At 37.3% G+C, this 45,927-nt stretch carries 42 protein-coding genes, 1 pseudogene and 1 riboswitch; of the genes and pseudogenes, 8 read left to right on the forward strand and 35 right to left on the reverse strand.

Features of this window, described 5'->3' with window-relative positions; all coding sequences use genetic code 11:
• Positions 1 to 182: pseudogene (locus BMW36_RS20675) on the forward strand (IS110 family RNA-guided transposase); the annotation flags it as partial.
• A 315-nt stretch (positions 183 to 497) separates the two neighbouring features.
• Entirely contained in the window at positions 498 to 1,043 is a 546-nt protein-coding gene (locus BMW36_RS18230; RefSeq protein WP_089743795.1) for a beta-class carbonic anhydrase, read from the forward strand.
• Between the two features lie 90 nt (positions 1,044 to 1,133).
• On the opposite strand, the gene BMW36_RS18235 is transcribed toward BMW36_RS18230, so the two are convergent.
• The 7 genes from BMW36_RS18235 to BMW36_RS18265 form a co-directional block, all read right to left on the reverse strand.
• Positions 1,134 to 1,391 (reverse strand): SunI/YnzG family protein, encoded by a 258-nt coding sequence (locus tag BMW36_RS18235; protein ID WP_089743797.1) that lies wholly within the window; start codon positions 1,389 to 1,391, stop codon positions 1,134 to 1,136.
• 299 nt (positions 1,392 to 1,690) lie between these two features.
• Positions 1,691 to 2,866, reverse strand: coding sequence for a vWA domain-containing protein (locus BMW36_RS18240; protein ID WP_089743799.1), 1,176 nt, complete (start codon positions 2,864 to 2,866; stop codon positions 1,691 to 1,693).
• Complete coding sequence (locus tag BMW36_RS18245) at positions 2,845 to 3,126, reverse strand: hypothetical protein (RefSeq protein ID WP_089743802.1); 282 nt, start codon at positions 3,124 to 3,126, stop codon at positions 2,845 to 2,847. Before BMW36_RS18245 ends, BMW36_RS18240 begins: the two co-directional genes overlap by 22 nt.
• Positions 3,127 to 3,199: 73 nt before the next feature.
• Complete coding sequence (locus tag BMW36_RS18250) at positions 3,200 to 4,660, reverse strand: VWA domain-containing protein (RefSeq protein WP_089743804.1); 1,461 nt, start codon at positions 4,658 to 4,660, stop codon at positions 3,200 to 3,202.
• A 402-nt stretch (positions 4,661 to 5,062) separates the two neighbouring features.
• Positions 5,063 to 6,478, reverse strand: a complete 1,416-nt coding sequence (locus BMW36_RS18255; protein WP_089743806.1) for a vWA domain-containing protein — start codon at positions 6,476 to 6,478, stop codon at positions 5,063 to 5,065.
• Between the two features lie 38 nt (positions 6,479 to 6,516).
• On the reverse strand, positions 6,517 to 6,723 hold the full coding sequence (locus BMW36_RS18260; RefSeq protein WP_089743808.1) for a hypothetical protein: 207 nt from the start codon (positions 6,721 to 6,723) through the stop codon (positions 6,517 to 6,519).
• Positions 6,724 to 6,817: 94 nt separating this feature from the next.
• On the reverse strand, positions 6,818 to 7,360 hold the full coding sequence (locus BMW36_RS18265; protein ID WP_089743810.1) for a hypothetical protein: 543 nt from the start codon (positions 7,358 to 7,360) through the stop codon (positions 6,818 to 6,820).
• Between the two features lie 95 nt (positions 7,361 to 7,455).
• Between BMW36_RS18265 and BMW36_RS18270 the strand changes: the two genes are divergently transcribed.
• The gene (locus BMW36_RS18270) at positions 7,456 to 7,893 is read left to right on the forward strand and encodes a prepilin peptidase (protein WP_175480519.1); all 438 of its coding nucleotides are present in this window, start codon (positions 7,456 to 7,458) and stop codon (positions 7,891 to 7,893) included.
• Between the two features lies 1 nt (position 7,894).
• On the opposite strand, the gene BMW36_RS18275 is transcribed toward BMW36_RS18270, so the two are convergent.
• From BMW36_RS18275 to BMW36_RS18405, 27 genes are all read right to left on the reverse strand, one after another.
• Positions 7,895 to 8,218: a hypothetical protein gene (locus BMW36_RS18275; RefSeq protein WP_089743814.1), complete on the reverse strand. Its 324-nt coding sequence runs from the start codon at positions 8,216 to 8,218 to the stop codon at positions 7,895 to 7,897.
• A gap of 21 nt (positions 8,219 to 8,239) precedes the next feature.
• Positions 8,240 to 9,553, reverse strand: a complete 1,314-nt coding sequence (locus tag BMW36_RS18280; RefSeq protein ID WP_089743816.1) for a vWA domain-containing protein — start codon at positions 9,551 to 9,553, stop codon at positions 8,240 to 8,242.
• Between the two features lie 36 nt (positions 9,554 to 9,589).
• Positions 9,590 to 10,246 (reverse strand): hypothetical protein, encoded by a 657-nt coding sequence (locus tag BMW36_RS18285; protein ID WP_089743818.1) that lies wholly within the window; start codon positions 10,244 to 10,246, stop codon positions 9,590 to 9,592.
• Complete coding sequence (locus BMW36_RS18290; protein WP_089743820.1) at positions 10,243 to 10,623, reverse strand: hypothetical protein; 381 nt, start codon at positions 10,621 to 10,623, stop codon at positions 10,243 to 10,245. Before BMW36_RS18290 ends, BMW36_RS18285 begins: the two co-directional genes overlap by 4 nt.
• An 89-nt stretch (positions 10,624 to 10,712) precedes the next feature.
• Positions 10,713 to 12,137: a vWA domain-containing protein gene (locus BMW36_RS18295; protein ID WP_089743822.1), complete on the reverse strand. Its 1,425-nt coding sequence runs from the start codon at positions 12,135 to 12,137 to the stop codon at positions 10,713 to 10,715.
• Positions 12,138 to 12,281: 144 nt separating this feature from the next.
• Positions 12,282 to 12,515 carry a Flp family type IVb pilin gene (locus BMW36_RS18300; RefSeq protein ID WP_089743824.1) on the reverse strand — a complete coding sequence of 78 codons (234 nt, stop codon included), beginning with the start codon at positions 12,513 to 12,515 and terminating at the stop codon, positions 12,282 to 12,284.
• A gap of 235 nt (positions 12,516 to 12,750) precedes the next feature.
• Positions 12,751 to 13,683 carry a type II secretion system F family protein gene (locus tag BMW36_RS18305; RefSeq protein ID WP_089743826.1) on the reverse strand — a complete coding sequence of 311 codons (933 nt, stop codon included), beginning with the start codon at positions 13,681 to 13,683 and terminating at the stop codon, positions 12,751 to 12,753.
• A 4-nt stretch (positions 13,684 to 13,687) separates the two neighbouring features.
• Positions 13,688 to 14,614 (reverse strand): type II secretion system F family protein, encoded by a 927-nt coding sequence (locus BMW36_RS18310; RefSeq protein WP_089743828.1) that lies wholly within the window; start codon positions 14,612 to 14,614, stop codon positions 13,688 to 13,690.
• Entirely contained in the window at positions 14,592 to 15,962 is a 1,371-nt protein-coding gene (locus BMW36_RS18315) for a TadA family conjugal transfer-associated ATPase (RefSeq protein WP_089743830.1), read from the reverse strand. Before BMW36_RS18315 ends, BMW36_RS18310 begins: the two co-directional genes overlap by 23 nt.
• A gap of 13 nt (positions 15,963 to 15,975) precedes the next feature.
• Positions 15,976 to 17,151 carry a CpaE/TadZ family protein gene (locus BMW36_RS18320; protein WP_175480520.1) on the reverse strand — a complete coding sequence of 392 codons (1,176 nt, stop codon included), beginning with the start codon at positions 17,149 to 17,151 and terminating at the stop codon, positions 15,976 to 15,978.
• Positions 17,152 to 17,170: 19 nt separating this feature from the next.
• Entirely contained in the window at positions 17,171 to 17,875 is a 705-nt protein-coding gene (cpaB, locus tag BMW36_RS18325) for a Flp pilus assembly protein CpaB (protein ID WP_089743834.1), read from the reverse strand.
• A gap of 578 nt (positions 17,876 to 18,453) precedes the next feature.
• Positions 18,454 to 19,527 (reverse strand): undecaprenyldiphospho-muramoylpentapeptide beta-N-acetylglucosaminyltransferase, encoded by a 1,074-nt coding sequence (locus BMW36_RS18330; protein ID WP_089743836.1) that lies wholly within the window; start codon positions 19,525 to 19,527, stop codon positions 18,454 to 18,456.
• A gap of 238 nt (positions 19,528 to 19,765) precedes the next feature.
• Complete coding sequence (locus tag BMW36_RS18335) at positions 19,766 to 21,187, reverse strand: aldehyde dehydrogenase family protein (RefSeq protein ID WP_089743838.1); 1,422 nt, start codon at positions 21,185 to 21,187, stop codon at positions 19,766 to 19,768.
• A 38-nt stretch (positions 21,188 to 21,225) separates the two neighbouring features.
• On the reverse strand, positions 21,226 to 21,783 hold the full coding sequence (locus BMW36_RS18340; RefSeq protein ID WP_089743840.1) for an LOG family protein: 558 nt from the start codon (positions 21,781 to 21,783) through the stop codon (positions 21,226 to 21,228).
• Between the two features lie 163 nt (positions 21,784 to 21,946).
• A complete protein-coding gene (locus BMW36_RS18345) occupies positions 21,947 to 23,128 on the reverse strand; it encodes a NupC/NupG family nucleoside CNT transporter (RefSeq protein ID WP_089743842.1) in 1,182 nt (393 codons plus the stop codon).
• Positions 23,129 to 23,222: 94 nt separating this feature from the next.
• Positions 23,223 to 23,702: a DUF4367 domain-containing protein gene (locus tag BMW36_RS18350; RefSeq protein ID WP_089743844.1), complete on the reverse strand. Its 480-nt coding sequence runs from the start codon at positions 23,700 to 23,702 to the stop codon at positions 23,223 to 23,225.
• Positions 23,703 to 23,818: 116 nt separating this feature from the next.
• Complete coding sequence (gene yhbH / locus BMW36_RS18355; RefSeq protein WP_089743845.1) at positions 23,819 to 24,967, reverse strand: sporulation protein YhbH; 1,149 nt, start codon at positions 24,965 to 24,967, stop codon at positions 23,819 to 23,821.
• A gap of 172 nt (positions 24,968 to 25,139) precedes the next feature.
• Complete coding sequence (gene odhB / locus BMW36_RS18360) at positions 25,140 to 26,417, reverse strand: 2-oxoglutarate dehydrogenase complex dihydrolipoyllysine-residue succinyltransferase (protein WP_089743847.1); 1,278 nt, start codon at positions 26,415 to 26,417, stop codon at positions 25,140 to 25,142.
• Positions 26,404 to 29,271 (reverse strand): 2-oxoglutarate dehydrogenase E1 component, encoded by a 2,868-nt coding sequence (locus BMW36_RS18365; protein ID WP_089743849.1) that lies wholly within the window; start codon positions 29,269 to 29,271, stop codon positions 26,404 to 26,406. Before BMW36_RS18365 ends, odhB begins: the two co-directional genes overlap by 14 nt.
• 521 nt (positions 29,272 to 29,792) lie before the next feature.
• Positions 29,793 to 31,688 (reverse strand): PrkA family serine protein kinase, encoded by a 1,896-nt coding sequence (locus BMW36_RS18370; RefSeq protein WP_089743851.1) that lies wholly within the window; start codon positions 31,686 to 31,688, stop codon positions 29,793 to 29,795.
• Between the two features lie 347 nt (positions 31,689 to 32,035).
• Positions 32,036 to 32,776 (reverse strand): MBL fold metallo-hydrolase, encoded by a 741-nt coding sequence (locus BMW36_RS18375; RefSeq protein ID WP_089743853.1) that lies wholly within the window; start codon positions 32,774 to 32,776, stop codon positions 32,036 to 32,038.
• Positions 32,777 to 32,811: 35 nt separating this feature from the next.
• A complete protein-coding gene (locus BMW36_RS18380) occupies positions 32,812 to 33,573 on the reverse strand; it encodes an urease accessory protein UreD (protein ID WP_089743855.1) in 762 nt (253 codons plus the stop codon).
• A gap of 15 nt (positions 33,574 to 33,588) precedes the next feature.
• Positions 33,589 to 34,284, reverse strand: a complete 696-nt coding sequence (locus tag BMW36_RS18385) for an urease accessory protein UreF (protein WP_089743857.1) — start codon at positions 34,282 to 34,284, stop codon at positions 33,589 to 33,591.
• A 177-nt stretch (positions 34,285 to 34,461) separates the two neighbouring features.
• Entirely contained in the window at positions 34,462 to 35,235 is a 774-nt protein-coding gene (locus tag BMW36_RS18390) for a PHP domain-containing protein (RefSeq protein WP_089743859.1), read from the reverse strand.
• A 15-nt stretch (positions 35,236 to 35,250) separates the two neighbouring features.
• The gene (locus BMW36_RS18395) at positions 35,251 to 36,060 is read right to left on the reverse strand and encodes an energy-coupling factor transporter transmembrane component T family protein (protein WP_089743861.1); all 810 of its coding nucleotides are present in this window, start codon (positions 36,058 to 36,060) and stop codon (positions 35,251 to 35,253) included.
• A complete protein-coding gene (locus BMW36_RS18400; RefSeq protein WP_089743863.1) occupies positions 36,044 to 37,741 on the reverse strand; it encodes an ABC transporter ATP-binding protein in 1,698 nt (565 codons plus the stop codon). The genes BMW36_RS18395 and BMW36_RS18400 overlap by 17 nt, the downstream gene beginning before the upstream one ends.
• Positions 37,741 to 38,634, reverse strand: coding sequence for a DUF8171 family membrane protein (locus BMW36_RS18405; RefSeq protein ID WP_089743865.1), 894 nt, complete (start codon positions 38,632 to 38,634; stop codon positions 37,741 to 37,743). The genes BMW36_RS18400 and BMW36_RS18405 overlap by 1 nt, the downstream gene beginning before the upstream one ends.
• 182 nt (positions 38,635 to 38,816) lie before the next feature.
• On the opposite strand from BMW36_RS18405, the gene BMW36_RS18410 reads away from it, so the two are divergent.
• Positions 38,817 to 39,647 carry a MurR/RpiR family transcriptional regulator gene (locus BMW36_RS18410; RefSeq protein ID WP_089743867.1) on the forward strand — a complete coding sequence of 277 codons (831 nt, stop codon included), beginning with the start codon at positions 38,817 to 38,819 and terminating at the stop codon, positions 39,645 to 39,647.
• 162 nt (positions 39,648 to 39,809) lie between these two features.
• Complete coding sequence (locus BMW36_RS18415) at positions 39,810 to 41,291, forward strand: methyl-accepting chemotaxis protein (protein ID WP_089743869.1); 1,482 nt, start codon at positions 39,810 to 39,812, stop codon at positions 41,289 to 41,291.
• Between the two features lie 85 nt (positions 41,292 to 41,376).
• On the opposite strand, the gene BMW36_RS18420 is transcribed toward BMW36_RS18415, so the two are convergent.
• Entirely contained in the window at positions 41,377 to 42,480 is a 1,104-nt protein-coding gene (locus BMW36_RS18420; protein ID WP_089743871.1) for a 5-methyltetrahydropteroyltriglutamate--homocysteine S-methyltransferase, read from the reverse strand.
• Positions 42,481 to 42,578: 98 nt separating this feature from the next.
• Positions 42,579 to 42,679: riboswitch (SAM riboswitch) on the reverse strand.
• Positions 42,680 to 42,854: 175 nt separating this feature from the next.
• On the opposite strand from BMW36_RS18420, the gene BMW36_RS18425 reads away from it, so the two are divergent.
• The 3 genes from BMW36_RS18425 to BMW36_RS18435 all read left to right on the forward strand — a co-directional run bounded on the left by BMW36_RS18425 (position 42,855) and on the right by BMW36_RS18435 (position 45,674).
• Positions 42,855 to 43,541, forward strand: a complete 687-nt coding sequence (locus tag BMW36_RS18425; protein ID WP_089743873.1) for a response regulator transcription factor — start codon at positions 42,855 to 42,857, stop codon at positions 43,539 to 43,541.
• Entirely contained in the window at positions 43,538 to 44,887 is a 1,350-nt protein-coding gene (locus BMW36_RS18430) for a sensor histidine kinase (protein ID WP_089743875.1), read from the forward strand. The genes BMW36_RS18425 and BMW36_RS18430 overlap by 4 nt, the downstream gene beginning before the upstream one ends.
• Before the next feature lie 103 nt (positions 44,888 to 44,990).
• Positions 44,991 to 45,674, forward strand: a complete 684-nt coding sequence (locus BMW36_RS18435; RefSeq protein ID WP_089743877.1) for a PepSY domain-containing protein — start codon at positions 44,991 to 44,993, stop codon at positions 45,672 to 45,674.
• The last annotated feature ends 253 nt before the right edge of the window (positions 45,675 to 45,927 follow it).

Raw genomic sequence — 45,927 nt, forward strand, 5'->3', positions numbered from 1 at the left:
CCGATTCCATTCGTAGAAGCGACAGTGACTATAAATCGTTTTACCAAAAGAAATATCAAGAAGTAACCAAGCATCAACATAAGAGAGCCCTCGTCTTAACCGCAAGAAAATTAGTACGATTGGTTTTTTCGCTACTAAAAACCAATCAATTATATATTGCACCTGAAAGGAGAGAGTTTTAAAGTAAGACTCACCTTTCATTATTGGATATTCTCACATCCATTTTTTTACAAATGTCGTGAGGTTTCTTTAGTGTATTCTTTTTTAGGGTTAAGAGGTTAAGGGGTTAGAATAATTTCCAATTCTTTATGATTTTGTTCTTGACTATTTACCACTGTGCTAATACCGTCTTTCCGTTACCTGTATTATATCATATAGTGGTATTAATTGATTGAAATGGGATCTTGTTTTATTATAATATATGGACCAGGAAATCTCTCTTAGAGAGATAACAGAGATTCATACAATGATATATGACAACAAAAGGAGCTGGAATTATGTTATTAGATGAGATACTTACATTCAATCAACAATTTGTAGAAAATAAGGAATATCAAGTATATGAAACAAGCAATCTTCCAAATAAGCGTGCTGTTATTTTCACATGTATGGATACAAGATTAGTGGAACTGTTACCGAAAGCATTAAACATAAGTAACGGTGATGTCAAAATGGTGAAAAATGCCGGTGCAATTCTTAATGATCCTTACGACAGTACAATGAAAAGTATCCTTGTTGCCATTTATGCTTTACAGGCAGATGAAGTATTTGTTATCGCTCATCATAATTGCGGTATGAAACACTTTGATACAGAAGGTTTTCTTGAAATAATGAAAGAACGAGGAATCAATCAAAAAGAAATTGACAGCCTTGATGTTGACGTAAATAAGTGGCTTACTGGATTTGAAGATCCGGCAAAATCTGTAGAGAAGTCTGTACAAGTTATCGAGAATCATCCATTATTGCCTGAAGGTGTACCAGTACATGGTCTTGTTATTGACCCTGCAACAGGTAAGTTGGATTTAGTGAAAAAAGGATATTAATTATAATAAACTCCCCAAAATGGGGAGTTTTTTTCCCAACAATACTCTTCAACCAAAGAGAAAACTATAAATTCAGATTATCCTATCATACTATTGAACATATTTTTTAAGTTTTTTTGTAATTGTGTGGGGGTTAGAAGTATATATAAGATAATTGCCCTCATTGGTTCGAAGGAGCACGCGATCAGTCGATCCGTAAGGAAAGCCGATTCTGAGGGCTTTAGGGTCATTACCGCCATAGGTATCATCAGATAATACTTCCTTAATACCTTCAGAAGGGATCACTATTTTGGAAAATTGCCATTTGATAATAATATTTTGTCCATCATCTATCACTTTCGGTTCCACCGCAACATCTCTCCTTACTTAATTTATTTGATCCAAGAATGACTGAATCACCTGTTCCTTAGCTTCTGACGATTTATATTGATTCATTTTCTCTTTGATTTCTAATTTATCTTTCTTTAATTGAACTAATGCTTGATGAAGTGACTCGTAGTTAAACTCTCCTCTTCTTAAAGCGAATGGTGTCCAGTTGGTTCAAATGGATCGATGACATTCTCTGCATTAGCAATTGCGCATGGATTTCCCATCAATTTCATTCGCCATACTTCCACTAACATCTAAAATGATGATAACATTCAATTTCAGTTTTTTTCTTCCATAATTTTTTCATATTCTTCTTCAATTTTTTCTAGCTGTGTTGTATAGTTTTTTTCTATTTCTTCCTCTAAACTTTCAAATTCATTTTCTCTAATCTCTTTATATAAATCTCTTCTTTCATAGTATCTAGACATCATATATTCATAAGCCTTCCTGTTGATATATCCTTCTGAATGTAAAGCACGAAGAATAAAGTTATGGTTATAATTTTCATCTGCCACTATGTCCAGCCATTCCCCTCTACTTCTTATGGCTTGTGACTCTTGTTCTTTTATTTGCTCAGAGATATTCCTTATTTCCCCTTCTTTCCATTCTTTCCATTGTTGAATTAATGCTTCCCCTCTGTCCAATGCTTCTCTTAATTCATCTTCATTCCCTGCATTGGTGTAAATCCCGCCTCCCGCTTCAGCAATTTCCCGCAGATGGGATTGACCTTCAATTCCGACATTGAATCCGATCACATTGACAATTGATTTGATATTCGAATCCGCTAATTCCTTAGCCGCCGTTACAGGATCCCCCTCACACGTCTCTATTCCGTCACTGACGATATAGACAAGGTTCGTGTTATTTTCTCCAGGAAATGCAGAAAAATCTTCCTTTGCCTGTTCTAAACTCCGACCAATCGGGGTCCACCCTTTTGGTTTCAATGGATCAATTACATCTTGGATATCATTTATATTGGCTTGTTGAAAGTCATAAAGTAAGTCAGTGGCTCGGCATGACTCTTCTTTTGTTTGCTCCGTACTATCTCCTTCATGGCCATATACCCGGACCCCGATATTTGCTTCATCAGGAAGATCAGAAGTGAAATTATAGATTGAATCTTTAGCCATCTGAAGCATTGACTTGCCGTCTATCTCATTCGCCATACTTCCACTAACATCAAGAACCAGTAATACATTGATCTGATCTTTAAAATGAAAGCGCTCATCTTCTAAAGCATCATTGCCAAAGTGAGTATAATTCAATTCTATTAGGATACTTCGTGGATCGGGATATTCTTCTGCAAAAAGATAATGAAAAGAACGCCACCATCGATCTAAATACGCTTCTTCTTTATCTTCTTCTATGGCAGGCAATACCTCTTTTATGTAGGCGACTTTTTCCTCCTCTTCCATAATCGGTTCCGTACCTGTTATATCTCCATTGCCAGCCAATGGCCCAACAGGATAGGCGATAATTTCCTCGATATTACTGGGAATATCTGGTGCACATCGGTTGATTCTTGTTCTGGTTTTTCTTCCTGATTACTCAATTCTGTCTTTTTTTCAGCATTTTCATTTAATGTATCTTGTGCCACAGGTTTTTCTTCCATATCTGGTTCATCCTCTGACTTTTCACTTGTACAACCCACTAATAAAACCATTATGAACAGAAAACTAAAAATTAAATAAGCCGCTGAAAATTTAGAAGTCATAGATCAAAACACCCTTTTTCATTTTAGGTATAATAGATTTCAAGTTCATATTACTTCTTTCTTAGTTATTATATTATTCTTCTACATTCTCATCATAAGCTTCTTCTATTTTCTTCATCTGTTGTTCATAATTCATTTCTATTTCTTCTATCATCGTTTCATATGTGCTATACATTTCTTCGATGTAAAGATCATAGTTCTCTTTATTTTTAGCTAAAAGGAAATCACTTGCCTCACGGGTAATATATCCTTTTTCTTTTCTTAAGGTTCTAATAACATTTGTTCTAACTGTCAATTCATCCATAGCTGGAGGTCGGAATGCTAGTAGAAATTCTCGTACCTCAGTCTTCTGTGAAAGTGTCTCGTCATGTGCATCCATGGACATACCATTTTTCCACTTTTTCCATCTTTCAATTAATTGCTCCGCCTGATCAAAAGCTTCGTTTAGTTTCTTTTCATTACCTGCATTCGTATAGATACCACCGCCAGCATCCGCAATCTCTCGCAAATGATTCTGTCCTTCAATATCTACATTAAAACCTATCACATTAATAATCGTTTGAATCTCTGATTCGGCTAATTCTTTTGCTACACTTGCAGGATCGCCATCACAAGTCTCCGCCCCATCACTGACAATATACACCAAATTATTATTCTGTTCTCCAGGAAACTTTGAAAAATCTTCTTTTACTTTTTCCAGACTTAAAGCTATTGGGGTCCATCCAGTTGGTTCAAATGGATCGATGACATTCTCTATACTATTTCCATCCGAAGATTGGAAATCATAAATTAAATCGGTTGCCTGGCATGACTGTTCTCTTGTTTTGCCTGTGCTTTTTCCTTCATGCCCATAGACCCGTAGACCAATATTCGCTTCCTCCGGTAACTCTGTTGTAAAATCAATGATCGAGTCTTTAGCAATTTCCATCATGGATTTCCCATCAATTTCATTCGCCATACTTCCACTAACATCTAAAATGATGAGAACATTTATTTGATCTTTCATGTGAAAACGCTCATCTTCTATTCCTTCATTTCCAAAGTTATCCCATTTCATTTCAGTAATAATATTTCGAGGATCTGGATAAGCTTCGGCAAATAAATAACGATAAGCTTTCCACCATTCCTCTAAATAGGCTTCATCTGCATCCTCTTCAATTGGTGGTAATACATTCATTACATATTCCGCCAGTTCATCAGTTGACATCACTGGCTCCTCACCTATAATTCTTCCATTTCCAGCTAAAGGACCAGTTGGATACAGAAGGATCTCATCCAATGTTGTCGGTTCTTCTGGTGCATCTGTTATTATATCTGTTAAACGATTAATCGGCTCTTCTTCCATTGCCTCAGCTTCTTTGACCTTGTCAGTAGTTTCCTCATTGTTATTATTAGATTTCGAAACCTCTGTATCCTCCTCACCATCTAAAGGCTTACTTTTATCACTTTCATTAGTACAAGCTGATAATAGAGTTATAATTATGATAAGGATCCCTATTAACATTAATTTACCTTTACACTGTCTAATAATCATACTCAAGCTCCTTTGATCAAAAGTGATGAAAAAAGATAATTATTCACCCCTTCTTCATCTTTCTATATACGATTTACTGCAGTTTGACCTTCACAGACAATTGTTTGCCTAATTTTGTTTCTAGCGAGAAATTCTATTTCACTATTTATATCTTATGGCTCAAACAATTTGTATTATTAGTATTATTACTAATCATCTTTAAGTCATCCTCTCCCTAAAGAGACTTGGATGCTATATGTACAGGTCTCACTAAGAACTTATTCTAATAAATTTCCCAGGTTTTCTAGTAATCTCATACTTTGATTAAAGATTACGAATGTTTGTTTGGGTCCATTCATCTAATGCAGGTCAAAGGTATTTATTCTTCCTCTTCGCATACCCCTAAAATCCCCCGATTTTTCTTTAATTTTCTACATTATCATTGTACTGATCATTAATATCATCAATTGCTTCATCATAATTATTTTCTATCTTTTCTACCAAATAACTCTCAATATCATCGCTATAATCTGTAAATTCATGCCACAAATTTCCACGCATATCTAATAAGTAGTGAAAATTTCCACCTAAATATTCTTCCGCTTGTAATTCAAATAATACATCTCTCATAACAGACGTTTCATCGTTTACATATTTTTCCCAATCCCTTTTCAGAACATTTGCAGCGGTGGTAAAGTCTCTTTTATCCCAAGTTGCCCCTATCTCTGCTGAACTTTTCCATTCTTTCCATTGAAGTAATAGTTCCTCCGCTTCTTCAAACACTCGATTGAGCTCCTCTTCATCACCAACTGCTGTGTAAACTCCTTCTCCTGCTTCTGCTAAGGCCTGTAATTCCTGTTCACCTTCTCCATCCACATTAAAACCAATAACGTTAATAATAGGTTCAATATTGGAATCTACCAGTTCTTTTGCTATTTCTACTGGATCTCCATCACACGTTTCCGCACCATCACTTACGACATATACTAAATTGTTATTCGTCTCACTTGGATAGTCTTCAAAATCTTGTTTTGCTTGTTCCAGACTTAATGCGATCGGCGTCCAGCCAGCTGGATGAAAACTGTCTAGTACATCACCAAATGCACTTTGATCCAATGGTTGAAGTGGATAAACTAGTTCAGATGCTTGGCAGGATAGTGCTCTCATTTCTGTTGTATTTTCGCCATCATGTCCATACACACGTAACCCTACATTCGCTCCTTCCGGTAATTGACCGATGAAATCCTCAATCGAGCCTTTGGCAATATCTATCATTGGTTCTCCATTGATTTCATTAACCATACTTTTACTTACATCTAATATGACCAATACATTAAAATGATCTTTGAACGATATTTGTTTATCCCCTATTTGAGGCAAATTGGATTGGTCCACTTGAATTTCAGTTATTAGTTGGTTCGGATCAGGATAGTCTTCGGCAAATAGGGATCGATAGGCCTTAAACCATTGATCCAATTCCTCTTCACTTGCTTCTTCTGATAAAGCTGGTAATTGTTCCATTACATAGTCTGCCATCTCATGAACAGGCATTAATGGAGCCTCCCCTGTAATTCTTCCATTCCCAGCTAATGGACCAACTGGGTAGTCAGCTATTTCCTGAATGTTTGTTGGTAATTCCGGGGCTGTCTCTAAAAGTGTTGGCTCAGATTGATTGGCGTTCTTATTACTTTCTTTCAGATCATTTGTTTCATCATTCTCCTCACTCATATTTTCATTCGTTGCATTATGATTACTTTCCATATTCTTATCGCCATCTTCACATGCAACTAGGACGAATATCGAAAAACTTAATAGTAAGGATAGGATGGTCAATTTCATGGTTATACCTCCAAAAGGATATTAAGCATTATTCATTTTTATACTTCTACATTCTCCTCATATTCTTCTTCAATTTTCTGAAGCTGTTCCTGATAGGTCCTCTCTATTTCTCCCCACAAATCATCATATGTGTTATTTCTGATTCCCTTAAATAATTCGCTACTTTTTTTGTTTTGTTCTAATAAGTAATCACTTGCTTCCCTTGTAATATGGCCTTTTTCTCTTCTTAAATGCTGAATAACCATTCTCCTTACAGCTGTTTCATCTGCATTTATGCTAATCGAATCTCATCTATGCCCCTCCATATAAATAACAGATCGTTCACTGGCTTTTATACTATTAAATTGAGAATTCCGATCCTAACATTTCATCTTCTAACTTTGCATTTCCAAAATGAGTGAAGTTTATTTTTTCTAATATTTGACGAGGGTCTGGGTATTCTTCTGAGAAAATATAGCGAAAAGCACGCCACCATTGGTCGATGTATTCTTCTTCTTCCTCCTCTTCAATCGGTGGTAGCACCTCTTTTACGAATGCAGCTTTTTCTTCTATTTCCAGAATGGGATCAGTACCTGTTCTCTCTCCATTCCCAGCTAATGGACCTACAGGATATGCAATGATTTCATCTAAAGTTGCAGGCTCTTCCGGTGCTCGCTCTAAAAGGTCAGCTAGCGGATCAACGTCTTCTTCTTTTAGGTCATTATCTTCTTCATCAACTAAATTAGCATTCTCTGAATCACTAATGGTACTAACCTTTTTTTCATTCACACTATTCTGGTTTGTACTTTCTCCTATTGATTCGTCGGAAGGTTCCTCTTCCTGGCATGCTGCTAAAAGGAAGAAGATTAGGAGGATATATAAGAGTTTTTTTCTATGTAACATGGATTTAACTCCTTAGTTTAAAGTTTTTATATAGGAAGTGTGTTCACAATATGATATAATTTTGGATATAATTTCATGAAATGAGAGGTATTTACATGGCTGTTGTTCTTTTTATTGTCCCAATTGCTATTATTCTAGTAATCTCTACTTTTACAGATTTGAAAAGCAGGCGAATTTACAATTGGCTGACTTTTCCTGGTATGATCTATTTTGGACTTTATCATCTTGTATTCAATCTTCAAAATATCTTTACATACATACTAGGTTTCCTGCTTGTTGGGGGTATTTGTTTCCTAATTGCTATGTTTTCCAATTCATTAGGCGGTGGGGATATTAAATTACTGGCACTACTTGGTTTAGCATTTGGTATCAATGCAGGTTTTTACATCTTATTATATAGTTATTTATTAACAGCAGTAATTGCTGTTCCTATTCTTATATTAAAGAAAATAAATCCTGATAAAATGTACATAAAAGAAATCCCTATGGCACCATTTATCGCGCTAGGGACCTTCATTGTTTATATAGCGTAAGTTAGAATTCTGTCACCACTTCTTTTTGTTCTTTCTGATCCTTGTATGCATCAATCAAAAGCACAATAGCACTAATTATATGCATAATCATCCCTAAAAAAATGATCCATCCTAAACATGAGGTAACAATTCCAACAATACTGCCATGAATGCTCTTTTTCTCTTGAATACAAAAAACTAATGTAACGATATGCAGAACTAGCATCACGAATAAAGGGGTCCATGCCATTCCTAAAATAATCGTCCCGCCGACGAATGGTATTCCCCAGAACGCTTCTAAACCGCCAGTAATCCACTTAAAAAGTGTAGAAACTTTTGATTTCAATGAAAATCCCTCCAGTATTGGTTAATTTTCCTCAATATCTTTATTTATTAAGTACATTTGGCTCTTATAATTCGCATCAACAGCTTCCACGATGTCTTTATAAGCATTCTCACCAATTTCGTTATAAGATAATTCCCTATCTGTACGCTTAATGGCAAAATACCGCTGCGCAGCATCTGTTATATAACCTGAACTCCGTAAATCATTTATGATCGAAAAGACGCTACTCCCTTCACGTTGGTTCACTTCCAGCCAACTTTCTAAAAAAGCATCTGCCTCTTCAATTTGCTCATTTTTATGTTCCTCTGCTCTATCACTCGCAATTTTCTGCCAAGCCTTCCATTCATTAATCATTTGTTCAGCGCGTTCAAATGCTTCTTGTAACTCTTCTTCATTTCCCGCTGGTGTATATTCTCCCCGTCCTGCTTCTGCAATTTTTTGCAGTTCCGTTTGACCAGCTTCATCAACATTTAGACCTATTACATTAATAATTGGTTTAATATTTGAGTTAGTAAGTGACTTTGCAACAGTTACAGGATCTCCTCCACATGTCTCCAATCCATCACTTACTACATAAATGATATTAGAATTTTGCTCAGAAGGGAACTGTGCCAAATCTTCTTTAGCTTGTTCAATACTTAAGGCTAATGGGGTCCATCCCGCAGGCTCATATCGTTCGATCTCATCATAAAAATCGTCTTCATCTAGTGACTGCATTTCGTAAACTAGTTCAGAGCTATCACAAGATTTTTTCTCCTTATCTTCACTGCTATCCCCTTCATGACCATAAACACGTAAGCCAACATTCGCATCTTCCGGTAATTCCTCCGTAAACTGAATAATAGAATCCCTTGCAATATCAATCATTCTCTTTCCATCAATTTCCTGCTTCATACTTCCACTTACATCCATCACGATAAGTACATTCACTTGTTCTTTCAGTGGAATAACCTCTTTTTCTTTTAATAATGGATGTGTAAAAGGTTCCAGTTGCTGTTCTACGAAGATACCTTCAGGGTCTGGATAGTCTTTCTTGACAAGGGAATAATAAACATTCCACCAATCTTCCAGATATGCTTCCTCTTTTTCTTCATCAATTGGTGGTAAAATAGCTTTAACTGTTTCTAACATGGACTCTTTATCTTCTTTAAACGAAAGATCTGCTAAGGAACCTTTAGGATATTCTAAAACCCCCGCTAAATCTGTTGGCATTTCTTCAACCAAATCCTTTTCTTTAGCGAATACCTCATGAACATCATTAGAGGAGCATGCAGTCGGTAAAAACAGGGCAATTAATGATGTAAAAAGCAATATGATTTTATGATTTAGCTTCATTTAGCTTCCTCCTCTCTAATAACGGTAAATTAAAGATTAAAAGGATTGGCTTGGAAAGAAAGTTAAACTTTCTAAAAATTTTATTTCAAGACCTACCCCAACATTTTCGATATCTTCGGTAATTTTTCCTAAAAAGCCAGATTCCATACTCTCGTATTCTGCAGATGTCTCTACTTCAATTCGATTGTCACTATTAAAATAAGTTATTGTCGTGTCATTCTCATTGCCTTTGTTTTTGTCTACAACTTGTTGTACTGCATTTTTCACTGCGGGTTTGGCAGAAATTAAACTGCGCCGGACTTCAAATTCCAATAAATAGACACTATGAGCTTTTCTTAATGTCAGAATTGCCGAGTTTGACAGAAATTTATCAATAGCCTCATATTCTGATAAGGATGGATTGGACGATTTTATTATTTCATATTTTTCTCTCAATGGGCAGGCAATGTCCACACCCGCTATATTTCCACAGGCATATTGAAAAGAATTTATTAAATCCAGCATTTCATCATATACAACGGAAGTTGCGGCTAAACTCGCCTGTTCTGCAGATGTGTTGGAACGTTCGGCAACAATAAAGATCTTGGCATAATTAAAAAATAGGAAAATCAATACAACCCCAAAACATACAATTCCTAAAGTTATAATCGACGCACTGCCTTTTTCATCTTTTAATATATTTTTTATTTTCATTCTATCATCCTGCTATATGTATAGTGTGGTAGTTCTATTAGGTCTCTCCAAGAATCAGGACCGATTAATATGCCATGTTCCCCAGTAAACTGAACAGTAAAATAACTGTTGCCTTCATTTATCACTTCAAAGTCTGAATAGTTTAGAAGACTAGTAGAAGTGATTTCTTTCAATACATCCTCTGCTTCCGTAACACTGCCAGTAATCGAATATACTTTTGCAGATTCGTGTGCTCCCTTTTGAGCAAGAAGAATTGAATACCCTGAAAGAAGTATTTGTACGAACACTACTAATAGGATTAAAATAAATGGTAGCAGACCCATGAATTCAATATTTATAGAGCCCTTTTCATTTGATATATATTGCTTAGATTTCAAGAAGATCCCTCCAATTCCACTGACTAATATTTCCTCCCTATAAATTAACTCATCCTGCTTGAAAGAAAATCGGCAAATCACTATCTATCTTAATTAACTACATTATCATTATACTGATCATTAATATCATTAATTGCTTCCTCATATTTATTTTCAAGCTTTTCTTCCAAATAACCTTGAGCCTCATCACCATAATCCTCTATGTCAGACCATAATGTGTTTACACTATCAAACAAATAGGAATAGTTCCCTCCTAGGAAATCACCATCACTCAGTTGCATTAACACTTTCTGCATTATATTTCTCTCATCGGATGCAAGATAACGCCATTCACCTCGCAAATCAAGAACATTGCTCCTCACATCTCTCATATCTCCAGATGCTCCTACTTCCGCAGAGCTTTTCCACTTTTTCCATTCCAGTAATAGTTCCTTCGCTTCTTCAAACACACGCTTGAGCTCCTCTTCATCCCCAACTGACGTGTAAACTCCTTCTCCTGCTTCTGCTAGTTTCTGTAATTCCTGTTCATCTTCTTCATCCATATTAAAACCTATCACATTAATAATTGGTTCTATATTGGAATCTACCAATTCCTTCGCTACTTCTACTGGATCTCCATCACAAGTTTCCGCACCATCACTTACGACATATACTAAATTGTTATTCGTCTCACTTGGATAGTCTTCAAAATCTTGTTTCGCTTGTTTCAGACTTAATGCGATCGGCGTCCAGCCAGTGGGCTGAAAACTGTCCAATACATCACCAAATGCACTTTGATCCAATGGTTGAAGAGGATAAACTAGTTCAGATGATTGGCACGATTGTGCTCTCATTTCTGCTGTGTTTTCGCCTTCATGCCCATACACTCGTAACCCTACATTCGCTTCTTCCGGTAATTGACCGACGAAATCCTCAATCGATCTTTTGGCAATATCCATCATTGGTTCTCCATTGATTTCATTAACCATACTTTTACTTACATCTAATATAACCAATACATTAAATTGATCTTTGAACGAAATTTGTTTATCTCCCATTTTAGGCAAATCGGATTGATCCACTTGAATTTCGGTTATTAGCTCGTCTGGATCAGGATAGTCTTCGGCAAAGAGAGAACGATAGGCCTTAAACCATTGATCCAGTTCTTCTTCACTTGCTTCTTCTGAAATGGGTGGTAATTGTTCCATCACATAATCTGCCATCTCAGGAATGGGCATTAATGGAGCTTCTCCTCTAATTCTTCCATTCCCAGCTAATGGGCCAGCCGGGTAATCAGCCACATCTTGCAAGTTTGTTGGTAATTCCGGCGCTTTTTCTAATAAGGTGGTGTTAGATTTGTTGGAGTTTTCATTACTTTCTTCCGAATTTATTGTTTCATCACTCTCCTCACTTAGAGTATTATCCCTATTTTCACTCGTCTCCTCATTACTTTCACTATCTCTGTCTCCTTCTACACATGAAGCCAGGACTAGTACTGAAAAACTCAATAGCAAGGATAAGGTGATAAATCTCATGGTTATACCTCCAAAAAAAACTTAGTTTGCTTCCAACTAAGTTGATATTATTTACACAGAATAAGTATATTACTAAAAAATTTTTAAAATAATGGTATTAATTAGTGTTGAGGCAGTATAGCCTCAACACCACTAATAAATAAATTAATTTCCACCAAACCATTTACCTACTGTACCAATAACACTATCTAGCAGGCCTTGTATAAGGTTACCTCCATTTCCACCTTCACCCATATAATTAGTAACCATCAAAATGATAACCACTGCTACTGCTGCGATGCCCATAAATTCAACAGCTGTTGAACCTTCTTCATCTTTCTTTAAACGATTTACTGCAGTTTGACCTTTCACATACAATTGCTGACCTAATTTTGTCATAATAAACTTCCTCCTAAATAATAGATAAATTTTTAAGTTCTAACTATTCCCTAAAACCATAAACATAAAGAGACAACAACTTATAACCAAACAAACAATTTACTTGAATCTAACCACCTCCTTAAATTATAATTAAAAAAGATAAATCTATTCCCTAAAATAGTTTTTATCTAAAGACCTGTGCTGCGATGCCCATACATTTAACAGCTCATGGTCTTTTTTCCATGTGTTAAAATTATTCAAATATACCACTATCTAAGACTTCATAAATAATGTTTAATAGTAATAATCCACCTATCAAAATAAAAGCTGTCGGCATTACAACAAATGTTGTTATCAAGGTGATCTTAGGAGATGCTTTCGCAGCAAGCTCCTTTGCCTTTTCCTTTCTGAGTTGTCTAATTTCCGCTGACTGGATCTCAAATGTTGTTGCAACTGGAACGCCTAGTTCCGCTCCCCGAATTAATGATTTAATTACTGTGTGAAACTCTGGTACATCGGTACGATTGATTAGTTCCAAGTACAGTTCTTCCCTTTGTATCCCTAAATTAGCGCGATGATTAAAACGGGAAAACTCCTCCTGAATTGGTCCATCGAAATAACGTGATATTTCTCTAAATGCCTGATCCAGGCTTGCACCAGCTTTTAAAGTTACACTGACCATGTCTAAAAAGTCTGGCAATGCATAACTTAACTCCTCCTGACGTTTCTTCGCTTTATTCTTTATCCAGAAAATTGGACCAAAGAAACCGATGAAAGGTAAAATAACAACTAAAAATTGTCGAAACGGTAATCCAATTAAAAATGCTAAAACTCCTGTAAAGAAACCTATCAATGTTAGAGCAATTTTCAGGCCTTGAAACCTCTTTACAGTTAAATCATATGGATTATCTGCCTGAATCAGCCACTTTTCAACATCTTCTGTTTCACTAAAAAAGTTAAAGCGTTCACCAATTTCGGAGAAGTCATCAGCAAAGGTGAGGATTTTTGCAAAGATTTTATGTAATAATGATTGTTTCTTCTCTAATTCTTGATTCTCACTATCGTTTGCTTCTTTCAACCTTGTCTTCACTTCATTTTTCTGTCCAATATATCGGTACCATGCACTGAGTGAAACTCCTAGTAAAAGAATAGATAAAATGGCTATTAATGTTATTAAATCAGTCATAAGCTTACACCCTTATTTTGGTTACTTTTTGAACGAGAATAAATGACAGGAGGATACCTATTGCGAACATTGCTAATATAATTATTCCTGGTATTGTAAATAATACCTTTGTGAATTCTTCCATCATCATGTTGATTGCAAATATTAAAATGATCGGAATGGATGGAATAACATAGGAAATAAATTTCTGTTCAGATGTTAATGTTTTAATCTCTTGCTCTAGGAATTTCCGTTCATCAAGCACCTTTGCCATTTCCTCCAAAGTTTCATGGAGATTTCCCCCAGCTTTCTTTTGTGTTAGCAATGAAACGATAAACAATTTATAATCTCTACCTTTGATCTTTTGTTGAAATTTCAGAAGAGCATCCTCGAAATTTTGACCGAGGCTAAGCTCATTCGATAATTGTTTAAACTCGCTTCTGGAAGGTTCACTTAATTCCCTAGCAACTAATTGAAATCCCTGACTAAGTGTCATGCCTGATCTCGTCGCATTAGCTAATGTGACACAAACTTCTGATAACTGGTTGTTCAACTTCTCTTGATATTTATTTCTTCTGATAAGAAAAATTAATTGAGTAATGGCGGCAATAGCAATTACAGCAAATATAAAACTCATAGACAAGTTAAACTTTAACAGCATATTGAAAATTAAGGTCAAACCTAACCCTCCAACGAATAACATACTGCAAAATTCTGATGGAGTCAGAATAATATTAACTCGCCTCAGCCTTAATTCGAGCTTTTTTCCATAATCTGTTTGGTCAAAACGCTCTCCCCAAATTACAATAAAACTCTTTCTGTTTTGTGTATGTTCAAAATCTGTTCTCGTCTTCCCTTTCCATTTTTGCTTGTTCAACCTGTAATCCAAATAACTGAATACTCCCCAAATCCCGAACATTGTCGATATACTAAATAAGACTGATGCTGTCATCTGTATTCACTCCTTCACCTGCCTCAAATAATGAATCTGGAACATCTTGACCAAACACTTGTAAACGATATTGATTTTTTGGAATAATCCCTGTCGGAGTGAAGAACCCTTGTACTTTTCCATCCTTGCCCAGGCCTGTCCGTTGGTATTTAAATATTTCCTGTAGCTTTACACCTTTAGTCTTTGTGTCTACAACTACTTCTGATATCGACATTGTCTTTCGCTGACCATCTTGCAAACGTTCGATTTGGACAATGTAATCTAAAGCACCAACAATATATTCCCGGATAATGGAACTTGGCAATTCCATCCCTGCCATCATAATCATCCCTTCCAAACGTCTAACTGCATCTAAAGGTGTGTTGGCGTGAACGGTTGTTAATGACCCTTCATGACCTGTATTCATCGCCTGTAACATATCAAATGCTTCTGCCCCACGAACCTCACCGACAACAATCCGGTCAGGTCTCATCCTTAGAGCATTTCGTACAAGGTCACGGATGGTGATGGCACCTTTTCCTTCTGTATTTGGCGGGCGTGCTTCTAACCCTACAACATTCGGCCTGTCCAGCTTTAACTCGGCCGAATCCTCGATCGTGATAACCCGTTCACCTGGTGGAATCGACCGTGAAAGTGCGTTTAACAAAGTTGTCTTTCCACTACCAGTACCACCGGAAATAAGTACATTCATCTTTGCAGCTACAATCGATTGTAAGTATGATGACATTGCTTCATCCATCGAGTTGAATTCGATGAGATTGTTCATTGTAAAAGGATCTTTGGAGAATTTACGGATTGATACTAATGTTCCATTTAAACTGATTGGCGGAATTACGGCATTGACACGACTTCCGTCAGGGAGCCTTGCATCAACCATTGGTGAACTTTCATCAATTCGACGTCCGATTGGTGCAACGACTCTGTCGATAATATGTCTAACGTGTCGCTCGTCTCTAAATTTTAAATTCGTTTGCGTCAATTGACCTTTTTTTTCGATATATACTTCCCCATGTCCATTAATAAGAATTTCTGTTATATCCAGATCATTCAGCAGAGGCTCTAATGGACCAAAACCAACCGATTCATCAATAATTCGGGTTAATAAATGTTCTTTGTCCCGATGAGCGATTACTACTTTCTCTTCACTCATGAATTGAGTAATGATACGTTCGATCGCTTGTCTCATTTCTTCTGGCTTCATACTTGTCAATCGATCAAGGTTTGTCTCATTAAGTAATCTTGCTTTGTAATGGTCACTTAATTCCTCGACATAAGGATTATCATAAGCGGAAAAAGTTGGTGCTTCTTTAGTTATTGTTTGAAACTGTTTTTTACTAAATAAACCCATTTCACTTCTCCCCTTACTTTAACTGTGTCAGTACATACTTACGAACTTGCTTAGATAATGCTGGTATTTTCTTTTCTTTTGTTTCTTTTCTTAATGGTTCTCCCTTATTAATCAGCGGTTGTACCCCTTTTCGGTCTTCCTTAAATTTTGCGACAATGGGGTCAACAATAAATTCTTTCACATCTGATGTCGTCAATTCACTGCTCCGGTCCATCCGGTTGACGATTACTTTCATCCGTCCTTCTGTATCCATTTGCAGGCGTTTAAGCAGGTTAGTAACTTGCTTATAATTACTTATAGCAGGTGTATCTAAACTTAATACATAATGGATCACTTCAGATTCTTCTAATGCACTGAAGGTGATCGGATCCATATTTATAGGTAAATCGATTACCACCATATCGTAAGCTCTTCTGCACGTCCGAAGCAGGCGGACAATATGCTCTTCGGTTATTGTCTCAGCAATTTCTGCATCTCGTGGGCTTAATAATAAATCCATTTTAGAATAGGTTTCTTTCATTACAACATTGTGAACATGATTTTCATTCAGTTCATCAATAACCGGCAGTAAATCCGCAATGGATCGAGCACTTTCTACACCCAAATATTTCTCCGCCCCACCGTATTGTAGGTTCAGATCTATAAATAATACAGAAGCAGTTGATTCTAATTTCATCGTTTGGGCAAATAGTGTTGACAACAATGTTCGCCCGACCCCACCTTTACCACTGTAAAATGAAATGATTTCTCCTTTTCCTTTCTTCATTGCCTGGCTTGATGGCAATTGCTGAAATTCGGAATTTTGCTGTTCTTTAACTGTAAGCACTTTTTTCTCCAACCGTTCAAGGAAATTCGTCAATTCCTCTGGTAATACAAAGAAATCATGGACACCGAGCCTGATTAAATCACGCAACAACTGGAAATTCGCCTGATAAGATAAGTAGATAAATATTGGTGCATAACCATCATCACCAATTTCATCTTGTGTATACTCGATCAGTTCGATAGTGGATTCATCCTTCTCTCCATCTGTCATGATGATAATTTGCGGAGAAATACGATCAATCTCTTTACGCAACTCAGTGCTGGTAATTGTTTCAATTTGCCCATATACTGGTTGAAGCTCTTCGAGTAATTGATTTTTCAATTGGTTATTATCACAAACCAATAGCATTTTGACTTGCTCCATTTCTGAACCCTCCTCTGCCTTACTCACCATCGCTCTGACTTGAGCCTTCTTCTGTCTCTTCTGCTACTTCTTTGGTAACTTCCTCTGTGTTCTCGTCTTCTTCTACCATTTCACTGTTTCCATTGGTAGATTTCAGAATATGTATATTGTCCGCATAATGTTGCATATGAATTAATTCAGGGGCCTGTTGCCTGGAAACTTCTAAAGCAACTCCCTCGCCATTGTCAGATGAGATTACCTTTTGAACAAGAACATCTGACATAAATATTTCTGTAACCGGCTCTTCGTTAAAACTTTGGGAAACTACAATATCTACGCGGTCTAAATGCTGTAATTCATCATCAAAGAAAACTTTGCTATTATCTTCTAATAATTCGACTAAACGGTTGCCTTCATCCGTCAATTCTGTGAATGGTCTTAAAATATTCTGTGTAATAAAGTCTCCCTCTTTTAATGGAATAATCGAGACCTGTCCTTCAATTTGCTCCATTGAAAGTACATGTGCATCCGTAACATAACGATTGGGAATTTCAATTGTTGCGATTTGGTCAGCAGAAATCCGTTCTCTTGAGTTAATATTCTGTTCTACTACAAACACTTCCGACATCTCACCCAAATCTGCATTCAGTTCATTTAAATTGTTATAAAATAGTATGCCTGCTAGTATTGCTAGAATAAAAGATAATGTGATAAATATAAGTGCCCTTCTTTTCGATTCAAACATCTGCTTTTTATCCCTCTTTCTATTAACCTTCGTTTTCAATGGACAGGAACAACTAATATGTCAGTCAATTGCATTTGCTGTAATAATATTACTAAATCTGTAATGAAATGATAACCATTATTATAGAAAAAGGTAGATTATACCTAAAATGGTTTTTATATCTTCAATTAAATATTTATTTTTGAAAAAATGATTCGTATACCACTATCTATATTTGTCGATTCATCTGTTATTTTGATGAAATATAAGTTTTTTTAAAAAAACTAACATTAGCTGATTTACTATGTAATTCGAATTTATCATTCACTAAAATAGGTTAATATATCTAATCTGTAATATAAAATACAATAATGAAACATAATTGAAATATTAAAGAGCTTATTTTTACAAATTAACTTGTTTTCTTACTCTTTCACCAATTATTTTATGAGTCTATATATTCACACATTTAGGATGAAAGTCATTAAAAAGTATATTAATTTATCGAGCTACTTTATTTTTAGAACTACCATTCTAAAGCTTATAATATAAAACAGGCCATGCTGAATTAACATGGCCTGTTTTATATTTATTCTAGATTATTTACTCACTTGATCAATGATTGACTGAATCACCTGTTCTTTTGCTTCTGACGATTTATATTGATTCATTTTCTCTTTGATTTCAATTTTATCCTTCTTTAATTGAACTAGTGCTTGATGAAGTGAGTCTGTAGTTAAACTCTCCTCTTCTATGATATGTGCATAGCCTTGTTTTTCGAATGACTGTGCGTTAACAATTTGATCACCACGGCTTGCCTGCAATGATAGAGGAATTAGTAACATTGGTTTATGTAATGCTAAAAATTCAAAGATTGCATTCGATCCAGCTCTTGAACAAACAAGATCGGTGATAGCCAGTAAATCTTTCAACTCATCTTTTACATATTCATACTGTATATATCCTTCTCTTTCATAGCTGCTGTCATAATTATCTTTCCCGCAAATGTGAATGATGTGAAAGTCATTCAGTAAACGGTCTAGTCCTTCACGGATGGCCTCATTTATTCTCTTTGAACCCGCACTTCCGCCCATGATTAACAGGACATTTTTTTCAGCGTTTAATCCAGTTATTTCATACCCTTTCTTTCTGCTCCCTGTGAATAATTCTTCTCTCACTACCGCTCCAATATATTCAGCTTTTTGTTCAGGCAAGTAATCCATTGTTTCAGGGAATGTTGCAAGCACCTTTTTCGCAAACGGGATGGCCAGCTTGTTTGCCAAGCCTGGTGTGTAATCAGATTCATGAATAACTGCAGGAACTCCGCGCATTCTCGCTGCAACTAATACAGGAACAGAAACAAAGCCTCCTTTTGAAAAAATAACTGCCGGCTTCTTTTTTCCAATAATTCGGTATGCCTGAAATGTTCCTTTCAGTACTTTGAAAGGATCTTTAAAATTCTCTTTGGAAAAGTAGCGCCGCAGCTTTCCTGTCGATATAGGGTGATATTTTACGCCATCAAGACTTGAAATTAATTCTCTTTCTATTCCGTTTTTTGATCCAATATAATCGACAGTCCAGCCCTCTTTGATAAATTCCGGAATGATTGCAATATTCACCATCACATGGCCAGCTGTTCCGCCTCCGGTAAAGATTATTTGTTTATTTTCCATCAATTGTCTACCTCTCTTTTTAAACTGCTATGTATTGTCTTCCTGATAACTGTTCAAATTCCTTGATACTTTGCTTATGATTATACTTATAACTATTCTAATCACGCAAGTAACGATGTATGCTATGTACTTTTTCCGGAATCTCATAAAGTGAGACTTCCGATCAGGGATAATACAAAGTTCACGCTAAAAACCCGGAAAACGCATTTCTCCATCTGCCTTCCGAGTTCATACTCCATTATTTCAGGTTCATTACTATCAACCGCTCTTCAGTCATTTCATCAACAGAATATTTTGGTCCTTCTTTCCCGTTTCCGCTATCCTTCACACCGCCATATGGCATCAGATCCACACGGTACTGTGAACCATCATTAATCATAAATCCGCCAACCCCGACTCGCTTGGCCGCATAAAAAGCTGTATCAATATTCTGAGTGAATATGCCGCCTTGTAATCCATAATCAGACTGATTTAATTCGGCAATACATTCATCCAGCTCAGTATAAGGTATGATGCTTACAACCGGGGCAAAAATCTCTTCACACACGACCCGCATGTTTTTATTTACATTAGTTAACAATGTCGGTTCAAATAATACACCATCCCTCTTACCTCCATATGCGATTTCTGCACCATCAGATACAGCTTCCTGTACCCATTCTTCCGCACGTTCTGCTTCACTCTCAGAGATCATCGGACCAACATCTGTGGCAGGATCGGCTGGATCACCAACGCTCAGCCTTTTGATATTGCTGATTATTTTTTTCATAAATGATGAATGAACCGATTCATGGACATAAATTCTTTGTACAGATATACATACCTGTCCTGCAAAGGCAAAACTCTGGCCTGCGAGGGTTTGGGCGGCATGATCCAGGTCTGCCTCCTTATCCACAATAACAGGAGAATTGTTGCCAAGTTCAAGTATCAGGCGATTCAGGCCTGTTTCCTGTTTTAACTTCAATCCGACGTCTGCACTTCCAGTAAAAGTATAAAGGCTGATGCGTTTATCCTCGATCATTTGTTTTCCGACTGTGGAACCTGAACCAACAACTACTTGAAGTAAACCTTCAGGTAATCCTGCCTCTTCTAGAATTCCAGCTAACTTTAAGGCAGAGATTGGCGTTTTACTCGCAGGCTTCAGCACTACTGCATTACCTGCTGCAAGAGCTGGGGCTACTTTGTGTGACACAAGGTTTAATGGAAAATTAAAAGGACTAATTGCACCAACAACACCGACGGGAACTTTTATCGTAAATGCAAGCCTGTTTTCAGAACCTGGTGCTGCATCGACCGGTACACCTTCTCCATGTACTCGTTTCGCTTCTTCTGCTGCTAATAAAAAAGTCTGTGCAGAGCGTTCTATTTCTGCCAGTGCTTGTTTGAGCGGTTTTCCCGCTTCCTTTACAATGATCTTTGCTAATTCTTCTTTTCTGTCCAATAAAATCTGATATGTTTTTTGCAAAATCGAAAATCTCTCATATGGGGAGAGCTGATGACGTTTAAATGCATGGAACGCACTTGAAATTGCATCATCAACATCTTTTTTACCTGCTGTTGAGACAGTTGCATATACTTTTTGTGAGTATTTATCCAGTACCTGTAGTGATTCTTTTGTTTTCCGCCATGTTCCATCTATAAATATGGGATAATTATTCATTCTCCAACACCTCGCTACTTCATTGTTTATTCCACTGGTTATTTGGATGAAACATCCAGTTTTTGATCAAATCGGTCTAAAAGGATTGCAGGTTTTTCCTGAAAAATTGCAAGATTCCGAAATTGCTCTTTCAAAAAGCCCTCTGTTACCATATGGTCCAGCAGATGAGACAATGGTTTATAATAATTATGTATATTTAATAACCCAATCGGTTTGTTGTGGATACCAATTTGGCCCCATGTTATGATTTCAAATAATTCTTCGAGAGTTCCAGCACCACCTGGCATTGCAATAAATCCATCCGCTAGTTCTGCCATTTTTGCTTTTCGCTCATGCATTGTACTGACAGTATATAACTGCGTTAATTTTTGATGGGCAATCTCTTTATCACTCAATACGGTTGGAATTACTCCGATCACTTCCCCTCCCGCTTCCAAGACAGTATCTGCAATAACTCCCATCAATCCAACACTTGATCCACCGTAAATGAGGGTAATATTTCGTTTTGCCAGTTCCTTCCCAAGTTCAACAGCACCTTTTTTGTAGACTTCAGAGTTTCCCAGACTGGACCCGCAATATACAGCTATCGATTTCATATTATTCCTCCAATACTTTTATCTTTTATTATCTATACAAAATTTTAACATAAGAATAACCTGGAACGTTACTCGATGACTTAATGTATTTTTGCAGTAATGCCTCCTTACATATGGTACAAAAAAAGCACAACTCTCATTTGAGACTTTGTGCTTCACTATATTATAGAAATAACCCTGCCATTGTTGCCGAAAGAATGGAACCAAGGGTTGCTCCTATCAGCAGTTTCATACCAAATTTTGACACCGCTGCCCCTTTCTCACTATCGATACCCTGAACTGTACCTGCAATAATACCGATCGAAGAAAAATTTGCAAAACTGGTCAGAAATACGGAAACAATTCCGACAGTTTTTTCCGATAATGTTCCGACTAATGGCTGTAAATCCAACATTGCTACAAATTCATTTGTAATAATTTTCGTTCCCATGATTCCGCCCGCCTGAACAAGCTCACCTGGTGTAATTCCCATCAGGAACCCAATCGGGTATAGAACATAGCCAAGAATTTGTTCCAGTGTTACACCTGCGAAAATGAATTGAATAACAAAGTTGACTAGCTCAAGAGCTGCAATAAACGCAATTAACATTGCTGCAACAATTAATGCGATTCTTCCGCCATCTAATGCCCCATTTCCCATTGCTTCAAAAAAACTTTTCGCTTCAGAAACATCTTTCACATTTATTTCATCATCAACTGATTTTATGTCAACAGGAGCGATAATCGAGGCAATGATCAGGGAACTGAACATATTTAACGGGATAGCAACTAACACGTATTCAGCAGGTAACATCTGCATGTAGGCTCCGATAATGGAGGCAGAAACTGATCCCATTGCTGAAGCACTCACAATGTACAGTCTATTGCTCGTCAGGTGGTGAAATTGAGATTTAATGGCAATCAATGCCTCTGATTGGCCAAAAAACATACTATTGACCGCATTAAAAGACTCTACCTTTGGCAGTCCTGTAATTTTAGATATGACAAAGCCGATATATTTAATGATAAATGGTAAAATTCTTAAGTATGTCAGTACAGACAACAGTGTCGAAAAGAAAATAATTATCAGCAATACATTAAAGAAAAAGACCTCTTCGCCTTCAATACCGCCAACAACAAAATTAACACCTTCTGTACCAAATTCAATCAGCTTGTTAAATAATGCAGAAATCCAATTAATTATAGCTTCGCCAATAGGTGTCATAAACATAAACCAAGTTGTTATTACCTGGGCTAATAACATGATTCCGATACTAGTATAATTAATCTTTTTCCGGTCATTACTCATAGCATATGCGATTGCCAGAACGAGGATAATTGCTACAATCCCTAATATGATACCCACTCAAGATTTCCTCCTCTTAATTTTATTTCTCTTATAACGTTCCCTTTTCTATCAAAATATAATCGCATTTATGGAGGATAAGAGTATAAACTAATTAAGAGGGCTGGAAGGACTCCGCTACTTTTATTAAATCGACCTTTGACAAAGTATGTTCACCGCTTCTGTATTGCAATTTATAAGTAATCCCGTTCTTTTCCCATGTCAATGTTTTGGAGTATGGCTGATCACGGAAATATGCATTGGTTTTATCATCTAGTACAACTTCTTCATTGATTTCTGCAGCTTCAGTTTTCTCAGTATTAAACATTTGAATCGTAAAGATATCATTACTTGTTGTAAACATGGTAATATCAAAAGCTTCCTTATCTGTTTGTATATCGATAAACCGGTCTGTGACAACAATCTCTGCCAGAATAGGTACAAACTGAGGTAGTTCAGGTGTGAAATCCAATTGATCCACCGCTGATTCCACTTCCCCTTTCTTATAACTGTGAAAACCATCAGGGATAGATGATTCATTACTGCATCCGGTGACCATTAACATAAAAGCCAGAATTATTAATAACTTTTTCATTAACTTCTCCCCATTCCGCCCATTTATTATATTAGACGATAAATACCGGGAGAAAGTTTCACCATTTTTCTGCCATATGTTACTTTTTTTTGAATTAGTCTACAAAAAAAGCCACCCTATAAAGAGTAGCTTTCTTCCCGAAAGAAATGTTTCATTGCATAGAATACATCTTCTTTGCTGCGAAGGACAAATTGTCGGAATTTAGGATGTTCAATATCTTTGAATGCCTGAGTTAAAGTGGAGTACCGATTGTACTGATTTACTTCGCCATAACCAAACATACTTGCTTGTTCTAGCAATGCGTATACAGCTTCTAAAGATCGGCGATTATCAGAGGTTAAATTATCCCCGTCCGATATATGAAACGGATAAATATTATAGTGGCTTGCCGGGTATTTTTCCTGGACTAGTTCTAACGCTTTTCTATATGCAGAAGAACATATTGTTCCACCACTTTCTCCCTTTGTAAAAAAAGCCTCTTCATCAACCACTTTTGCTTCTGTATGATGTGCGATGAACTCTACATCCACTGTTTCATATTTTTTTCTTAGAAAGCGCATTGTCCAGAAATAAAAACTTCTTGCAACATATTTCTCAAACTGCCCCATAGACCCGCTTGTATCCATCATTGCAAGGACTACTGCTTTTGACTCTGGTTTAATCACATTGTCCCAGGTTTTATAACGTAAATCATCCGGATAAATGGGTGTAAAAGATGGATTTCCTTCTAGGGCATTTCTCCGGTACGATGCAAGCATCGTTCTTTTTTTATCTATATTACCAGTTAAACCTTTTTTCCTAATGTCTTTAAACTCCACATCAGTAACTGTAATATTATCTTTTTCTTTCTGTTCCAAATTTGGTAATGCCAGTTCATCAAAAAAGGCTTCTTCCAGTGCTTCAAAGTCTACTTCTGCCTCATAATAATCTGTACCGGGCTGGTCGCCAGCATTGCCGGAATCATCTCCTTTGGACGGTTTCCCATCCTGTGCGATAACGTCACCGACTTTACTGTCACCATCACCTTGACCTACATGTTTATTTTTAGACTGGTTATACTTGATCTTATACTCATCCAATGAACGAATCGGAATTCTGACAATTTCTTTCCCTCTCGACATGATAATACTTTCTTCACTAATGATATCAGGAAGGCGTTTTTTTATTGCATCCTTTATTTTATCCTGGTGTCTCTTTTGGTCATCATATCCTTTTCTATGGAGGGACCAATCTTCTTCCGCAATTACAAAGTTAAAATCAGCCATCCTATCCCCTCCTCTGCTTGTATTATTTTATTGTATGCAGCCAATTGAAAAAAGATAAACAAAAAGGCAGATTTTTTCATTTGATTCATTTTGTTATTCTTTAACCATGACTCTGCTCATATAAAAAACACCCACCAACAGGTTGTGAACTGTTAATGGGTGTTTCCTGTAATTATCCTTCTAGTAACAAGTCATATGGATCTTCAAGTAATTGCTTAATACGTACAAGGAATTGTACAGCATCCTTGCCATCTACTATTCTGTGATCATATGATAATGCGATATACATCATTGGACGGACTTCAATAGAATCATCCGGCATAACTATTGGACGCTTCTGGATTGAGTGCATTCCAAGAATACCAACTTGTGGAGTATTTAAAATCGGTGTGGAGAGCAATGAACCGAAAATACCGCCATTTGTAATCGTAAATGAACCACCTTGCAAATCGCCAAGCTGCAATTCTTTATTTCTTGCTTTTGTGCCAAGTCTTGCAATCTCTGATTCAATACCGGCAAAATCCAATCTGTCTGCATCCCTTACAACCGGAACAACTAATCCATCATCAGTAGATACTGCTATTCCAATGTCATAATATTTTTTCAGAATAATTTCATTTTCCTGAATTTCAGCATTAATATAAGGGAATTCTTTCAATGCTCCCACAACTGCTTTCGTGAAGAATGACATAAAGCCAAGTTTTACACCATGCTTATCTACAAACTTATCTTTTCTCTCACTGCGAAGTTTCATCACTGCTGACATATCCACCTCATTAAAGGTAGTGAGCATTGCTGCAGTGTGCTGTGCTTCAACTAACCGATTAGCAATAGTCTGTCGACGGCGAGTCATTTTCTCACGAACAACCGGTTTATCAAATTCCTGCTGATTATTGCTCGTGCTGCCTGCAGATTTCTGCTTATTCGGAGATGCTGATTCTTTCTTATCTGCCTTAGCTGCTTTGGAAAGGTTATCCACATCTTCAGGACGTATACGGCCTAAAGGATCACTTGGAACTACCTGATTAAGGTCAATGCCCAGTTCTCTTGCACGTTTTCTTGCTGCAGGAGAAGCAATAACTTTTTGATCCTTACCTGTTTTCGGTTCAGGCTGTTTTGGAGAAGAAGCTGGTGCCTCTTCTTTTTTCTCTTGCTGTTTCTTTTCTTCCTTTTCAGGAGCAGGAGTCTCTTCCTTAGCACTGCCTCCTGCTTCGCCGTTCTCATCAATTTTAGCGATTACTTCGCCAACCTCTACATCATCACCGGCGTCTCTGACTAATTCTGCAACAACACCGGCATAGTCTGCATTTACTTCTACATTTACTTTATCTGTTTCAAGTTCGCAGATGGGGTCACCCTTTTCAACTGAGTCACCCTCGCTCACTAACCACTCCGCAATTGTACCTTCTGTAATAGATTCTGCTAATTCCGGGACCTTAATTTCCTTCATTGGATTCTCCTCCTTCAGACAGCTCTAATGCTCTTTTTACCAGGCGTCTTTGCTCCGTTTTATGGATATGCGGGTCACCTACGGATGGTGATGAGCGTTCACATCGACCAACATAATGCAATTCAATTGACTTATCTTCCAACATACGGAATAACAATTCTTTGACAAAATTCCAGCAACCCATATTTCTTGGTTCTTCTTGAACCCATACTACTTCTTTTAAATTTGGACACGCTTCAATTACGTTCAATACATCCTCTTGAGGGAATGGGTAAATCTGCTCAAGCCTTAGTACATGAATATCTTCATAAGCTTCCGTGTTTTCACTCATTTTTTCCTCAATATCCACCATTACTTTCCCTGTACCAATGACAAGGCGTTTCGCTTTTTCAGAGGACCATTCCAGTCCCGGCTGTTGCATCAACGGTTTAAATTTACCTGAAGTAAATTCATCGATCGTTGACACTACCCGCGGACTTCTTAGTAAGCTCTTCGGTGTTAACACGATTAACGGCCGTGCTGCTTCACTATCCACCAGTGCAGCCTGACGTCTCATAAGGTGGAAGAATTGCGCACTTGATGTTACATTTGCAACAATCCAGTTATTTTCTGCAGCCATTGTTAAAAATCTCTCTACTCTCGCACTGGAGTGCTCTGGCCCCTGGCCTTCATAGCCGTGTGGTAATAGGATGACCATATTGGATCGCTCATCCCACTTCGCACGAGCAGATGAAATAAATTGATCAAAAATCACCTGACCAGCATTTGCAAAATCACCAAATTGAGCTTCCCATATTACAAGTGTCTTTGGTGCTTTTACACTATATCCGTATTCGAATCCAAGCACTGCTGTTTCCGATAATGGACTGTTATGCACATCAAAAGTTGCTTTCGCTTCATTTAAACCATGTAATGGACAATATGTTTCATTCGTGTCCACATCATGTAATACGAGATGACGGTGGGCAAATGTCCCCCGCTCAGAATCCTGCCCTGATAATCTGATAGGAATGCCATCCTGCAGAATGGAGGCATATGCTAATGCTTCCCCAACTGCCCAATCTGCCTTCATTTCTTTTTCAAAGGTGTTATGGCGTTTCTGAAGGATTTTCTCCAGCTTCTTAAATGCCGAGAATCCCTCAGGACGTTCTAACATCCCTTTGTTCAGTGCCAGTAATAAATCTTTAGGCACGGCTGTTTCTATATCACCTAAACCTTGTTGTAATGCTTGAGGAACCGGCATTGCTTCAGGATTTTCATTCACACTTTCTGTCATTTGATCATAGATTTCCTGTAGTTTATTAAAAACAGCTTCATTCATTTCTTCGAGCGTATTTTCACCGATAACTCCCTGCTCCTGAAGACGCTTCGCATAAATGTTCGCACAAGTAGGATGGCTGTCAATTGCTTTATACAGTTTTGGCTGTGTCGCTCTCGGTTCATCCATTTCGTTATGTCCATAGCGGCGATAACCAACTAAATCGATCAGTACGTCCTTTTCAAATTTACTGCGATAATCATATGCTAGCAATGCTGCTGAAATACACGCTTCAGGATCATCTGCATTTACATGGATAATTGGCACTTCAAACCCTTTAGCCAAGTCACTGGCATATCTGGTAGACCTTCCTTGTTCCTGACCTGTAGTGAAACCGACAAGGTTATTTGCAATAATATGCATGGTACCACCGGTTTTATATCCTGGTAATGCACTTAAATTAAATGTTTCCGCAACTACACCTTCACCAATAAATGCTGCATCCCCATGTATTAAAATACTAAAAGCTTTTTTCGTATTTTGTTCCGGCTTACCTTTCTGAAAGCGGAAATCCTGTGCTGCTCTCGTAAAACCTTCCACTACCGGATTGACAAATTCCAGGTGGGAAGGGTTATGTGCTAATGTTATCTTTGTTGGAGACGGCTTTTCTTCACCAAGCTGGCGTTTCGCCCCAAAGTGATATTTCACATCTCCTGTCCACCCATAAGTAATGGCACGTGAACCAGGGGACGTTGGTATTAGTTCCTTATCCGCGGATGGGTGAAACTCAGAAAACAACTTATCATACGGTTTTCCAAGGATATGTGTTAACACACTTAATCTCCCGCGGTGAGCCATTCCCATTAGTATTTCTTCTGTTTCATCATAGAAAGATTTTTGAACCATGCGATCCAAGATTGGTACCATCATTTCCAGCCCTTCAATTGAGAAACGCTTTTGCGCAACGAACGTCTTGGCAAGGAAATTTTCAAACCCTTCTACATCGACAATTTGACTAAGTAACTGTTTTTTCTCTTCATCACTAAAATTAAATCGGTAATCCCCGGATTCAATATTTTTCTGGAACCAGTAGCGTTCCTCATCATTGTTAACATGATCATATTCGAAAGAGATTGTGCCAGCATATTGTGACATTAAATAATCCACAACGCCCTGGGCTGTATCCACTCCCTGCACTGATCCATCCCAAACCCAATCAGCCGGAATCGCTTCCAAAATCTCTTTATTAAGACCATAATGTTCCGGATCGACTAAAGTCGTGTCACTGTATTTTCCTGCAGTTACCGGGTAAATGGTAGCTTTCAAGTGACCGTAACGTCTAATAGCCTCAACAAGTTTGATTGCTGAGGTTAAATGTTTTGCAATTATTTGCGACGACAGACCACTTCCATTTGCGACCTCTTTAGCATCATTACCTGATTGTTGCGGGGCTCCGTATTGATCAAACATTTCCTGTAGTGTCGGATCAACAGAATCCCTGTCTTCTAAATAAAGCTCATACTGTTCCTCTAAATAGCCCATATTTGGACCGTAAAATTTTTTCCAGAATGTTTCACTGGATCCCTGCTGTGTCACGTCTTATACCCCCATTAGAAGTCACTTTCTTCCGCTTAACTTAACTCCCATCCAAATATCTGTAACAATAAATCATTACACCCATAAATATAACCTATTTTACTATGGGAAACAACAGAAAAGTGAGGATTATTTTTTTATTTTTAATAAATAATCCGATTTGAAATAAAACGCTTTAAAAAGCGGCATTCTTTTCGATAAAACAAACATTTATAACTTTATCGGGAACGATTTGGAGATTTTTTATGACCGGTCTTATAGAACAATATATATAATTATCTAGTTAATTTTCACTAGGAAAACAGAACCTTGGATGATCTCTTAGGGATGGGATGATGTGCTGTAGTATTAAGAAGCAAATACAAAGAAATTCTCATAACCGTAAATTGTGGTCACGGTTATGAGAATTTTTATTGAAGCGCTGCTCCGTAATGGGCTTAATATTCGTATGTGACAGGTTATCAAGAGTGGCTGAAGACCTTCGCTCTCTTTTTCTTTCGCGCCATGATTCAGTGGGCGGATCACCGGTTTAACAGACTACCTACATATCTTAACAGATCATTGGCAGATTGAGAGTTATATCCATATTCATCAACTAATGTCGCCACAACCTCATTCATCTTTTTCAGCTGCTGTTCATCAGGTGTTTTTGTCGATGTCGTAATTTTCACCACGTCTTTTAAATCAGCAAACAGCTTTTTTTGAATTGCCTCACGCAAACGTTCATGTGACTGGTAATCAAACTTTTTCCCTTTTCTAGCATAGGCAGAGATTCGAATCAGCACTTCTTCCCGGAACGGCTTTTTCGCATTCTCCGATATTCCAATCTGCTCTTCGATGGAGCGCATCAATTTTTCATCTGGCTGCATCTCTTCCCCTGTTAACGGATCTTCCAGCTTTGTTTTATTACAGAATGCCTCCACATTATCTAAATAATTATTCATTAATGTTTTTGCAGACTCTTCATACGAATAAACAAATGCTTTTTGCACTTCTTTTTTAGCTAATTCATCATATTCTTTTCTTGCGATCGAAATAAAATCAAGATAATCCTCTTTCTGTTCTTTTGTTATTGAAGGGTGATCATCTAATCCGTCCTTCAGCGAACGTAACACATCCAATGCGTTAATCGCCTGCATTTCTTTCCGAATGATTGTTGATGAGATACGGTTAATCACATAGCGGGGATCTATTCCGGCCATCCCTTCATCTGAAAATTCTTTCTTTAATGCGGTCACATCCTGGTCACTGAATCCTTCCACATCCTGGCCATTATATAAATACAATTTCTTCAATAAACTGATATTGTTTTGCTTCGATTCTTTTAATCTCGTTAAAATAGTAAACATTGCTGCAATTTTCAGTGTGTGTGGTGCAATATGAACCTCTTTCATATCACTTTCTTCAATCATCTTGCGATAAATTCTTTCCTCTTCATCTACTTTTAAATTATAAGGGATCGGCATAACAATCATCCGTGAATGAAGGGCCTCATTCTTCTTATTTGATATAAAAGACCGGTATTCTGTTTCATTCGTATGAGCAACGATCATTTCATCTGCAGATATTAACGCAAATCGGCCTGCTTTAAAATTCCCTTCTTGTGTTAAGGACAATAAATGCCATAAAAACTTCTCATCACATTTCAACATTTCCTGGAACTCCATGAGTCCGCGGTTTGCCTTGTTTAATTCCCCATCAAACCGATAGGCACGCGGATCTGACTCGGATCCATATGTGGCAATCGTAGAAAAGTCGATAGAACCGGTTAAATCTGCAATATCTTGTGACTTAGGATCAGATGGACTAAATGTACCAATACCAACTCGTTTATCTTCTGAAAAGAAAATCCGCTCAACTAAAACATCTTCAATTTTCCCATTGTAATCCTCTTCTAATCGTAACTGATTTAATGGGGATAAGTTCCCTTCAATTCGAATACCGTATTCATCCTCAAAATCTTTACGTAAATGCTGTGGAATCAAATGAAGCGGATTTTCGTGCATCGGACAGTTTTTTATCGCAAAAACCGCACCATGGTCTGTCAGTGTATACTTCTCCAACCCTCTTTTCAGCATCGTTACCAAGGTCGATTTTCCTCCACTAACCGGACCCATTAACAGTAAAATTCTTTTCTTAACATCCAATCTTCTTGCTGCCGGATGGAAGTACTCTTCCACTAACTTTTCCAACGCTTCTTCAAGGCCAAATAACTGCCCGCTGAAGAAATTATATTTTTTCACACCTTCAGCTTCCTCCACTCCTTCATCCTTTATCATCTGATAAATTCTTGAATGAGCAGACTGTGCTAAATAAGGGCGCTCCTTTAATAAATCTAAATACTCCGCAAAAGTCCCTTCCCACTTTAATGCATCCTGTTTTTCACGGTATTGCTGTACCTTGCTTAATATATCCATGAGATACCCTCCCAGTAGCGAACGAGATTTTCGTATGCTTTCTCTATATGTATGTAAATTCTGTTTAAAAAATGATTCTCAATTCGATATTAACTGTCAGTAAAATTTCCGAACAAAACTTCACAAATCCAGATATATTGGGTATAATAAGTAAAAGCATGAAAACGGCATTAAAAATTAAGGAGGATCATCCATGGGTCTAGCATTAATTATAGGAGTATGTATAACATTCTTTGCAGCAATCTTCGCATCAGGGTATGAATCTAAATAATAAAAAGCGAGTGTAATGTACACTCGCTTTTTCTATGTGGTAAGAATTGTTCATTCAAAAAGAAATCAGGGTATGACTAGTCTGTCACCTCATATACTTTTCCTTCTTCTGCCAGCACCACTTCTCCGGAAAAACTGGTTTTCGCTTCTGCCAGTAAGTTATGTAAATCTCCGAAGTGCGGCAAATGTGTCAGAATTAACTTTTTAACATTTGCTCTTTTAGCTAGCATTCCTGCTTGTCTTCCGCTAAGATGGCCAGGAATATTCCCTTCCATTCCTTCATACAAGTTAGCTTCACAGACTAAGAAATCGGCTTCTTTTATGAATGGAATCAACGCATCTGACCATTCCGTATCTGCTGTAAAGGCGATCGACTTCCCGCCAGCATCCAATCGAATTGCAAGACAGAAAACTGGATGATTCGTTTTTATTGTTCGAACTGTAAATGGCCCTAATTTTATACAATCATCTTCTTCCAAAGCAAAGCCTTTCGTATGCTGCTGAAATGTTAATTGTTTGAAAGCAGATTTATCCCGGTTATGGGCGTAAATTGGCAACGTATTTTCGGTCCCATTTAACTGATTTTGAATTAACTTTGCGTATTGAAGTGGGCCAATATCTGCTATATGATCATGATGATAATGGGAAACAATGACTGCATCCAGCTGCTGAACAGGTATATAATTTTGCAATGCGGCTAAAACACCGCTGCCGCAGTCGAATAATAATTGAAATCCATTATACTCCACTAAAAAAGCAGACGTAGCGCTATTTACTTTCGGGTAGCCTCCCCAAACACCGACAGCAGTTAACTTCATTCGAATCCTCCTGTTTTCTTTTGAATAGTGTCTTCCTATACACGCCATTTCCGTATTTCAGTAATTTTCTGGTCAAAAAATGCCATCACATCCTGAACTTCCTGCTTTAACAGTCTCAGGTCTTTGGATAACCAGCGAATGAGAATTCCTTTGCCATCCAAATCGGTCATCCCTGCTCTGTGATTCTTAGCCTGTGATATTCTCTCAAGAACATCCCACTCGTCAAATGGTAATTGTTCTGCTATGTACCAGACTGTTGCTGTATAGGTAAAGTCTTCTATTATTCCATGATTATCCATTAATTCATTTTCTGATGAAAAGGTTACCGGATCAAATGCCAGACATTCATCTCCAACTAGAATTTCCATCAATGTTGTATAATGATAGTCTTTCTTCTCTGTAAGATGGACAATCTCGGCCCAGACGAATTCCGCGTTACCATTTAATAATACTTTCACCCGCTGTGTGAAATTTGTACCTGGAGTAAAAATAACCTCCTGATTATTCCAAACAAGCAGTGCTTCTTCTTCTATCTGAAGAGATATTTGCTGCTCATGTGTATTCCCAGGTTTTACCACATACGGCTTTTCAGGTGAAATGGCTATATTGGAACCTTTCATCACGATAAAATTGATATCTGCAGGTTGCTTATTTCCCGTTTTATTAAGACCTGTAACATGATATGTTGTAAATATCCGATGTGTTTTGTCTGTTTTCTCCAATTTCAATTGTCCCGTTCCATTATACTCCATTAAGTTCACTTTCTGAAAACGCCCCATCAACTTTTCCGGATTCATCCCTGTCCCTCCCTGCTACAAAAACAATTTCGATAATAAATACTTATGCTGCATTGCAGAAATCTCAAGGCCTACTGAAGTATTGGTTAAATCCTCCAAACATAACCCGGCAGCAGCTTTCGTCGCCTTCTTAATATCATCAAGTAATGCGAAAATAACGGTTTCTCCATCTTTAGGTGCTAACGGAATTACTCGAATGGCATGTTCCACCAGATTCGTTAAAGCGAAGTACATATAGGACTGAATGGTGAGAAACAGATCAAAATCATTTTCAAATGCATAAATACTGTAAACAATTAAATAATGATTTAAATGGTTTTTTACGTTAATTTCATCAGCCCATCTGTCTAAAAGTGACGAGTTTTTAATTGACTGCATTCTCTCCAGTAAACGGTTTCCTGCCTGCCTGCTTGATTTCTTTATTTCTATCACATTTTTACTTGCATTATAAATTCCCGATAAATAGATGATCCGATTCCAATCCTGCTTGCTTAATGCCTGAAATATTTCTTTTATCATAATCGCATCATTATATAATAAGTAACTTCCTATATAACTTTTGCAAAATGAGTGTAAATCCTCTTTTGAGTTAATTTGTTTTGACCGAATGTACATCTCCAGCCCAATAGCATGCGCTACATGACTCTGTAAAAAGGATGAATGATGCAAATGTAACAAATGCATTAAATTATCTGAATCTCCTGTACTCATCCAATCCCCTCCTGTTTCATCATATTATATCATAGCAATCTGATGGGGAATTATGAGAACTTTCGATAGGTTTGTTGCTGTTTTAAGATATAGAGTGTTACCAGCAGTGGGGGGCAGAAGGTTAGCGCCATGAAAAAGAAACTGCATCAATAGTATTTCTATTAATGCAGTTTGACATTAAACCGGTAATGGCTGGTCTATCAGACTTTTTTTCATATATTTTTTTACAAGCGTCGCTGCTTTCACTTTCAAATTCAGCTGCTCTGCAATTTCTGTCGCGTAATTCCCGTGGATAACCTCCCGCTTTATCTCCTCTATTGTTTCACAGTCTTTCTGAAACTTATTGAGGACACTTCCATATTGAAGAAACTGATGTGTGTCACTTCCGCCTATAATCGGCAAATTTAATTCTTCAGCTAATTCCTTTAATTCTTTCTTGCAGACAGCAGTGCCTTTAGCGTAAAGGTCTTTTCCATTTAAGTCGAGAGCATCTAGTTTTTTCAATTGGTCAGTACTCACATTTCTTGCAAGAGGAGTGCTTTCCCTGTATGGATGTGCACCAATTTTCAGCATTTTCCGCAGATCTGCTAATTGCATTAACTTGTCAAAATTGATGAACTTCTCTTCTGTCAAATGACTGGTTAGTTTTTCGCGGATAAACAAGACGTCTTCCCTTGTACCTGCCAGCAGTATATGCCCATTTTCTATTACATCAACCTCTATCCCCGGGAACAGTTTTAATCCCCCGATTTGATAATATCCATTCATGTATGGATATTGTTTATCCATATACTCATAAATATCATGAAAACGGCTTGTGTTAAAATGCTCTGTCATTACCAATGCAGTTAAACCCGCATTTTTTGCCTCATGCATCATTTCCTGAAAATATTCCGGCATAAAGGCTGATTTTTTTGATATTTTTACATGGCTGTGAAAATCAATAATCATCTTAAAACCCCTTCCTTATAAAAACAGAAACAAACTGATCATATAAACAAGAGACCCCGCTAAAAAATAGTAATCTCGCTTTTTCATTTTCAAACCAGCAAGTTTCAGTTTCTTCACTTCTATATGGTTAAAACCATACATACTTCCCTTCGTTTCCAATGCCTCCACTGTTGTTCTTGCCCGCTTCGCTGTTGATAACAGCAAGGGATAAAAGGATAACACTGCTAATTTAATAAAATATGCAATCGTGTTTATATAAAGAAAACCATGCTTTTCAGGTGCCTTGCCACGCAGTCTGAACGATTGAAAGACATGGTGATATTCTTCTAGTAATGTAGGAAGCATCCGGTAACCGTAGGCAATGCTAAAAGATATCTGACCAGGCAGGCCAATTTTTAATAAACCATTACTTAGCTTCTCAGGATTCATTGAACAAAAGACTGTAATACTTGCAAGGGATATGACAGATAATTTCAGCGTTAGTATGAGTAATGGAAGTATGGACGTCCAATCTCCACCGAAAAATAAAGAAGCAATGAGTAAATATCCTCCCTGTCCAAGTAATCCGAGGCAGAGAATAAAAATAATTAACGGGCTGATTCGCGCAACATATGTTGTAACAAGCATAAAAAGGAACATGCCGATTAATACCATGACTTCATGAATGAACCATGGAAAGATTCCGAAATAGGCATACCATAAAAATAGTGTACGAGGATCTAATTTAGCAAAAAACGTACCACCATTTCCGTAAGCAGTGTTTAATAATTCTATTTTCACCTGCTCTACCGAGAGTTTTTCAGTAAATTTACGCGTGTACTCCATCCCATGCCTCCTTACTTTGGTATAATTCTATAAAATCATCGACCGTATATACCGGCCTCTCCCAACCTAATTTCTTAGCTAATGTGAAAATCTGGGGCGGATTTAACCCGGCCTTTTTCAGTAAATTATGATTGGTGAAAACAGATGCTTTCGTTCCATCATGAATAATACGCCCTTCATGCATGACAATTATTCTGTTTGCAAATTCGCATGCCAATTGCATATCATGTGTAGCAATAACTACGGCCTGCAGCTGTGTCTTTAATTCTTCGAGAATCCTCGTAATATGTTTTCTTGTAGCTATATCCAGATTAGCAGTTGGTTCATCCAAAAGCATCAGTTTCGGCTGCATCCCCACACCGACAGCCAGTGAAGCCCTCCTCTGCTGGCCTCCGCTCAGCAGCCTGCTGTCCCTCTCAGCCAGATCGGTTAACTCAAACTGTTTTAATAAATTTGCAACTTTCTCTTCTGTTCTGGGATCTTTTCTTGCCTTCATATAAAAACCGATATCTTTTTTAACACAATCATCGATAAACATATGCTCAGGATTCTGGTGAATATATGTAACAATCTCCGCAAGATGCTCTGGCGGTGTTTTTCTAACATCTTTTCCATCTAATGCAATTTGTCCTTTCTCCTGTTTCACAAGTCCTGTAATTAAACGCATTAAGGAAGATTTGCCAGCACCATTATTACCGACCAATGCAATATAATCCCCTTGATGAATGGTTAAATTAACATCATGTAAAACTTGATCTCTTTCTCTCGTAATTGTTTTATAGGAAAAGGTTACATCCTCAAATGTTACGAGCGGTTTGTCTTCTGTACGCAATTTATGCACAGTATTCTGCTCACATTCAACTATACTAGCCATCAACGGTATTGCCTCACCTATAGTGATTGGCAATATACCACTGGTACCAATCTTAGCTGCAGCTTGTGTCACTTGCGGGGGGTAAATCTGATGTTCAAGCAAAACATCTACTTCATTCAAAGCCTCCTTCACCGGCTTTTTAAAAAGCACATCTCCCTGATCCATTAAAATGACATTTCTTGCATAAGCTGCTACAAATTCTGTATGATGCTCAATTACAATAATCGTTTTTCCCTCATCATTCAGCTTTTTCAAAATATCATAAATCTCCCTGGCATGCTGCGGATCAAGCTGGGCAACAGGCTCATCCATTATGATAATGTCAGGATTTAATGAAAGAATACTTGCCAATGCCAGTAAATGTTTTTGACCGCCGCTTAATTGCCAAATAAACTTATGCTGCTGATCGATTAACCCGACTACGTCCAGTGCATGGACAGCACGCTCATGATAATCGGCCAATCCATAGTGCAGAGGAGCAAACTCCGCATCCTCTATCACTTTTGGACTGACTATCTGATTCTCGAAATCCTGGTAAACATAGCCAACATGTCTGGATAACTCTGCCACTTTGTGTTTTTCTGCTGCCATCCCTTTTACAAGTACTTCCCCAGAGTAATCCCCAACATAATAATGGGGAATTAACCCGTTAATTAGCTTGCATAAAGTTGATTTCCCGCTGCCGTTCCCACCTAATATTGCAACAAAATCACCTTTATCTACAGATAAACTAACATGATTTAATACAGGCTTGTCTGCCCCGGGATATTGATATTTCACGTTTTTTATTTCAATAATCGGCTTCATTATGATACTTTCTCTTCCTTCTTAGCATTCTTCAAATGTTGAGTCTTCCTTTTCTTACTTAACATCACGGAAATTGTAATCAGGGCAACAATGAATGCAGCACCCAGACTGACGAAAATAAACCAGTCACCGTATGTTTCTAAAAAATCTGCTTCCCATTCGACATTAAAACCAGATTCAGATAGAAATTCGAACAGAAAAGCAGCTGCGGCAAGCAGGATCCCAGTTGCAATAAGTCGTGGTCCGATAATTTCGGTTAACGAATATCTGTCATTACGGTCCCGTGGTTTCATTCCGAGCAGTGGCTCGATTTTACCGTAAAGCCTTGGTACAAGGTAGACCGTTGGAAGCAGTGCAAAAAGGATGCCAGAAAAGAGAACATCATTCAGAAATGAAAAACCTTCGATCACTACAACACTTTCTGCCAATCCAGGAACAGCTTCCAATTCCTCCACACCAACCCATACTTTTAGAATGTCCACTGTTGCACTGATCGCCTGATGGATAATGACACCTAATAATGCAGCGGCCGCCACCTGTTTCCTGTTCTTCGGATCCCGCACAAAGGTACCTGCGATATACATTGCTAATGAAAAAGCAATAAATTTTTCCAGTTCTCCAAAACCGCCAAATTGCCCAAGCATAATCTCTCCGAAAATGACTTCTCCTAATGAAGCACCAATCGCTGCATAAAGTGGATGGAACAAAATACATAAAGTTAAAGGTATAAAGGCGAAATACTCAATTGAGAACTCAATCGGCCCTAAGTATGCGCTTGGTACTAATTCTGTAATCATGTTGGACAACCCATACAGCGACATGGACAAAATAAAAACCATCATCTTTTGTGACTGTGTTAAAGTGTAACGATTGTTTAATGTTTGTGTACCCATTTTCTTACCTCCCTTGTTTAGATACTTTTATTGTATAGATGATTTGTTAACCAGATTTTTCAACAAAGTTAATTCCCTGTAAATTTGTTAACTTTTATTATCATTATGTAAATTTTCTTTCATTCCCATTGCACATGTTCAGATGGTTGCTAGAATGATAGAAAAAAAAGGAGTGAATGAGGATGCTAAGCTTTCAATGGGAACATTACTCATTAACAGAAAGCCAGATTAGAATTGCGGACTATATACAGAAACATCAGCAGCAGGTTTTACTTTCAACAGAAAAAGAAATCGCTGAAGAAGTTGGTGTCAGTATCGCTACTGTTTCAAGATTTTGGAATAAAGTAGGATTCGTAAATCTTAAGGCTTTTAAACATGCAGTCAGAGAGGAACTGGCTGTTTCACCTGCTGGCAAAATGAAAAATGTGAAGAAGAAAGGGTTAAAACAGAACATATACTTAACTCTTGAAAAAAGTGTAGAATTACTGCAGGAAACAATCGAGCATATTGATCCGCAAAAATTCAACTCAGCGATTGAGCTGCTTCAGCATGCCGAAAATATTTATGTATTAGCTCAGGGACCCTCAAAGGGACTTGGTGAACTGCTTGTATATCGCATACGGCGTTTCGGTAAGTCCATCCATACCTTTCAATGTCAGGGAAATGAATTATTCGAGGAGATGATTCATTTGAAAAGAAACGATGTTGTTATCCTTTTCGGTTTTGCAAGACTCCTGCCAGAAGTGAAAGTTCTGCTTCAATTTCAGCGGGAGATTCATTACCATACCATCTTAATTACAGATCAGTTAGTTGCAGATTATTCTCATTCAGCAACTGTAACCTTGTTTGCCAGCAGAGGTGATGCAAATGAATTTCACTCAATGATTGCACCAACTTTACTACTGGAAAATATTATGGTTTCACTTGGTATGCGGGAGGAAGATAAGAATATTGAAAGGCTGGAGCAGTTAACAGAAGTGCGGAAACGTTTTGCCAAAGAACTTCCTAGATAAAGTAGACATTTAAGGCATTAGGAAAAGAGAAGAATTACTGGACAAACTACATAGATAGTGAAAAAGAGACGTATTTCGCAGAATTCATATTGAAACTTTATGCCTATACACTTATACTGTTAATAGGACAAATTTACATATAAATCAAAGAGGAGAACGCAAATGGAACTAGTTCATGAATTCAAACAAAAGGATACAAACAGGAAAAACACCCTAATGCTTTTTATGATGGGTATTACTTTAGTCACAGGTCTGGTGTTAGCACTTTCAACAAATGAAACAGTTACTACTATCTTTTATGCCGTACAGCTAGTTATTATATTGGGGGCATATTTCTTATTTCAAAAGATCTTGAAGAAACCAGGAATTCTCCCATATTTGTTCGTTTTTATTTTTTATTTATCCATGTTACTTTTTATCATTTATCAGGGCTCAAGTGCTTCGGTTTTCTTAATTCTAGTTTTTCTATCACTTTTTTCAGCAATCCAAATGGATAGAAAAATATTTTTATCAGGCTTTATTCTTGGTTTGGTTGTTTTACTGTCTAATTACTATGTGATGGATAAGTCCAATGAAGTAATGCAGCAATTATTTCAATACTCTATTTTGATTCAGATTTTAACAGGAATTATTTTTTACTTTGTCATTAAAATGACAGATGAAAAGATGAATAGACTGTCAGAGCTGTTATCCACTTCAGAAAAAGACAGCAAAGAGAAAGAAGAACAAAGTCAGTTAGTTAGAGAATCCGTTAAAAATATTCTTGATAAAATTGCCAAGGCGAATATACAGCTTCAGGAAAACCTGGAAAAACAAAATGAGCTGAATAATGCCATTCAGGAAATTTCCCAGGCAAGTCAGTCACAAGCTGAACAAATATCTGATATTTCCAATGCAACGAATGATACAAAACAGAATGTAGATATTGTCCATCAAACATCAGAAGCATTATTTAATGATTCTTCGAAATCCAGTGAGCTTGTTGCTGCAGGGAAAGAAAAAATGGATACATTAAACAGTAACAATCAGGAGATGGAAAACACTATCGGTCAATTGAGTAAAACTTTTGCAGAATTAACTGATAAGATCAAGGAAACGAATCAGTTTGCAGACAATATAAAAGAAATTACTGAACAGACAAACTTGCTTGCATTAAATGCTTCCATTGAGGCGGCAAGAGCTGGTGAAGCAGGAAAAGGCTTTGCAGTTGTCGCTGACGAAATTCGTAAACTGGCTGATATCACCGGTTCGACTACCGAAAAAATCACAAGCAATTTATCTGCATTAAATAAAGCAAATGACTCAGCAGTGTCCCAAATGGATAAAAGTATGCAAAACTTTATTATCAGTTTACAGACAACTGATGAAATTACGGGGTATTTCAATAATTTAGCAACAACAACTGATACATTAACGAGTGCATTACAGAACTTTACGTTCCTTGCAGAAGAAGTACAGGGCCAGACAAATGGAGTAGAAGCCTCTACCAATGAGCTTGCAGCAATTATTGAGCAGGCTTCAGCAAGTTTAGAGGAAATGAGCGCAACAATTGATGTATTAACTAACAGTAATGAAGGATTCGCACAAATGTTAAACGAAGCAGTAGAAGATACAAAAGCGATAAGAGCGCATTTTCAAAATTAAAGATTACTGATAATAAAAAAAACCGGGCTATGATTCATCTTTTCATAGTCCGGGTTTTCCTTTATATGGGAACAGTAACCTTGCTTTATCCCCAAATCTCCTTTGCGACGTCCACAATAAATTTTAATTTCTTCCATTGATCTTCTTCTGTCAATATATTCCCATGATGTGTTGAGGCAAAGCCACACTGAGGGCTTAGACAAACTTGGTCAAGAGGTACATATTGTGATGCTTCTTTAATTCTTGACTTAATTGCTTCTTTATCTTCTAATTCTCCCGTTTTAGAAGTTACAGCACCCACCACTACTCTTGCTCCACCTTTAGGTATCTCTGCAAGTGGTTCGAAACCGCCTGATCTTTCATCATCATATTCCAGGAAGAACCCGTCCACTTTTTCCTTTGCAAATAAGGTCGGTGCAATTAATTCGTAACTGCCTTGGAACGCCCACGATGACTGATAATTCCCACGGCATAAATGTGTAGTAACAATTAAATCTTCCGGTTTGTCTTCCAGTACACCGTTGACAACTCTTAATGCAAGGTCAATATACTGGTCACGATTATAGACATCCCCTTCAAAACTCATATCAGGTGAAGAAAGCCCCGCTATATATACATCATCAAATTGAAGATAACGGCAACCCGCATCATAAAATGCTTTTACAGCATCCTTGTATGCCTGAATAATATCTTTTGTAAAATCCTCAATGTCAGGATAAAAATCATGGTTCCTTAAATCCGGATAGAAAAACTGGTTCGGGCTTGGAATCGTTTGTTTTGCGACAGCACGATCTCCAACGATTTCTTTAAAATCTTTAAAGTGTTGAATAAAAGGATGATCCGGATCAAAAGATATTTTCCCAATATTTCTTACGTTGTAAGGCTCTGTCTCCAAATCTGCGAATTGATATCCGTGATCTGGGACATATCCTTCAAAACCTGTTAAATTTTCCATGAAATCCGTATGCCACCATAACCTTCTGAACTCACCATCTGTAACAAGCTCTAACCCTGCTTCTATTTGCTTATCTACGATTCTCTTTACTTCTTCGATCTGCACTTCATTTAACTGATCCTGTGAAATTTTCCCTTGTTTGTAATCAGTCTGTGCCTGTTTTAATCTCTCTGGTCTTAATAAGCTTCCTACATGGTCAGCCCTGAATGGGGCTAAGTTTACGGTCTTTGTCATAATGATCCTACTCTCCATATGTATTTACCTATTCTTAAAATAACAGTGAAAAAACCTCTCCTTATAATAAGAAGAGGTTTCATGACGTTTCACGGCTCTTCTTATCTTCAGCAAAAGCTCCTGGAATTAGCACAGTACAATAAGTCTGTCTGTTGCTGAGGCTTCGCCGGGCCAGTCCCTCCACCTCTCTGGATAAGAATAGATATGTAATTAATAGTTATGTTAATCTAGCAATCAGAAAAAGTCAATAACTATTTCATTCATTTATCCGTATTCCGCAACTTGTGCTATATTAATAAAGTGAGACTTTTGCACAATGATATGTTCAGCGCTGTAATAAATGAATCATGATATAGAGAAGGTGGTGGATCGCATTGACTCCTGTTTTAATTGTGGAAGATGAAGAAAAGCTTGCAAGAGTATTGGAATTAGAACTGAAATATGAAGGATACGAGACTGAAACTGCTTTGGACGGACAACGCGCTTTTCAGTTATTAGAATCTGGCACTTATCAACTTGTGCTGTTAGATATCATGCTACCAGGGATGAGTGGTCTTGAGGTTTTAAGAAGATTTAGAAAAATAAACCAGCACACTCCCGTTATTTTATTAACTGCTAGAGATGAGGTTCATGACAAAGTATCAGGGCTGGATTTAGGTGCAAATGATTATGTAACAAAGCCGTTTCAAATGGAAGAACTATTAGCAAGAGTAAGAGTACATTTGAGAACAAATATAGCCCACAACCATACAGCTGAACTTCTTACATTTGATGACCTTACAATCGATACAAAATCAAGAGATGTTAAACGAGGTTCAGAAACGATTGAGTTAACCCCAAGGGAATATGACCTTCTAACTTTTTTACTTAAAAATAAGAATCAGGTTTTTCACAGAGAACAACTATTGGATAAAGTATGGGGTTTTGACTATGTGGGGGATACAAATGTAGTGGATGTATATATTCGTTATGTACGCAATAAAATTGATAAACCATTCCAGAAAACAACAATTCAAACAGTTCGCGGGATTGGTTATACAGTAAAGGACCCTTTACCATGAAGCTTCGCACAAAGGTACAGTTATTCCTTAGTTTAATGATGATAATTGTCATTTTGCTTGTCAATAGCGGTGTTTATTTTTTATATGAAAATAGAGTAAGCAATAATGAAGTGTCCCGTGTGAAAGAAGATGCGGTTGCAATCATGGAAGCTCTTGCTAAGCATGACGAAATCAATATGGATATTTCTCAGCTTCTAAAAGCATTCTTACCGGCAAATGGGATGATCCGGATAATTGATGAGACGAATTATCCGATACAAAACTTCACGAAAGATGGCAGCTACCTCAATTGGCCATTTGAATATACTGACAAAGAAATCACTTCAATAAATAAATCTGGAGAGATTCCATATGTCCAAGTATCGCTCCCTGTAATATGGAATGACGGCTCTATTGTAACACTCCAAGTAAGTGAGGCGTTATACTCAATGGACGATGCATTAGACAGACTGCAAGTTGTACTATTGATAACTTCCTTATTTATGGTTATACCTGCAGTTTTATCCGGAATTTTTATTGCTCGCTATGTGACAACACCAATTAAAAGACTGACTAATGAAATTAACAAAAATCCCATTAACGGAAAATGGGAAAAAATCACTGCACATAACAATAATAAAGATGAGATAGCAGATATGCAGCAAGCCTATAATCACATGATTGATCGAATTGATGAAAATATGACGAAACAAATCCGCTTTGTTTCTGATGCGTCTCATGAATTAAAAACACCATTATCTGTTATTACAAGTTATGCGGAGCTTCTTCAAAGACGTGGAAAACAAAGACCGGAGATATTTGATGAATCAGTAGAGGCCATCCTCTCGGAAGCAGGTAGAATGAAGCATTTAACAGAGCAAATGCTCATGTTAGCGAAAAATGAAGCGATCGAAAATGTCCGCTTTGAGCCTGTCGACATCTCCCAAATGGTCCGTGATGTGGTCCGTTCCTTAACATTAGCTTATAAGCGGGAGATTCACTATTACGATATGATAGAGCAATCCCTCACAGTTAGTGCAGATGAACAAAAGATGAATCAGGCCATCTACATATTAGTTGATAATGCCTGCAAGTATAGTGACAGAGAAATTAATATTTATATTGAAGAAAAGGATAAGCAGCTTCTTATCTCTGTACAGGACTTTGGAGATGGTCTAAGTAAAGAAGAGCAGGAATTTATTTTTGACCGGTTTTTCCGTGTTGATAAAGCGAGAAGCAGGAAGGCTGGCGGAACAGGATTAGGTCTTGCTATATGCAAAGCTATCGTAGAAGCTCATGGCGGTAAGATAAGTATTGAGAGCAGGTTAAATGAAGGCTCTACCTTCACGATCCATTTACCTAAATAAGAAAAAATGAAGTGATTTCTCATCAAATTCTCATTTTTCTCTCATGGGGTACTCATTATTGGGGGCTACAATAAAAGTATCAAATAAATAAGGAGTGCTTATCATGAAAAACAAACGATTTTTTATCACATTAACAAGCCTTTTAGTTGTTGGAATAGTGTTAGCTATTCTCCAGTTTACCCCAGACTCAGCCAGTGCATATCTATCCAGGCAGGAAGCCGAAGACAAAGTAAAGACTCAGTTTCCAGGTGAAATTGTTGAACTGGAGTTAGAGGAAGATGATAACCGGAAAGTGTATGAAATTGAGATCAGAGGTACAGAAATGCACTATGACCTTAAGCTCGATGCAGAAACTGGAAAAATTTTAAAATTAGAGGAAAAACCAGTAACACCATCTGAAAGTTCAGTGACAACAGAGAAAAACAGTGAGAATACAAATGAAGATAATAAAGATGATAGTGACACGAAAGCTGATTCCACTGATAAGAATAACACTACTTCAGAGCAATCCACTTCTGGTGGAGGAAATAATCCTGACGATCAAAAAGATTCACAGGATGACAGCCAACCAGACAATAAGACAGAAACATTAATTTCAGCAGAGAAGGCCAAATCTATTGCATTAGAACAACACAATGGCACAATCACTGATTTCGAATTAGACGAGGACGATGGCCGGATGTTATATGAAATGGAAATTCATACAGCAACAAATGAAGTAGATATTGAAATTGATGCATACACTGGTTCAGTAATTTCCATCTCTGTAGATGATTTAGATGATTAATTAGAAAAGAACACCTAGATATTTTTGAAAATGGTTCCGGGCAATTAGATTTGCTTGGAACCATTTTTGTTGTGTTTGTGGTTGCCTTTTGCGTTTGCCATGCTGAAATTGAAGTAGTTACATAGAGTAGATGTCTATTATTTTGCTGAACTTAGGGAATCCGCCATGGTTACCAACTCATTGACATAATGGCTTTCAGCGCTACTCCGAACGACTTCGCTCCTATTTTTCCGCGCGCCATGGCTTTCAGCGC

Source organism: Gracilibacillus ureilyticus (assembly GCF_900111195.1).
Taxonomy (GTDB): domain Bacteria; phylum Bacillota; class Bacilli; order Bacillales; family Amphibacillaceae; genus Gracilibacillus; species Gracilibacillus ureilyticus.

Coding starts and splice junctions, on each gene's coding strand:
- BMW36_RS18265 (WP_089743810.1), bottom strand. CDS start 7,360: ATGTTACATAGAAAAAAACTCTTATATATCCTCCTAATCTTCTTCCTT.
- BMW36_RS18375 (WP_089743853.1), bottom strand. CDS start 32,776: ATGAAGTTAACTGCTGTCGGTGTTTGGGGAGGCTACCCGAAAGTAAAT.
- BMW36_RS18300 (WP_089743824.1), bottom strand. CDS start 12,515: ATGACAAAATTAGGTCAGCAATTGTATGTGAAAGGTCAAACTGCAGTA.
- odhB (WP_089743847.1), bottom strand. CDS start 26,417: ATGAAGGAAATTAAGGTCCCGGAATTAGCAGAATCTATTACAGAAGGT.
- BMW36_RS18310 (WP_089743828.1), bottom strand. CDS start 14,614: ATGACAGCATCAGTCTTATTTAGTATATCGACAATGTTCGGGATTTGG.
- BMW36_RS18280 (WP_089743816.1), bottom strand. CDS start 9,553: ATGAAGCTAAATCATAAAATCATATTGCTTTTTACATCATTAATTGCC.
- BMW36_RS18295 (WP_089743822.1), bottom strand. CDS start 12,137: ATGAGATTTATCACCTTATCCTTGCTATTGAGTTTTTCAGTACTAGTC.
- BMW36_RS18320 (WP_175480520.1), bottom strand. CDS start 17,151: ATGGAGCAAGTCAAAATGCTATTGGTTTGTGATAATAACCAATTGAAA.
- BMW36_RS18330 (WP_089743836.1), bottom strand. CDS start 19,527: ATGGAAAATAAACAAATAATCTTTACCGGAGGCGGAACAGCTGGCCAT.
- BMW36_RS18415 (WP_089743869.1), top strand. CDS start 39,810: ATGGAACTAGTTCATGAATTCAAACAAAAGGATACAAACAGGAAAAAC.
- BMW36_RS18255 (WP_089743806.1), bottom strand. CDS start 6,478: ATGAAATTGACCATCCTATCCTTACTATTAAGTTTTTCGATATTCGTC.
- BMW36_RS18260 (WP_089743808.1), bottom strand. CDS start 6,723: ATGGTTATTCAGCATTTAAGAAGAGAAAAAGGCCATATTACAAGGGAA.
- BMW36_RS18245 (WP_089743802.1), bottom strand. CDS start 3,126: ATGACTTCTAAATTTTCAGCGGCTTATTTAATTTTTAGTTTTCTGTTC.
- BMW36_RS18395 (WP_089743861.1), bottom strand. CDS start 36,060: ATGGAGTACACGCGTAAATTTACTGAAAAACTCTCGGTAGAGCAGGTG.
- BMW36_RS18315 (WP_089743830.1), bottom strand. CDS start 15,962: ATGGGTTTATTTAGTAAAAAACAGTTTCAAACAATAACTAAAGAAGCA.
- BMW36_RS18230 (WP_089743795.1), top strand. CDS start 498: ATGTTATTAGATGAGATACTTACATTCAATCAACAATTTGTAGAAAAT.
- BMW36_RS18435 (WP_089743877.1), top strand. CDS start 44,991: ATGAAAAACAAACGATTTTTTATCACATTAACAAGCCTTTTAGTTGTT.
- BMW36_RS18385 (WP_089743857.1), bottom strand. CDS start 34,284: ATGAGTACAGGAGATTCAGATAATTTAATGCATTTGTTACATTTGCAT.
- BMW36_RS18340 (WP_089743840.1), bottom strand. CDS start 21,783: ATGAAATCGATAGCTGTATATTGCGGGTCCAGTCTGGGAAACTCTGAA.
- BMW36_RS18405 (WP_089743865.1), bottom strand. CDS start 38,634: ATGGGTACACAAACATTAAACAATCGTTACACTTTAACACAGTCACAA.
- BMW36_RS18270 (WP_175480519.1), top strand. CDS start 7,456: ATGGCTGTTGTTCTTTTTATTGTCCCAATTGCTATTATTCTAGTAATC.
- BMW36_RS18350 (WP_089743844.1), bottom strand. CDS start 23,702: ATGAAAAAGTTATTAATAATTCTGGCTTTTATGTTAATGGTCACCGGA.
- BMW36_RS18335 (WP_089743838.1), bottom strand. CDS start 21,187: ATGAATAATTATCCCATATTTATAGATGGAACATGGCGGAAAACAAAA.
- BMW36_RS18380 (WP_089743855.1), bottom strand. CDS start 33,573: ATGAATCCGGAAAAGTTGATGGGGCGTTTTCAGAAAGTGAACTTAATG.
- BMW36_RS18250 (WP_089743804.1), bottom strand. CDS start 4,660: ATGATTATTAGACAGTGTAAAGGTAAATTAATGTTAATAGGGATCCTT.
- BMW36_RS18285 (WP_089743818.1), bottom strand. CDS start 10,246: ATGAAAATAAAAAATATATTAAAAGATGAAAAAGGCAGTGCGTCGATT.
- BMW36_RS18430 (WP_089743875.1), top strand. CDS start 43,538: ATGAAGCTTCGCACAAAGGTACAGTTATTCCTTAGTTTAATGATGATA.
- BMW36_RS18390 (WP_089743859.1), bottom strand. CDS start 35,235: ATGATTATTGATTTTCACAGCCATGTAAAAATATCAAAAAAATCAGCC.
- BMW36_RS18370 (WP_089743851.1), bottom strand. CDS start 31,688: ATGGATATATTAAGCAAGGTACAGCAATACCGTGAAAAACAGGATGCA.
- yhbH (WP_089743845.1), bottom strand. CDS start 24,967: ATGGCTGATTTTAACTTTGTAATTGCGGAAGAAGATTGGTCCCTCCAT.
- BMW36_RS18410 (WP_089743867.1), top strand. CDS start 38,817: ATGCTAAGCTTTCAATGGGAACATTACTCATTAACAGAAAGCCAGATT.
- BMW36_RS18400 (WP_089743863.1), bottom strand. CDS start 37,741: ATGAAGCCGATTATTGAAATAAAAAACGTGAAATATCAATATCCCGGG.
- BMW36_RS18420 (WP_089743871.1), bottom strand. CDS start 42,480: ATGACAAAGACCGTAAACTTAGCCCCATTCAGGGCTGACCATGTAGGA.
- BMW36_RS18305 (WP_089743826.1), bottom strand. CDS start 13,683: ATGACTGATTTAATAACATTAATAGCCATTTTATCTATTCTTTTACTA.
- cpaB (WP_089743834.1), bottom strand. CDS start 17,875: ATGTTTGAATCGAAAAGAAGGGCACTTATATTTATCACATTATCTTTT.